At 48.7% G+C, this 55,338-nt stretch carries 50 protein-coding genes, 13 tRNA genes, 1 rRNA gene and 1 riboswitch; of the genes, 40 read left to right on the forward strand and 24 right to left on the reverse strand.

Going from position 1 to position 55,338, the window contains the following annotated elements:
- Nucleotides 1-8 precede the first annotated feature (8 nt).
- The 12 genes from rrf to ACKTSF_RS11225 all read left to right on the forward strand — a co-directional run bounded on the left by rrf (nt 9) and on the right by ACKTSF_RS11225 (nt 1,195).
- Nucleotides 9-125, forward strand: a 5S ribosomal RNA gene (gene rrf / locus ACKTSF_RS11170).
- A 6-nt stretch (nt 126-131) separates the two neighbouring features.
- Nucleotides 132-204: transfer RNA gene (locus ACKTSF_RS11175), tRNA-Asn, on the forward strand.
- 9 nt (nt 205-213) lie between these two features.
- A tRNA-Ser gene (locus tag ACKTSF_RS11180) sits at nt 214-304 on the forward strand.
- A gap of 12 nt (nt 305-316) precedes the next feature.
- Nucleotides 317-389: transfer RNA gene (locus tag ACKTSF_RS11185), tRNA-Glu, on the forward strand.
- Nucleotides 390-405: 16 nt separating this feature from the next.
- Nucleotides 406-478, forward strand: a tRNA-Val gene (locus ACKTSF_RS11190).
- An 18-nt stretch (nt 479-496) separates the two neighbouring features.
- Nucleotides 497-570: transfer RNA gene (locus ACKTSF_RS11195), tRNA-Asp, on the forward strand.
- A 52-nt stretch (nt 571-622) separates the two neighbouring features.
- Nucleotides 623-695: transfer RNA gene (locus tag ACKTSF_RS11200), tRNA-Phe, on the forward strand.
- A 5-nt stretch (nt 696-700) separates the two neighbouring features.
- Nucleotides 701-783, forward strand: a tRNA-Tyr gene (locus ACKTSF_RS11205).
- 7 nt (nt 784-790) lie between these two features.
- Nucleotides 791-861: transfer RNA gene (locus tag ACKTSF_RS11210), tRNA-Trp, on the forward strand.
- 14 nt (nt 862-875) lie between these two features.
- Nucleotides 876-948 (forward strand) — tRNA-His (locus tag ACKTSF_RS11215).
- A 60-nt stretch (nt 949-1,008) separates the two neighbouring features.
- Nucleotides 1,009-1,079: transfer RNA gene (locus ACKTSF_RS11220), tRNA-Cys, on the forward strand.
- Nucleotides 1,080-1,110: 31 nt separating this feature from the next.
- Nucleotides 1,111-1,195: transfer RNA gene (locus ACKTSF_RS11225), tRNA-Leu, on the forward strand.
- A gap of 815 nt (nt 1,196-2,010) precedes the next feature.
- Here the strand turns inward: ACKTSF_RS11225 and ACKTSF_RS11230 are convergent.
- From ACKTSF_RS11230 to ACKTSF_RS11240, 3 genes are all read right to left on the reverse strand, one after another.
- Entirely contained in the window at nt 2,011-2,232 is a 222-nt protein-coding gene (locus ACKTSF_RS11230) for a hypothetical protein (RefSeq protein WP_407889467.1), read from the reverse strand.
- Between the two features lie 314 nt (nt 2,233-2,546).
- On the reverse strand, nt 2,547-3,113 hold the full coding sequence (locus tag ACKTSF_RS11235) for a matrixin family metalloprotease (RefSeq protein ID WP_407889469.1): 567 nt from the start codon (nt 3,111-3,113) through the stop codon (nt 2,547-2,549).
- 388 nt (nt 3,114-3,501) lie between these two features.
- The gene (locus tag ACKTSF_RS11240; protein WP_407889471.1) at nt 3,502-3,822 is read right to left on the reverse strand and encodes a heavy metal-binding domain-containing protein; all 321 of its coding nucleotides are present in this window, start codon (nt 3,820-3,822) and stop codon (nt 3,502-3,504) included.
- Nucleotides 3,823-4,165: 343 nt separating this feature from the next.
- Between ACKTSF_RS11240 and ACKTSF_RS11245 the strand changes: the two genes are divergently transcribed.
- Nucleotides 4,166-4,762, forward strand: a complete 597-nt coding sequence (locus tag ACKTSF_RS11245) for a hypothetical protein (protein WP_407889473.1) — start codon at nt 4,166-4,168, stop codon at nt 4,760-4,762.
- Nucleotides 4,763-4,875: 113 nt separating this feature from the next.
- On the opposite strand, the gene ACKTSF_RS11250 is transcribed toward ACKTSF_RS11245, so the two are convergent.
- Both ACKTSF_RS11250 and ACKTSF_RS11255 read right to left on the reverse strand, forming a co-directional pair.
- Entirely contained in the window at nt 4,876-5,220 is a 345-nt protein-coding gene (locus tag ACKTSF_RS11250) for a hypothetical protein (protein WP_407889475.1), read from the reverse strand.
- Between the two features lie 122 nt (nt 5,221-5,342).
- Nucleotides 5,343-6,050, reverse strand: a complete 708-nt coding sequence (locus ACKTSF_RS11255; RefSeq protein ID WP_407889477.1) for a hypothetical protein — start codon at nt 6,048-6,050, stop codon at nt 5,343-5,345.
- A gap of 128 nt (nt 6,051-6,178) precedes the next feature.
- Nucleotides 6,179-6,297, forward strand: a riboswitch (SMK box riboswitch).
- Between ACKTSF_RS11255 and metK the strand changes: the two genes are divergently transcribed.
- Entirely contained in the window at nt 6,295-7,482 is a 1,188-nt protein-coding gene (metK, locus tag ACKTSF_RS11260; protein ID WP_407889479.1) for a methionine adenosyltransferase, read from the forward strand. (Overlaps the previous riboswitch by 3 nt.)
- 153 nt (nt 7,483-7,635) lie before the next feature.
- Here the strand turns inward: metK and ACKTSF_RS11265 are convergent, their stop codons facing one another.
- Entirely contained in the window at nt 7,636-8,217 is a 582-nt protein-coding gene (locus ACKTSF_RS11265) for a helix-turn-helix transcriptional regulator (protein WP_407889481.1), read from the reverse strand.
- Nucleotides 8,218-8,521: 304 nt separating this feature from the next.
- Between ACKTSF_RS11265 and ACKTSF_RS11270 the strand changes: the two genes are divergently transcribed.
- Both ACKTSF_RS11270 and ACKTSF_RS11275 read left to right on the forward strand, forming a co-directional pair.
- Complete coding sequence (locus ACKTSF_RS11270) at nt 8,522-9,997, forward strand: MDR family MFS transporter (protein WP_407889483.1); 1,476 nt, start codon at nt 8,522-8,524, stop codon at nt 9,995-9,997.
- Between the two features lie 66 nt (nt 9,998-10,063).
- Entirely contained in the window at nt 10,064-10,393 is a 330-nt protein-coding gene (locus ACKTSF_RS11275; RefSeq protein WP_407889484.1) for a DUF960 domain-containing protein, read from the forward strand.
- 52 nt (nt 10,394-10,445) lie between these two features.
- Here the strand turns inward: ACKTSF_RS11275 and ACKTSF_RS11280 are convergent, their stop codons facing one another.
- Nucleotides 10,446-11,093, reverse strand: coding sequence for a deoxynucleoside kinase (locus tag ACKTSF_RS11280; RefSeq protein ID WP_407889486.1), 648 nt, complete (start codon nt 11,091-11,093; stop codon nt 10,446-10,448).
- A 155-nt stretch (nt 11,094-11,248) separates the two neighbouring features.
- Here ACKTSF_RS11280 and ACKTSF_RS11285 point away from each other — a divergent pair, with 155 nt between their 5' ends.
- Nucleotides 11,249-12,019, forward strand: coding sequence for a Cof-type HAD-IIB family hydrolase (locus ACKTSF_RS11285; RefSeq protein WP_407889488.1), 771 nt, complete (start codon nt 11,249-11,251; stop codon nt 12,017-12,019).
- A gap of 326 nt (nt 12,020-12,345) precedes the next feature.
- Here ACKTSF_RS11285 and pgmB read toward each other — a convergent pair whose 3' ends face one another.
- Together pgmB and ACKTSF_RS11295 are read right to left on the reverse strand one after the other, a co-directional pair.
- Nucleotides 12,346-13,017, reverse strand: a complete 672-nt coding sequence (gene pgmB, locus ACKTSF_RS11290) for a beta-phosphoglucomutase (RefSeq protein ID WP_407889490.1) — start codon at nt 13,015-13,017, stop codon at nt 12,346-12,348.
- Between the two features lie 13 nt (nt 13,018-13,030).
- Nucleotides 13,031-15,748: a glycoside hydrolase family 65 protein gene (locus tag ACKTSF_RS11295; RefSeq protein WP_407889492.1), complete on the reverse strand. Its 2,718-nt coding sequence runs from the start codon at nt 15,746-15,748 to the stop codon at nt 13,031-13,033.
- 275 nt (nt 15,749-16,023) lie between these two features.
- Between ACKTSF_RS11295 and ACKTSF_RS11300 the strand changes: the two genes are divergently transcribed.
- Together ACKTSF_RS11300 and ACKTSF_RS11305 are read left to right on the forward strand one after the other, a co-directional pair.
- Nucleotides 16,024-16,227 (forward strand): hypothetical protein, encoded by a 204-nt coding sequence (locus tag ACKTSF_RS11300; protein ID WP_407889494.1) that lies wholly within the window; start codon nt 16,024-16,026, stop codon nt 16,225-16,227.
- Nucleotides 16,228-16,592: 365 nt separating this feature from the next.
- On the forward strand, nt 16,593-17,270 hold the full coding sequence (locus ACKTSF_RS11305) for a CPBP family intramembrane glutamic endopeptidase (protein ID WP_407889496.1): 678 nt from the start codon (nt 16,593-16,595) through the stop codon (nt 17,268-17,270).
- Between the two features lie 90 nt (nt 17,271-17,360).
- On the opposite strand, the gene ACKTSF_RS11310 is transcribed toward ACKTSF_RS11305, so the two are convergent.
- From ACKTSF_RS11310 to ACKTSF_RS11330, 5 genes are all read right to left on the reverse strand, one after another.
- A complete protein-coding gene (locus ACKTSF_RS11310) occupies nt 17,361-17,840 on the reverse strand; it encodes a MarR family winged helix-turn-helix transcriptional regulator (protein WP_407889498.1) in 480 nt (159 codons plus the stop codon).
- Between the two features lie 583 nt (nt 17,841-18,423).
- A tRNA-Leu gene (locus tag ACKTSF_RS11315) sits at nt 18,424-18,507 on the reverse strand.
- A gap of 66 nt (nt 18,508-18,573) precedes the next feature.
- On the reverse strand, nt 18,574-18,852 hold the full coding sequence (locus ACKTSF_RS11320) for a heavy metal-binding domain-containing protein (RefSeq protein ID WP_407889500.1): 279 nt from the start codon (nt 18,850-18,852) through the stop codon (nt 18,574-18,576).
- Nucleotides 18,853-18,865: 13 nt separating this feature from the next.
- On the reverse strand, nt 18,866-19,366 hold the full coding sequence (locus ACKTSF_RS11325) for a VanZ family protein (RefSeq protein WP_407889502.1): 501 nt from the start codon (nt 19,364-19,366) through the stop codon (nt 18,866-18,868).
- A gap of 141 nt (nt 19,367-19,507) precedes the next feature.
- Nucleotides 19,508-20,023 (reverse strand): phage minor head protein, encoded by a 516-nt coding sequence (locus tag ACKTSF_RS11330; protein WP_407889504.1) that lies wholly within the window; start codon nt 20,021-20,023, stop codon nt 19,508-19,510.
- Nucleotides 20,024-20,250: 227 nt separating this feature from the next.
- Between ACKTSF_RS11330 and ACKTSF_RS11335 the strand changes: the two genes are divergently transcribed.
- Nucleotides 20,251-22,752, forward strand: coding sequence for an excinuclease ABC subunit UvrA (locus tag ACKTSF_RS11335; RefSeq protein ID WP_407889506.1), 2,502 nt, complete (start codon nt 20,251-20,253; stop codon nt 22,750-22,752).
- 59 nt (nt 22,753-22,811) lie between these two features.
- On the opposite strand, the gene ACKTSF_RS11340 is transcribed toward ACKTSF_RS11335, so the two are convergent.
- Nucleotides 22,812-23,051 (reverse strand): hypothetical protein, encoded by a 240-nt coding sequence (locus tag ACKTSF_RS11340; protein ID WP_020089229.1) that lies wholly within the window; start codon nt 23,049-23,051, stop codon nt 22,812-22,814.
- Nucleotides 23,052-23,120: 69 nt separating this feature from the next.
- Nucleotides 23,121-24,530 (reverse strand): C69 family dipeptidase, encoded by a 1,410-nt coding sequence (locus tag ACKTSF_RS11345; protein ID WP_407889508.1) that lies wholly within the window; start codon nt 24,528-24,530, stop codon nt 23,121-23,123.
- Between the two features lie 213 nt (nt 24,531-24,743).
- Here ACKTSF_RS11345 and ACKTSF_RS11350 point away from each other — a divergent pair, with 213 nt between their 5' ends.
- The 4 genes from ACKTSF_RS11350 (at nt 24,744) to ACKTSF_RS11365 (ending at nt 29,572) form a co-directional block, all read left to right on the forward strand.
- Nucleotides 24,744-25,445, forward strand: a complete 702-nt coding sequence (locus tag ACKTSF_RS11350; RefSeq protein ID WP_407889510.1) for a Crp/Fnr family transcriptional regulator — start codon at nt 24,744-24,746, stop codon at nt 25,443-25,445.
- Between the two features lie 147 nt (nt 25,446-25,592).
- The gene (gene asnB, locus ACKTSF_RS11355; protein WP_407889512.1) at nt 25,593-27,476 is read left to right on the forward strand and encodes an asparagine synthase (glutamine-hydrolyzing); all 1,884 of its coding nucleotides are present in this window, start codon (nt 25,593-25,595) and stop codon (nt 27,474-27,476) included.
- Nucleotides 27,477-27,602: 126 nt separating this feature from the next.
- Nucleotides 27,603-28,856 carry a carboxylate--amine ligase gene (locus ACKTSF_RS11360; RefSeq protein ID WP_407889514.1) on the forward strand — a complete coding sequence of 418 codons (1,254 nt, stop codon included), beginning with the start codon at nt 27,603-27,605 and terminating at the stop codon, nt 28,854-28,856.
- 5 nt (nt 28,857-28,861) lie between these two features.
- Nucleotides 28,862-29,572, forward strand: coding sequence for an aspartate/glutamate racemase family protein (locus ACKTSF_RS11365; RefSeq protein ID WP_407889516.1), 711 nt, complete (start codon nt 28,862-28,864; stop codon nt 29,570-29,572).
- A gap of 206 nt (nt 29,573-29,778) precedes the next feature.
- Here the strand turns inward: ACKTSF_RS11365 and ACKTSF_RS11370 are convergent, their stop codons facing one another.
- The 3 genes from ACKTSF_RS11370 to ACKTSF_RS11380 form a co-directional block, all read right to left on the reverse strand.
- Nucleotides 29,779-30,120, reverse strand: coding sequence for a DUF1516 family protein (locus ACKTSF_RS11370; RefSeq protein ID WP_407889518.1), 342 nt, complete (start codon nt 30,118-30,120; stop codon nt 29,779-29,781).
- A 62-nt stretch (nt 30,121-30,182) separates the two neighbouring features.
- Entirely contained in the window at nt 30,183-30,713 is a 531-nt protein-coding gene (locus tag ACKTSF_RS11375; protein ID WP_407889520.1) for a dihydrofolate reductase family protein, read from the reverse strand.
- Between the two features lie 69 nt (nt 30,714-30,782).
- Nucleotides 30,783-32,033 (reverse strand): peptidoglycan recognition protein family protein, encoded by a 1,251-nt coding sequence (locus ACKTSF_RS11380; protein WP_407889522.1) that lies wholly within the window; start codon nt 32,031-32,033, stop codon nt 30,783-30,785.
- 340 nt (nt 32,034-32,373) lie between these two features.
- On the opposite strand from ACKTSF_RS11380, the gene ACKTSF_RS11385 reads away from it, so the two are divergent.
- From ACKTSF_RS11385 to argS, 3 genes are all read left to right on the forward strand, one after another.
- Complete coding sequence (locus tag ACKTSF_RS11385) at nt 32,374-32,613, forward strand: DUF2187 domain-containing protein (protein ID WP_125700128.1); 240 nt, start codon at nt 32,374-32,376, stop codon at nt 32,611-32,613.
- Between the two features lie 79 nt (nt 32,614-32,692).
- Nucleotides 32,693-32,763 (forward strand) — tRNA-Gly (locus ACKTSF_RS11390).
- 312 nt (nt 32,764-33,075) lie between these two features.
- Nucleotides 33,076-34,767: an arginine--tRNA ligase gene (argS, locus tag ACKTSF_RS11395; RefSeq protein ID WP_407889524.1), complete on the forward strand. Its 1,692-nt coding sequence runs from the start codon at nt 33,076-33,078 to the stop codon at nt 34,765-34,767.
- 172 nt (nt 34,768-34,939) lie between these two features.
- On the opposite strand, the gene ACKTSF_RS11400 is transcribed toward argS, so the two are convergent.
- Nucleotides 34,940-35,419: a MerR family transcriptional regulator gene (locus ACKTSF_RS11400; protein ID WP_407889526.1), complete on the reverse strand. Its 480-nt coding sequence runs from the start codon at nt 35,417-35,419 to the stop codon at nt 34,940-34,942.
- A gap of 105 nt (nt 35,420-35,524) precedes the next feature.
- Here ACKTSF_RS11400 and ACKTSF_RS11405 point away from each other — a divergent pair, with 105 nt between their 5' ends.
- The 7 genes from ACKTSF_RS11405 (at nt 35,525) to ACKTSF_RS11435 (ending at nt 44,876) form a co-directional block, all read left to right on the forward strand.
- Nucleotides 35,525-36,262, forward strand: a complete 738-nt coding sequence (locus ACKTSF_RS11405) for an SDR family oxidoreductase (protein ID WP_407889528.1) — start codon at nt 35,525-35,527, stop codon at nt 36,260-36,262.
- 312 nt (nt 36,263-36,574) lie between these two features.
- Nucleotides 36,575-37,042, forward strand: a complete 468-nt coding sequence (locus ACKTSF_RS11410; protein WP_407889530.1) for an arginine repressor — start codon at nt 36,575-36,577, stop codon at nt 37,040-37,042.
- Nucleotides 37,043-37,423: 381 nt separating this feature from the next.
- Entirely contained in the window at nt 37,424-39,523 is a 2,100-nt protein-coding gene (locus ACKTSF_RS11415) for a PBP1A family penicillin-binding protein (RefSeq protein WP_407889532.1), read from the forward strand.
- Nucleotides 39,524-39,611: 88 nt separating this feature from the next.
- A complete protein-coding gene (locus tag ACKTSF_RS11420; RefSeq protein WP_407889534.1) occupies nt 39,612-39,953 on the forward strand; it encodes a YlbF family regulator in 342 nt (113 codons plus the stop codon).
- 105 nt (nt 39,954-40,058) lie between these two features.
- Nucleotides 40,059-41,273 carry a metallophosphoesterase family protein gene (locus ACKTSF_RS11425; protein ID WP_407889536.1) on the forward strand — a complete coding sequence of 405 codons (1,215 nt, stop codon included), beginning with the start codon at nt 40,059-40,061 and terminating at the stop codon, nt 41,271-41,273.
- Nucleotides 41,263-43,890, forward strand: coding sequence for an ATP-binding protein (locus ACKTSF_RS11430; RefSeq protein WP_407889538.1), 2,628 nt, complete (start codon nt 41,263-41,265; stop codon nt 43,888-43,890). Before ACKTSF_RS11425 ends, ACKTSF_RS11430 begins: the two co-directional genes overlap by 11 nt.
- A gap of 11 nt (nt 43,891-43,901) precedes the next feature.
- Nucleotides 43,902-44,876, forward strand: a complete 975-nt coding sequence (locus ACKTSF_RS11435) for a 3'-5' exoribonuclease YhaM family protein (RefSeq protein WP_407889539.1) — start codon at nt 43,902-43,904, stop codon at nt 44,874-44,876.
- A gap of 836 nt (nt 44,877-45,712) precedes the next feature.
- On the opposite strand, the gene ACKTSF_RS11440 is transcribed toward ACKTSF_RS11435, so the two are convergent.
- The 3 genes from ACKTSF_RS11440 to ACKTSF_RS11450 form a co-directional block, all read right to left on the reverse strand.
- Nucleotides 45,713-46,636 carry a peptidylprolyl isomerase PrsA gene (locus ACKTSF_RS11440; protein WP_407889541.1) on the reverse strand — a complete coding sequence of 308 codons (924 nt, stop codon included), beginning with the start codon at nt 46,634-46,636 and terminating at the stop codon, nt 45,713-45,715.
- A 112-nt stretch (nt 46,637-46,748) separates the two neighbouring features.
- The gene (locus tag ACKTSF_RS11445; RefSeq protein ID WP_407889543.1) at nt 46,749-47,069 is read right to left on the reverse strand and encodes a hypothetical protein; all 321 of its coding nucleotides are present in this window, start codon (nt 47,067-47,069) and stop codon (nt 46,749-46,751) included.
- Nucleotides 47,070-47,071: 2 nt separating this feature from the next.
- Complete coding sequence (locus ACKTSF_RS11450; protein ID WP_407889545.1) at nt 47,072-47,530, reverse strand: HIT family protein; 459 nt, start codon at nt 47,528-47,530, stop codon at nt 47,072-47,074.
- A 338-nt stretch (nt 47,531-47,868) separates the two neighbouring features.
- Between ACKTSF_RS11450 and ACKTSF_RS11455 the strand changes: the two genes are divergently transcribed.
- The 6 genes from ACKTSF_RS11455 to pepF all read left to right on the forward strand — a co-directional run bounded on the left by ACKTSF_RS11455 (nt 47,869) and on the right by pepF (nt 54,507).
- Complete coding sequence (locus ACKTSF_RS11455; protein ID WP_407889546.1) at nt 47,869-48,603, forward strand: ABC transporter ATP-binding protein; 735 nt, start codon at nt 47,869-47,871, stop codon at nt 48,601-48,603.
- On the forward strand, nt 48,600-49,826 hold the full coding sequence (locus ACKTSF_RS11460) for an ABC transporter permease (RefSeq protein ID WP_407889548.1): 1,227 nt from the start codon (nt 48,600-48,602) through the stop codon (nt 49,824-49,826). Before ACKTSF_RS11455 ends, ACKTSF_RS11460 begins: the two co-directional genes overlap by 4 nt.
- Before the next feature lie 58 nt (nt 49,827-49,884).
- Entirely contained in the window at nt 49,885-50,676 is a 792-nt protein-coding gene (locus ACKTSF_RS11465) for a phosphotransferase (protein ID WP_407889550.1), read from the forward strand.
- A gap of 62 nt (nt 50,677-50,738) precedes the next feature.
- Nucleotides 50,739-51,392 carry a tRNA (guanosine(46)-N7)-methyltransferase TrmB gene (gene trmB / locus ACKTSF_RS11470; protein ID WP_407889552.1) on the forward strand — a complete coding sequence of 218 codons (654 nt, stop codon included), beginning with the start codon at nt 50,739-50,741 and terminating at the stop codon, nt 51,390-51,392.
- A gap of 126 nt (nt 51,393-51,518) precedes the next feature.
- Nucleotides 51,519-52,598 (forward strand): competence protein CoiA, encoded by a 1,080-nt coding sequence (locus ACKTSF_RS11475; protein WP_407889554.1) that lies wholly within the window; start codon nt 51,519-51,521, stop codon nt 52,596-52,598.
- A 100-nt stretch (nt 52,599-52,698) separates the two neighbouring features.
- Nucleotides 52,699-54,507 carry an oligoendopeptidase F gene (gene pepF, locus ACKTSF_RS11480; protein WP_407889556.1) on the forward strand — a complete coding sequence of 603 codons (1,809 nt, stop codon included), beginning with the start codon at nt 52,699-52,701 and terminating at the stop codon, nt 54,505-54,507.
- A gap of 291 nt (nt 54,508-54,798) precedes the next feature.
- On the opposite strand, the gene ACKTSF_RS11485 is transcribed toward pepF, so the two are convergent.
- The coding region (locus tag ACKTSF_RS11485; RefSeq protein ID WP_407889558.1) for an RNA-guided endonuclease InsQ/TnpB family protein at nt 54,799-55,338 on the reverse strand (540 nt) is incomplete at its 5' end.

Here is a 55,338-nt window from a genome sequence, read left to right on the forward strand (position 1 = left end):
TCTTATAGTGTGGTGGCGATAGCCTAAAGGATACACCCGTTCCCATGCCGAACACGGAAGTTAAGCTTTAGCACGCCGATAGTAGTTGGGGGATCGCCCCCTGCGAGGATAGGACGTTGCCACGCGATTATTCCGGCATAGCTCAGTTGGTAGAGCACCTGACTGTTAATCAGGTTGTCGACGGTTCGAGCCCGCCTGCCGGAGCTTAATAATGGAGAGTTGTCCGAGTGGCTGAAGGAGCAGCATTGGAAATGCTGTAAACGGGTACTAACCTGTTTCGAGGGTTCGAATCCCTCACTCTCCGTTTCTAAAGTATGACCCGTTGGTCAAGTGGTTTAAGACACCGCCCTTTCACGGCGGTAACATGGGTTCGAATCCCGTACGGGTCATTGCAACAATTAACATGGAGGATTAGCTCAGTTGGGAGAGCGTCTGCCTTACAAGCAGAGGGTCACAGGTTCGAGCCCTGTATCCTCCATATAACATAATACATTATGGTCCGTTGGTCTAGTTGGTTAGGACGCCTCCCTGTCACGGAGGAGATCACGAGTTCGAGTCTCGTACGGACCGTTGTTATGTTATTAATAATTTAATACACAACAAACATATTACATGATGGTATGGCTCGGTAGCTCAGTTGGTAGAGCAATGGATTGAAGCTCCATGTGTCGGCGGTTCGATTCCGTCCCGCGCCATTTATGGTGGGGTAGCGAAGTCTGGCTAAACGCGGCGGACTGTAAATCCGCTCCTTCGGGTTCGGTGGTTCGAATCCACTCCCCACCATCATTATAGGGATATAGTTCAATGGTAGAACAACGGTCTCCAAAACCGTCGATGTGGGTTCAACTCCTACTATCCCTGTTTGTAATGTGATGGCGGTATTGGTGAAGTGGTTAACACACCGGATTGTGGTTCCGGCACGCGTGGGTTCGATTCCCACATACCGCCCTTAGATTGGGCATCTTGAATTATCTTTAGCTGTTCCAATCAGATTGGATAGGCGATTATGGTGGTATAGCCAAGTGGTAAGGCAGAGGTCTGCAAAACCTTCATCGTCGGTTCAAATCCGATTACCACCTTTGACTGGGTGTATCCAATCAATATTTTTTTGCCGGAGTGGCGGAACTGGCAGACGCGCTGGACTCAAAATCCAGTGACCGTTGAGGTCGTGTGGGTTCGAACCCCACCTCCGGTATCACAATGAACACGTTCGGTTTTCATAAAAGTAACGACAAGTACTGTTAATTCAGGCTTGTCGTTTTTTTATATTTAAATTTGGTGAGAGATGTTTATACCGTATTCCGCAAGAAAGGTGATCATCGCGGCCGGTTTCGAACGGTTTTGGACTGGAGTCAGCAGACATAAGAAATGGGAAATCTTGAGTTAGTGAGTAAGAAGACTTAGAAGGCCCCAGAATAGTGAACCTGAATAAAGCTTCGTTGCGCGTCAATTGGATTGGCTGCCACTGATAAGTGGTGTTTTACTGGAGCTGGATGCCTCTCAGACGCGCTACAGCAGCTCGTTCGTCTGAGGAAGAGGACTTCTTATACGTACGAGAAGCTAGACGCGACAGGGTTAACAACTATAAAACGGCCTCCATCATGCTGGCAAAGCATGGGGCGTAATACTAGTCTCATGCTTTACAACAAGCCGCAGGCCAGCAAATTTAGCAGTTACGGTCAAGTACAGCAACGTCCAGCAGCTGAAATCAATGACGAGAACGTGTATGAGAATCGTTTAGTACGTTATCATCAGCTGAGCAGGGGTCCCTGTCATAACCTCAGTGTTGGGTCAATCCAGGTTAACGGACACGTCACTAGGTGGATAATGTCTTATTTAAAACTAAATAATCTATTGACGGTGACTCTGAAGACTGGTTAGATCACGTGCAACATTAAGGCTCCTCAGATGCAAAATAACTGGGTCTTCAAGCAAGGCCATCCCCAAACCCAATAGTCGGGTCAATCGGCTGGTAGCGGCCGTTAAACGCTATCTGGTCGTGTCGTATCGCTATGTTGGTGTTGGTCGTGATGCTTTGACAAGTTGGACTGCGCCCCATTCGTTGATCAGGTTTACTTGGACGTCTAACGCTATACTATCGGTGACCTGATCGGTGTCCAGTTGAAACTCGGCAAGTACGTGGTCGTCGGCAAAGTGAAGAAGGGCGACCGGCGTTTCTGGTAGATTGTCGTGTAGACCGACGCCTACCACGATGCTATAGCGATTGGACACAGCAAGCCAATCGAGGAGCTGGAAAAGCGGGGCATGTCTCCCAAATCAGAAAACGTCATCCATAATTTGCGAGTCAAATAAACGGGACACGAATAACCAGTTCACACAAACGCGGAAAGTGCCGTTGTATGGACTGGCTATTTTGCCCCCGAGCGCACAATTTTTTTGCATGGTTGAGGGGAGATAAAGTATCTGGGATGTAGCAGATATACCCGAAACCTTATAGGGGACTCAGAATGCGGGCAATAAAAAAATCCTAGCTGGACAGGCTAGGATTTCGTAGATTATTAAGAAAGTTGTTGAAGCTAGAATGATTAGCCTTCGTAGGCGTCTTGTAAGCCGACCTTGTCTTGATGGTCGATGGAAGCGTAACGGTCGGAAGCATACATCACACTGGACTTGTCACCCGAGTGGCTCAAGCCTAAAGCATGGCCAATTTCATGGGTAGCAACGTTGGTCCGTTGATTCTTGGTGTAACCGTACTTAGTTAAGAGGCTACGGTTCAACGTGGATTGAGCGGAAACAATTTGGTTGTTGTCGCTCTTCTTTAAGTAGGAGTAGTTCGTGTAACCGGCTAACTTACCGCTCTTGGTGCTTAATGATTCGGAAGAGGTTAAGGTGATGTCAGCCTTTTCACCGCTCTTAGCAGCCTTTAACTGAACCACACCAACCTTGTTCCAACGCTTAACGGCGTTTTGCCAAACACTCTTGTAGTAAGAAGAAGAATTGCTAGTTTTGTAAGTAATGGTGGTGGCGTTCCAGCTGCCCCATGAAGGTGTTGGTCTATTTGCGGATGCAAGGATCGTGATGCTTAAACTTGTGAGGGTCAAGACGATGGTGGCGATTACTAAAACTGTCCATTTAACAACTTTCTTTAACATTTGAATAACCTACTTTCTTAATTCCCGAACTTTTCGCAATTCGGTTGTGTCATACCTTATTGACTATCGTTAGTATAAAGCGGGTCATTGATTAGTTGTTGTGGCACAATGGTGAGTATGGATAGTTTCCACGGGACAATATTGTGGAAGTGGATATAAACGGTCAAAAAAACCCAGCAACACCGCGAAAAGCGTTACACATCAGGCGTTGTGGCCACTTGAAAGATTACGCCTAAATGGCTACTCGCCAACTTTAAAGGGCAACAAAAAAGACTGGATAAGGTAGAACACCTTCGGAAAGGGTCCTTTATCCAGTCTTTTTAAAAGTATATTTATAATGGAAGTTTAACGAACATTCAGTGGTAACACTTTCCCTATTATGGGGTAATTAGCGATATTTCACGGCTGTCCCATAAGCCGCTACGGATTGCATGTCCGTGCCAATGGAACCGGAATCAAAGCGCATCATAACGACGGCGTCTGCCCCCATATCGATGGCGTTTTGACGCAGTCGCTCAATCGCGATGTTTCGCGACTCATTCAACATGTTGGTATAATCTTTGATTTCCCCACCAACGACGTTTTTTAGGGAAGCGCCGATGTTCCGCATGATATTCTTGGACTGCGTGGTCAGGCCAAAGACTTCACCTAAAACCTCGTAATCTTGTCCGGGAATCTTTTCAGTTGTTGTGACTAGAATTTCTGCCATAATATACATCCTCCTCAGTTGGGTTACCCTTAATATACCGGTGTTAGCCGATGAATACAACTTTACGGCCGGGGAGAATGGCGGCAGTCAACTTTCAAAACTTTACCGACGGATTTTGACCTAATTTGCACTGGTAAAACTGCATGAATAGGCGATATTTGGCTGTATATTCAGCGCTAGAGTCTGTTTCTCACCTTTTGCAGTTTAAAATTTTGCATATAACTGAGATCAGTGTATTAATACTGGCTGACTTGACAATGCTATTAGCTGTTAATCAGAAAAACCACATGTTAAGCTGTGGTTTGTGGAGACCTAATAAGAGGTACCACCCTAAGGAGAAAGCATGACGACAGAAGGTAGAAAATCACGACGCCCCCTGGAAGCACTCACAAACGAGACACTGAATCAGCCATTATCACAGAGTCAACGTGACCAGATCGATACTTTCTTAGCTGCTGAAAGGGCCCATCATGAGGCCGTGATTGCGTTGGAGCGGTCGTTACACGCACCACTCGCGAATTACCATGATCAGCGGTTGTTTTATCAGGATGTAAGTGACTTAACGCACTTTCGCCGAAACTTCTTCACGCGGATCGGACGGTTCCTCAAAAAATCCGTTGCGGCAACGTATCAACTGGAGTTTTGGGATCGTGATTCTCATCAGAAATATTGTTTTCCTCAACACGAGCTGTCACGCGCCGATGCTTGCGATATCAAGACGGGAACTGCAGTCGAAACGCTTACGTACGTGCAATTGGGTTATAAAATGCGGCGCACATATGATATTCAGAATCATCACCTCTACCAGGCTAAGATACAGTTCTATGTTGAAGGCCAGCCCTGTGACATGGTTGACGGTCTAATGCTCCTTCAGCAGCGCTTAGAGAGCCGCTCAGTGTGGCTCAAGGCCGCCATTCTTCATATCAAGGACTTCACATAATCAAGTGACGAGACATCTGCTACGAACGGTGGCAGATACATACAACTTGGAAGCAAGGACATAAATAGGGGCAAAGAAAAATCCAACCGCAAGTACCTTGCAGGTTGGATTCATTAGTTAGCTGACGACTGGGCAGCTAGGATGGTCGCTAATTTACGTTTAGTCGCACCAACTTCGCCGCGTAGCAGTGCTGTGTGATTGACTGGGATAATGTTTGCCATGCTGCGTTGATGGCCGCTGGCGTTTAAAATATGCTCATCCACGACATAAATGGTTGCGGGATCGACAACGAGATCCCAGTGATGTTCAGCGTGAACGGATTGTGGCGATAGGGCAAGTGCGGTGATCAAGCTCTGACAAAAGCGATCGATCAAGGCAGCGTCCACAATGGTATTACCCGTTAACGTTGGCTGAAACTTACCACTTAGGATGTCACCGATCACTTTGATTTCAGGCATAAGGGTTCCTCCAATTTCAATGATGCCCCATTCTAACACGAGAATTGGTGGAGGTGGACCGATTGCTTACGAGCTTAGCGAAACTTTAAAATTACGCAACTAAATATTACTTTACCGATGATTTAATCGAAAATCAGTAGGCCCAAGATCAGCTGAACGACGCTGGTTGTGACCAGTCGGTAGTGTTCATTGATTTTGGGTTGAAGCCACCAGTAAGCTAGTGCTAGTATGGCAGCAAGGAAAACCTGCCACGAGAAGCCCAGCGTCAGCAGCGCCAGGATCAAGATGGTGGGGGTGATCAGTGTCCAGCGCCAATCACGCTCCCCGGTTAGATAGTAGGGTTCGAAGAAGACCAGATAGCTAGCAACTAATGGCACCATTGGCATTAAAAATTGCATCGCCAGGTAGTGATTGCGCAGGAAGAACAAGATCACGGGAACCCCACAGCCAGCCAAGAAGCTGAAGACGACGAGACCATAAGCGGATTGCAATCCTAATTGGGGAACGCACGCCAGAACAAGAAAGACACACAGCAGGATAGCAAATAATTGGAGCAGGTGGTCATGGGGCGCAGCCAATAAGCCTAGAGTGGCCGCTGCGACCACGAGAATTGGGCCAATGTGCGACTGGAAATGGCGCTTGAGGATCAAGAAATAGCCAGCAGCCACGAGTATCCCGTATCCGCCGAGATAGACCTTAACATTAGTGGCTAAGGGCGTTCCCGTTGCGGCGGTCGACCCTGCGACCCACCAAAGCAGATTTTGAAAAAAGGTAAAAACAAATAATTGTTGTACCGTCTTATTTTTTAAGAAGGCCATGATTGTGGTCATGGAATCGCTCCATTTCAACTGATTTAGTCTTATCCTTTATAATAGATATTGTTTTGACCCTGGTCAATCATTCTTTGCAAAAAAATGGCAAGGTTTCTTTTATCCCTCATTAATATATGTTAGAATGCTTAAGTTATGAGTCAATTCCCGATAGGATTCACGAACTCAGTGAAGCTGCCTTGTAACCGACTGGCGCGAGATTATCGGTCAACTCGCCGTCAACACTATCTAGGGGGAATATCCATTGCAAGAAAGACATTTATTTACGTCGGAATCCGTTTCAGAGGGACATCCAGATAAAATTGCTGACCAAATCAGTGACGCCATCTTAGACGCCTTACTGGCTCAGGATCCGGATTCACGGGTTGCCTGCGAGACCTCCGTTACGACTGGCTTGGTGCTGGTCTTCGGTGAAATCTCTACCAAGGCATACGTGGACATCCAAAAGGTCGTTCGCCAAACCATTAAGGAAATTGGGTACACGGACGGTCAGTACGGTTTTGACGGCGACAACTGTGCCGTCCTCGTCGCTATCGATGAACAATCGCCCGACATTGCGCAAGGGGTCGATGACTCCTACGAAACGCGTGAAGGTGATGAAGATCCACTGGACAAGATCGGTGCTGGTGACCAAGGCTTGATGTTTGGTTATGCTATCGATGAGACACCAGAATTGATGCCTCTTCCCATCACGCTGAGTCACGCTTTGATGCGTCGGATTGCCAGCTTGCGGAAGATGGGCACCATTGATTATTTACGGCCAGATGCGAAGGCGGAAGTCACCGTTGAATACGACGATGAGGGGAAGCCATTGCGGGTCGATACGGTCGTCTTGAGTACACAACACGATCCGGACGTGACATTAGACCAAATTCGTCAAGATGTCATCGATCAAGTGGTTAAGGAAGTCATTCCCGCCCACTTGTTAGACGACAAGACGAAGTACTTTATCAACCCAACTGGTCGTTTCGTCATTGGGGGCCCTCAAGGGGATGCCGGTTTGACGGGACGGAAAATCATCGTCGACACGTACGGTGGTGCTGCTCACCATGGTGGTGGGGCCTTCTCTGGGAAGGATGCCACGAAGGTGGACCGTTCAGCAAGCTATGCTGCGCGGTACATCGCCAAGAACATTGTGGCTGCCAAGTTGGCAACGGAATGTGAAGTCCAGATTGCTTACGCGATTGGTGTAGCGGAACCCGTTTCGGTTTCTATCAACACGTTTGGTACAGGGGTCGTTACGGAAAGCAAATTATCTGCGGCCGTTCGTCAACTCTTTGATTTACGTCCAGCCGGCATCATCAAGATGCTCGACTTAAAGCGGCCAATCTACAAGCAAACTGCCGCATACGGCCACTTTGGGCGGACCGACATCGATTTACCTTGGGAACATACCGACAAGGTCGATGCGTTGAAAGCTGCTTGCAAATAGGCACCATGTTTAAATTCTTAAAATAAAATCCCATCGGTTCGGTATTTCACCGGCTGATGGGATTTTTGCGTTCGGTTGATGGGACCATAAATTGTCGATTTTGGTTGCAGGGAGACCTAACTAAAGACATGTGGTGATATGTCTTTAGTTAGACTACAAGGACCAGTTTAAGATGGATGTTGCAATCCACCAAGTGAGACCGCCCCCGATAATTAGACCAACTAGGGCACTTAACGTCAGGACGATGACCTGATGTGTATGAGTTGGTGCGGCTTGTGGCGCGGGCTGATGATTGAGATAAGCATTGATTTGACGAAAGGTTTTTAGTTGGAGCCGCTGACTCAAGTAGATCAGATAAGCGGCCAGAATTAGGCCAACTGTGGTCAAAGCAGCAATGGCCATAACGGTCGGTACCATAGGCAGCCAATGCAACCCAATGAATAGACCATAAACCAAGATCAGACAAACGATAGCGCCGGTGATCACTAACTTTAAATGATGCTGGTGTGTCTGTGATTGTATTGTCTTCAAATCTTCCTTAACGAGTTCATCGACAGTCACGTGGTAAAGGTTTGCCAGTAAAATCAAGCTTTTAATATCTGGATAAGTCCGACCGTTTTCCCAGTTTGAAATTGTTTGTCGGGAAAGATATAAATGGTCGGCCAAATCGGTTTGGGTCCAATGCTGCTGTTTCCGGTGACTAATGAGTGCTGCTTGCAATTTTAGATGTTCCATGAAATCCTCTTCCAATTAGTATAAGCATGACATATCATTCGAGATTTGTCTGCCAAAAGTCTTTGACATTGCCGTAAATGCAAGGATTTAAAATAGTTATGACTAATTTCAGGCTGGAAACAGACGTCGTAATTGTAAATGAACCCTCTCGACGGGTGCACTAGATTTATTTTCGTCAGGGGTTGTATTTTCACAAGTGACCCGTGATAATATAAGATATTACTGTGTCAAACAGGATTTGGGAAGTAGCGCTGTTGGCTACTCAGTTTCGTTGCGTGGTGGGGCCCAACGGTAGGAGGAAATTATGAAACAAACAAATGTTAAGGTCGTCACCATCGCCGTCTTTGTGGCCACCTTCATGTCTGCCGTTGAGGGGACAATCGTGTCAACTGCCATGCCCACCATTGTTGGTGATTTACGGGGAGTTTCCCTGATGAACTGGGTCTTCTCGATCTTCTTACTGACGAGTGCCATTGCCACGCCCATCTATGGTAAATTGGCTGATACTGTTGGCCGGAAATTGGTCTTTCTTGTTGGGCTCTTCATCTTCGTTCTGGGATCTACGTTATCAGGGATGTCTCACAGCATGGAGACTCTGATTGCTTGGCGTGCCCTGCAAGGTATCGGGGCAGGCGCTATCATGCCCGTATCATTTACGATTCTTGCTGATATTTATCCCGTCGAGCAGCGCGCTAGAGTCATGGGCCTCAATGGGTCTGCCTGGGGGATTGCGGCGGTTGTCGCCCCCTTATTAGGGGGATTCATCGTCGATCAATTGAGCTGGCATTGGATCTTCTTCATCAATATTCCAATCGGCATCGTGACCATGGGGTTAATCTGGTTCTTTCTCAATGAAAAGACCGAGCGTAAGGCGTTTACCATGGATTGGGCCGGCTGTATCTGGCTGTCTGTGGGGCTCCTGGCCGTCATGCTGACGTTTCAGCTACTTGGTGAAGGGGACCTCAACGTCATGTGGGTTATTGGCGGCCTAATCGTTGCTGTGGTTGCCTTCTGGGCATTTGTTCACCGAGAAAAGCGGACGGATGATCCCTTGATTCCCATGGAATTATTTAGCAATCGAACTTTTGTGGTCCAAAATTTAATTGCCGCGATGTTAAGTGGTTTTATCATGGGATTTGAAGTGTATCTCCCAACTTGGACGCAGGGCCTGTTGGGATTGAAGGCCTCCGAGGCGGGGTTCGCGATTACGCCCAGCTCTCTAATGTGGATCGTGGGGTCCTTTATTGCCGGTAAATTATTGATGAAACGTTCCCCGTATCAAATTGTTAATATTAGTCTGACATTGGTGTTGATCGGGGCAGTCATCATGGCCGTTGTTCCCGCAACCACGCCATTCTGGAGTTTCTTTGTCATCGCCGCCATCTGTGGGACCGGTTTTGGGATTACGATTACTACCACGACCGTGACAGTACAGAGTAAGGTTCCAGTGGCTGAGATTGGAGTGGCAACATCTTTCAATACTTTAGCACGTACGCTGGGACAGACCGTTATGGTTTCCGTCTTGGGGATCGTGATGAATGTGGTCATGGCCCGTGGTGTTGCCAGTCATTCTGGTACCAGCATGGCGATGATGAATAAGTTAATTAACCCACAAACGGCCAAGAACCTCCCAGCCCACTTGTTGCCTACGTTACATGGTATTCTATATCAAGGGCTACACCTGATTTTTATCGTGGGCGCCTGCCTGATTGTGGTTTCATTCTTGGTCAACTTACTCGACCGCCGAGGCACGCAGAGCTTGAGTGACCATCAAGCGTAAATATTCCCGTTTTAAGCTTAGGTACGGTATAATAGTTCTAAATGACCGAGAGTGGAGGCGAAGAAAATGTTTGAAAATAATCATTCACGTTACGCCAGTTACGGTACCGTTGCGGCCTTGCCCGGCGACATGATCGACGCCGTTTGGGATATCATCGACCAAGACCTCCAAGGGGTATTCCCACTGGAGAATCTACTGACGTTTAAGCTGCATAATAACAATGGGACGACTACGTTTGAATACGTTCAATTGGATGAAGATGATCACCCAGGAGCCCTCAGTGCGGGGTTCGATACGGATTTCGCTTATGCTCCCGAACTCCCAGATACTGTCTTGGCCTACGATGATGGTGACAGCCAGATTATCCTGCTGCCATCCGAGACGGCGGACCATTAAATTAAAAAAACTCCTACAAACCATCTCTGGCTTGGGGGAGTTTTTTGTCAATTTAGACCGTTGCGTCGGTCCGAATGTCTTTTAAGGCGTCATCAATTTGACGCAAGACAAGCTCAGTATTACCTGGTTGATCCAAGTCGTACTTCTGTAAGTCAATCTTGATCTTAGGACTGATGTCGTAGTCGGCAAACCAACCTTGGTAAGCCGTCCACATCTTCTTGTAGTAAGATTCCAATTCAGGATTATTGTCGAATTGTTCGTAGTCCCGACCACGCTTCTTGATACGGTGAAGAATGGTGTCGAAGTCGGCGTCAGCGTAAACTAATAAATCTGGTGCCTTCTTTGGGAGTTCATTCAGTTCGGTCATCATGTTGTCAAGGAGTTGTAAGTAAACCTCGAGTTCGGTGTCCGTAATGTTCCCTTCAGCGTTGTTTTCTCGCGTGAACAGGGCGTCTTCATAGATTGAACGGTCGAGGACGTTGTTGTCGTCCGCGAGGGCACGTTTGATCATACTAAACCGCTTGTTCAGGAAGTAGATCTGTAGCAAGAAACCATATTGCTTTGGGTCCCGGTAGTAGAGTGGTAACACCGGGTTATCACCGACCGGTTCGAAGAATGCTTGCGTATTTAAGTGTGATGCGATTTTTCCAGTTAGGGTCGTTTTGCCGACCCCGATCATTCCAGCTGTAATTATCACCATGATAGCCCCTCTTTTATTAGAAATACAAGATATAGTGTACCATAAAATGACTGACTACTACATCTGCCGGGAAGAAAATTTTTCGCCATTTCCAGTACTTTGGTCATTGTTGTATAATGAAACCGTTGGTATTAGTGGATTAGGAGGTTGATTAAATGTATCAAGCAATCGTCTTTTTTGACTTGGATGGGACGTTATTTGACGACAACAAGAATGTTTTACCGACAAGTGTCGCAGCCATTCAAGAAATGCAACAACATCATATTTTACCAGTTATTGCGACTGGAAGAAACATTTTTGAAATTCAATATGTCTTGGATGCCACGGGAATCGATGCTGTGGTCAGTGCGAACGGTAGTTACGTGCAGTATCAGGGCAAGAAATTAACCGCGGCCGTGATCGACCAGAAGACGTTGGCGGCCATCACGGCTTTCGCCAAGGCGCAAGGTGATCCGCTGGGGTATTTCAACAATCAGGGATTTCGCCTGAGTCAAGCCAATCAAGATACGACCGATAACTTTAAATTATTGCGGTTAGACGCGCAGGTCGCCCCCACATGGTATCAGTCTCAGGACATTAACTTCCTGAATGTCTTCAATCGCGACAAAGAGAAAATTTACCAAGAAAAATTTGCGGGCACGTTATCTTTCGTGCGGAACAATCCGCGGGCACTGGATACCATGCAGACGGGTGTCACCAAACAGACGGGAATTCGGACATTCCTGAGAGAAGCCGGTCTCGACAAGATCAAAACCTATGCCTTCGGGGATGGCCTAAACGACTTGCAGATGTTTGACGAGGTCGATATTCCGATTGCCATGGGCAACGGCGTCTTCCAGGCTAAGAATAAGGCGGCGTACGTCACGGATGGCAATATGGATGACGGTATCGTGAAGGGTCTGCGCCATTACGGCTTGATCCAATAAGGCAGATGACCAGTCTTGTTAGTATAGCGTATTTCGTTTGGGGAAAACAGTTCAAAAATACAGGCGATAGTCAGTTAGTTCACTCACCGTTGCGGTGGGGAATGGCGGGTGTCGTCTTTTTATTATCTTATTTATGAGAGCCTAAATTTTTCTAAAGTTACTAGAAAGGATGTAACAAACTCGCCATTTCCTTCATTAGTGATCAGTAGGGGTAATCAAAAACGCCACTATTCCGTGATTGGGAACAGTAGCGTTATGCGTTAATTTGTCGTTTTTCAGGTTCTAAAACCGGTGCTATGGTGCGCGCCGTTACCAGTATAATTGGGTTAGTCTAATTTCTTAGCAATGTTAGCCAACGTCACGTCTGCCGTGTCCGCGAAGACCATGTCGGCTGCACCTAATTCAGTGGCATCACCGATACCGAGGGAGACCTCATTAGCTGCATTGATGGCTTGGACACCGGCAGCAGCATCCTCGACCCCAATACATTGTTCGGGCGGTAAGTTTAACAGTTGCGCACCCTTGGTGTAGATCTCAGGGTCTGGCTTGCCGTGGGTCAGGCTAGCTGGGTTAACGACTTTTGGGAAGTAGTCGGCTAATTGGAGCTTGTCCAGCACGCGAGGGGCGTTCTTGGAAGCAGATGCCAAGGATAACTGGTAGCCCTTAGCCCGCAGATCGTCTAGGAAAGCTTTCATCCCCGGGAGAATGTTGGCAGGTGTCATCTTGTCGACCTCGGCCACGTAGTTCGTGTTCTTCTTGGTGGCCAATTCTTCCTTTTGAGCCTGGGTGTAATCGTGTTCCTTACCCCCAGCTTTTAAGATCATTTCCAGCGAGTCCATCCGGCTAATGCCCTTGAGGCCGTTAGCAAGCTCTTCACTCCAGGCCACATCGAGGTAGTCGGCCAGTTGGTGCCAGGCAGTACCGTGCAAGACGGAAGTATCGGTGATGACCCCGTCCAAGTCGAAAACGAATCCTTTAATATCAGCAAATTTTGTCATTGCGAAACACTCCTTAATATGAAATGGTTGCGGGTTGTTGCGGTTTTAGTGAAACTTCGTGTTGACCAATGGTTAGTGTGGCAGTATGGTCGGCGGTTACCGTAACTTGACGGTGGTCGATCTCAAAGGTGTAGCGGATGTCCCGAACCAGCTGATGAAAACGAATGGCCTGCCAGTTTTCTGGCAAGCGGGGGTTCACTGTGAGCTGGGGTGCGAGGACATCGACACCAGCATAGTGCCGCGTGGACATCAGGGTAACGGCGCCCATGACACCGAGGTGGATGCCTTCGGCAGTGGTGCCGCCTTGAATGTCGTAATAGTCGGACAGCAGGGCCTGTGAGAAGAGTTTCCACGACTGGTCCATGTTCCCAGCCATCGCGGTCAAAACGGCGTAGACGATGCGTGAGAGGGTGGAACCGTGGGTCGTCCGGTCGAGGTAGAACTGTAGATTCGTCATCAGTGCCTGCTGCGGTAAGTCATAACCCAGTTGTTTGAGCAGGCCCATGACAGCCGCAGCATCCAAGCTGTAGAAGGCCATCAAGGCATCGGCCTGTTTAGCGACCTGGTAGGCATCGGGCGTCTTGCCCTCGGCCTTTAAGATCCGGTCCATTCGGGAGATGTCGCCGTACTTCTTCTGGTACTTGCTAAAGTCTAGGCGAGGGAGCTTAAAGTAACCCTCAAATTGCCCGATGATGCCGTCCGGACTGATATCTAGCTTAAGGTGGTGACTCACATCAGCGACCTTCTTTGTTACATCCTGGTCAAAGCCAGTCTTCTGATCGACGGCTGTCACCTGTGCCTGTGGTAAGGATTGCCGCAGATCGGTCAACTGGTTGAAAAGCCAGGTGACCATCAGATTGGTGTAGGCGTTATTAGCCAGACCAGTTGACTCAGAGTTGGGATAATTCTCGTGAAATTCGTCGGGGCCCATGACCTGATCGATCGTGTAACGGTTGGTCTTCGTATCCAACTTGGCCTTGCTGAGCCAGAACCGTGAGATCTCCTCCAACATTTCTAAACCATAGTTGGCCATAAAGTCCGTGTCACCGGTAATGTGGGTGTACATGATCACGTTGTAGGCGACGGCCAATGAGACGTGGCGTTGCAACGAGGAGTAGTCCGGGTCCCAGGTGTTGGTCAGGGGGTTCAAGTGAACCACTTGTGACTGTTCGTCGCCGACCTCACCGGATTGCCACGGGTACATGGCGCCAGCAAATTCCGCGTCTTTAGCGTTCTGCTTGGCTGCTGGCAGTCGTCGGTAACGATACATCAGGAGTTGCTTGGCGAGTTGCGGATCGTGAAGCGCGTAAACGGGAAGATCAAACATTTCATCCCAGAAGACGTGCCCCCGGTAAGCTTCGCCATCGAGGCCTCTGGCGTTGACGGATGCATCAATCTTGCCGGAAGCGATGGCTTGCGCCGAGGAGAACAGGTGATAGAGATTGACCCGCGTTAATTTTTGCGCGGTAATGTCACCGGTGATCTGAATATCGGCGCCGGCCCACCGTTGTTGCCAGTAAGCGGTCGAGCTGGCCAGGGTGTTAGCAAAGTTAGCTTGTTGGAGGTCGGCTGTGGCGGTCGTCATGAGGTCCGTTTTGGTTTCGCGGCTGGTGAACAGCACCACATTTTTTTCAAAGGTATAGGTTTGGTTAGGTTGGACGGCAACCGAGCGCATTTGCTGGATGTGTTGTTCGGCATTCGGCCGGGTGTCGACTGGGGCATCGAGCGCTTTACCGGGACCAACGAGTTGGGAACCAAAGATAAAGTTGACCTTGGAGGCTTTGGTTTGACCTTCCAAGTAGATTGTGTCGGGTTGTTGACCGGTGCCAGTCACCTTGATGTGATGTTGATCGAAGGCGGCGTAACGGTCAACGTTGCTGTTGATAACGCTACCATCAATTTCTGAATAGATTTGCAGGGTGCCCGCAAAGTTGAGGGGGGTCACACTGTAGCGGATGCCGAGGCGATGCCAGTCTTTCATATTGGCGAGCTTCGTTGTTTTGATTTGTAAACTGTGGCCGGTGGGCAGTTGAACCAACATAGTCGTTGACAGGGCACCGGTGTGTAGGTCGAGACTACGATAGATGTCCTGAATGTCGCTGGCCTTGATCTGAAATGGATTCTGATGGTCAACACCAAAGGTTAGCGCCTGCGCATTAGGCAGGTTGACTAGATCTTCATTCGTAACTTGGCGACCGTTAATATTGGTCGACAGTTGATCATAGAGACCCGCGGTGTACATGCCGGGATAGTTGTCGTGATCGGCATGGGCTTCGGTGTAGGCACCTCGTAGGCCAAAGAACCCGTTGCCCACGGTGAGCATAGCCTCTTGCCCGTAGTTCCGTTTTCCTTGATATTGGCCGTAATAGTCGAGGTGCCAACTCAGGTAGTTGCGTTTAGCGGTAAGCGCCGCATTTAAACCCTGGTCAGCAATGGCCTGACTGCTGACAACGGGGATGTTGAGCATGTTAGTGATGGCGAGTCCGATGTCGATCCGTTGGTGATTGATGCCGACGACAGTATCGGAGAAGGGGTAGCTCAGTGCATTGTCGATGACGGCAGCGTCCACATCGAGACCCGCTAACTTCAGTCGTAAATTTTCCAAATTTTCGCCGATAGCTTGATCCGAATTGTAGGCAATCGTAAATTGCCGCTGGGCAGCGGGTTGGCCGGCCGGCGAGTAACTCACCTGCAAGGAATCATCTAAAACGTGTAATGTAATTATTTTCAAGCTTGATCGTCGTCCTTTCTGCTAAAACTTAGCGTATTCTTCACTATTTATCTTAGATTACCGGCTGACAATAAGCAATTAATTCCCCTTGAATTCGCTAAAATTGGGGTGAGGTAAAACGCTAAAACGGCGCTATTGCAAGCGATTGCACGATTTGAATTCTTCACCATTGGTTCGACCAATTACACTTATAAATGGCATCAAAATTATTTTCGATAAGTTGGCAGAAACGTGGTAAGCTTTTGGTATTGAACTTGTGAAGGGAGCTAACGCTGGTGAAAGTGTTAACGATGATCCTAATTATCCTAGCGACCGGTCTCATTATTGGAGGTACCCTCTGGGGGGTGCTGGCGTGGGCCTTGGTTGGTTGGCTAAAAGTTGTGGTCGGATTTGGTGGCATGCTGCTGGCAACGGTCGTCAATTTCTTCTTGTACTGGACGTTGTGGCCGCACCGACCATTTGAAGATGACGATGACTAGGGAATCCCCTAGAAGATGTGACGCTTAAAAATAGGCACAAAAAAAAGCCATTACGATAAGTCGCAATGGCCAAAGAGTAAGGTTACAACATAATTGGGGGATTATGTTGTAAAAATTTCATCTACTTTGGGGGAGTAAAATGAAATCTGTCTGTTGAATGAGGACAGAAGCCTCACGCGTAAGTTGAACCTTAGTTCAAACTTACCCGCAAACCTATAGTACCGCAGAATACGAAAAAATGCCATTAAAAAATAAATATTCGGAAAAATTTTTGCGGTTTTTAATAGGATGCGATAAACGGTGGTAGCCTAGACGGGTTACGGGTTTGTTCGGCAAAAAAACAAAGAGATAGAGGGAATGATAACGTGCAAATTAAACAGCAACCAGTTAGCTATTGGAATTTTGGATGGGTCCTGATTATGATTGTCGTGACGTCAGTGGTTCAGATTCCGCTAAACTTTATGGCGCACGGTACCACACTGCAACGGGGACTGTGGGCAGCCGGCTACCTAGTCGGCTTTGCCGTGGCGATTGCGTTGGGTGCTTGGATCTTTCAGCGGGTGCATCCCGTTCACTGGCAACGGTTGACACGTGAGGACTGGCAGTTAATGGTCAAGGGATACGTGTTCATTATTGTCACGGAAATTATCCTGAACGTGGTCAATAACGTTTTCTTTGGCGAAACTAGTACGAAGAATAACACCTTGATTGCTGATATCATGGGGCATAGCACGTTGACACTGGTGATGCTTAGCCTGACAGCCGTGTTGGCTTCACCTTTTCTGGAGGAACTGACTTTTCGGGGAATCCTCGTCGGCGGGTGTTTCCCGGCCAAGATGTTCTGGGTGCCGGTCATTGCCAGTGGGGTCATTTTTTCGTTGGTCCACCAGAGTGATAATATCATTAGCTGGCTGGTCTATGCACTGATGGGCGGCACGTTCGCCTACATTTACCGGAAGACGGACAAGCTCCAGACGACAATTATTCTGCATGGGTTTAACAATCTCATTGCAGTGGCCGCGATGATTGCAACGCTGCGCTAGGGAAAGGAATTCATTGTAAAGTCACGTAAATTAGCTAATGAATACGACAAAAAAGGCCAACGCACTCGTAAATGGGGGCGTTGGTCTTCTTTAATTAACTTTATCGACTTCTTTTGTAATGAGTCGTTCGTTGCTGACCGTATCGAGCTGTTGTTTGACGGTCACCAGCTCAGTCATCATCGAATCAATTTCTTTTGACGACATCCCAAGCAACGTTTGACATTGACCAATTCGTGAGTAGACTTCATCACGCTTGGTTGTGGCCATTTCAGTCAAATGAATCAGGACTTGCCTTTCGTCGGTTTGACTCCGAACCCGAGTGACCCAGCCTTGCTTTTCGAGTCGCTTCAGTAACGGCGTCAACGTGCCACTGTCTAATTCCAAGCGTTCGCCAAGTTGGTGAACAGTCAGAGGGGCTCTTTCCCACAGAACAAGCATTGCGATGTACTGGGGATAGGTTAAGCCAAAGGGCGCTAAAGCACTCTGGTAAAAATGATTGAATTTCTTGCTGGCCGAATAGATTGAAAAACATAACTGTTCATCCAACAATACGGGGTTAACGTCTGCCATCGTATTGGCCTCCTTTCGTTTACTTTCCAGTGTATTGTATACAATTAAATTGCCGCTGGCAAGTAAAATACCTCAGCCTGCTCGTCACGAGCCCATTTTGGTCACGTGAACAATCAAAATGAGAGGCAATCTGGTTAAAATGTAACATCATGATAATTATATAGCATATCCATAGATAAATACAGCGATTGTTGATAAATTTAGCCTTAGTCCACTTTCAAAATTCAGGGGAGTGGTCAGTTCGTAAAGGGTATACGTGATTGTGGCGAGCATCTGACGTCAACTTAAAAGGGAAACGACTGCGGGGACTCAGGTGAGACTAATCCGGCAGAATGCTTTTTCGAAATATGATTAAAGAAGTCAATTGATTACCTGGTTGACAAGGCCGTTTAAGTATAACAGAAGATTTAAAAATAAAAAATTAAATTTTATTGAGATGATAATAAAAGACGCGTGAGGAAATAAGCAGTGACTTGATGTGGAAAGAGAGGGTGTCTACATCAAGCTGGTGAATACGAGATATAAAAAATAGGAACCTCGTTAGACGTTAATCTAACAAGGTTCCTATATCAGTTATTCATGATGCCCCGAGCAGGATTCGAACCTGTACTTGATCTCTCAAACAGCGACCTGAACGCTGCGCGTCTGCCAGTTCCGCCATCGGGGCAACTCAACAACAAATAATATATTACACTATCTGTGTATAAATGTGAACCCTTAATTAAAACTTTTTTTATTTAGGAAATTTAACAGCTGTCCCGTAGCCGTGAACCACTAGAAATTTCGGGGCAACATTCATTTGCGCAATCTCAGTATTGAAGCGAACTTCAATCAGGCCGTCTGCCCCCATTTCTTGTGCTTTCTTCATTAACTCTTGTTTGGCATCGTCGAATAAGCCGTCGAAGAGTTCGAATTGATCCGGCTTTTCCGACCGTAACATGGTGTGGGCCGTTGCCGTCAAGATGCCTTGAATTTGATGGGACCGGTTTAAGCCTCCAGTCGTCATGAACATATGACATTCCTCCTCATTTTAAAACCCGATAATGGCGTTGCAGGGCTAGCATACAAGCCGCGCCAATGATGACGCCCGTACAATTTGTCAGGACGTCATTAATGTCGACCCAACGACCCAGACTGACCAGTCCATTAAAGATAGCTTGTCCACCCTCTAGGGTCAATCCGGTTGCAAGACCGGCGAGTAGCCATTGTCGCCACCGGTGTTGACTGTGATTGTATTGCCAGATGATACCCTGTGGGATAGTCATGACAATGTTCAACCAGAATGACAAGTCAACACTGGCAGGTTGTAGGGGCCAAATAACCCAGGTACCACCGGCGATCCAAAAAGTTTGAATCTGGCCCACACTACCCCCCAGCGTAATGGTGACCGGCGTCCAAGTCAGGGCGCTTAGTCCCCAACAGCCTAGCCACCACCAAATTCGGCGGTAACGGTGCTGTTGAAAATCTCTGAGGAGCAGTACGATCCACAGTAGACTGACGCCAATGAATGGGATCCAACGGCCCATGATTACCGCCTCCTAACTTTTCCAGTATACCGATTTGCCGGTAAGGGGACAATTGGTTTTGACGATTTATTTATTGAAAAATTAGCACGCAATTTCCTCAGTGTGAATCGGCGTGGACAGGTTCGATGCCTGCTCGGGACACTATTTTTGAAAAACGTCCTTACCGTATTCTTTGAGCATGGCCTTTCGCCAGTTACTATACGTCAGATAGGGGCCCATCCCCAATTCGCCCGTCTTTGGATCGAGATACTGCCGATTTGTGGTCGTGGGGAGATCACCCGTACATGGGGCGGCGATACACCGACAGCCGTCGTGGAAGGGGGGATAGTTGATCCCCGGTCGTGCTTCATCCGTCCGGTAGACGCGACCATCCTGTGCGCCGCAGTCTGGACAGGTCTCCCGGCCGAGAACGCAGGTGATCTGATAGTAATCGGTGTAGGGTGTTTCAACCGGTTGAATGGGGTGCTCGGCTTGTGGCCGGTTAAGCCCGAGCAGGCGCCCAATCTGCGGAAATAGCCAGTAGATGATGGCCAAGACCACCGCGATGCCAGTTGACCAGGTGATGGCGTATCCCAGCGTGTAAAAGATGCTACCGAGGATCACATCTAGGATTAAAAAGACGATAATGCTAATTGAAATGTCGCTTCTCTTTTTCACAAGAATTGCCTCCATAAATGAATTTTGAAAGCCCTATCATCGTATTATACACGAGACGCTTGCCAATGTGCGAAACTGTTCGCCGATCCGACGATTGTCGCGGCCAGTTACCCGGGGGAACGACTACTTCGTGCTTAAAACGATAGTTAAGCCGTAACCCTGAATTTTTAGGATAAGTAGGGTAGAATAAAATTACTGACTAATTTCGAAAGGGGTCCCTAATTTTTATGGCAAATCAGTTACCGACTAAGATTAAAGTTCGTGGAGCAAAGGTCAACAATCTCAAGAATTTAGATGTTGATATTCCGTTGAATAAATTCGTGGCGATCACTGGGCGCAGTGGTTCCGGTAAGTCATCACTGGCTATGGGGGTGCTCTACGCCGAGGGTGCCCGGCGCTATCTGAATGCGCTGTCCACGTTTACCCGCCGGCGCATCAATCAGATGGGTAAGGCGGCCGTTGAATCCGTCGAATACCTGCCCTCCGCACTGGCTCTCCGTCAGCGTCCCCAAGTTCCTGGGGTACGTTCGACCGTGGGAACGATGTCGGAAAGTCTCAATATTTTACGGCTCGTCTTTTCGCGACTGGGATCGCCCGTCTGTCCCAATGGTCATCAGGTACCACCAACACTGGCAGTAGCCGAAAATGACGGCTACGTGACCTGTCCGACCTGTGGCGTGACTTTCCGTGCGCCCGGGGCCGAAGACTTCGCATTTAACTCTGACGGTGCTTGTCCGACCTGTGGCGGTCTGGGGCAGGTCCGGCAGCTGGATGCGTCACTATTGATTGCAAATGAGGACCAGACGATTGAAGAGGGGGCCGTGGCGTCCTGGCATTTGCCTGGCCGTAACTTTATGCCCTTAGTGGCCAATGGTATTGGGATTCCCATTGATATTCCCTACAAGGATCTGAGCGAAGCCGACAAACAGCGGGTCTTGCATGGGCCCAAACAGAATGTGGCCATCACGATTCCTAGTAGCAAGGGAAAGATCTTCCACATGGATAATGCCGTCTACGAGAACGCCTTTGCAGCGGTTGAAGATAGCTTAGCTACGACAACGAATGAACGGACAATTGCGAAGCTCAATAAATTTTATACGTTTGACACTTGTCCGACCTGTCAGGGTACGCGGTTGAACCCGAAGCTGTTGAAGCAATTGCTAAACGGTAAGAATCTGGCTGAGGTCAGTGATTTGCCTGTGAAGCAATTGCGCGAATTCGCTGGAACAATTGTTGACTGGCTTCCTACCAGGATGTATAAGCTGGGAACGGATCTCGTTGATGAGCTAGTACGTAGCCTCCAACCAATGGTCGACCTGGGTTTAGATTATCTGACATTGAGTCGGCCCGGGGCAACGTTATCGACGGGGGAACTCCAACGAATTCAGTTGGGACGAACCTTACGAAGCGCAACGACTGGTGTCTTGTACGTCTTGGATGAACCGTCTGTCGGCTTACATCCGGCTAACGTGACCGGTCTGATCAAAGCTTTTCGGGGATTGGTAGCGCAAGGAAATTCTGTGGTAGTCGTTGACCATGACACCCGAATTATTGGTGCAGCCGATTATGTGATTGAGATTGGTCCCGGCGCTGGGAAAAATGGCGGTACGGTGGTGGATCAGGGCACGGTCGCTGAAGTGGCCCATAGTTCACATTCACTGATTGCCCCATTCCTGAACGGGACGACCCAGTTGCGTGAGCGGCCACAGCTGAGCAACCAGGCACTTTGGCAAAAAGGTCAGCTTAGTCTGGAGGTTCAGCATCGATTTAACATCGATGATGTGGCCGTGAAATTTCCCAAGAATCGGTTAACGACGGTCACGGGGATGAGTGGTGCTGGCAAGACGACCATGATTCTCGACAGTCTGATTCCGGCGATTGAAGCCGAAGTGGCGCATCGGCCGTTACCTAAACACGTTACACAACTCGACCGGGCGGGCATTCGGCACGTTATCAAGGTCGACTCAGTTCCAGTGGGTAAGAATGTCCGGTCGTCGGTGGCCACGTATACTGATATCTTAAATCGCTTGCGGAAGCTGTTTGCGGCCACACCGGCAGCTCAGAAACAGGGTTATACCAATAGCCGCTTTTCGTACAACGTTAAGGCGGGGGCTTGTCCGACGTGTAATGGAACTGGCCAGATTTCCTTGGATGTTCAGTATTTGCCGGACATTACGGAGGTCTGTCCGCAATGTCACGGTCAGCGTTATAATCAAGAAACGTTAGCCGTGAAATGGCAGGATTACAGCATTGCCGATGTTCTGGCACTATCTGTCGATGAGGCTTTACCCGTCTTTGTCGAAGAAGCCGGCATCGAGCAGACCTTACAGACGCTTCATGACATGGGGCTGGGGTACCTGTTACTCGGTGAAAGCACGCCAGCACTTTCTGGTGGGGAGGCCCAACGTTTGAAGTTGGTTTCCCGTATTGGCAAGCGTCAGAATGGGACGCTGTTTATTTTTGATGAACCCACGGTTGGCTTGCACCCTTTGGATATTCAGCAGTTGATCAAGGTTTTCGATCAGCTTCTGCAGCAAGGGGCCACGGTCATTGCTATTGAGCACGACTTAGATCTGATTGCCAACGCGGACTACGTGATTGATATGGGGCCCGGCGGTGGGATTGCCGGGGGCCAATTGGTGGCAACCGGGACACCGGCTGCGGTCAGTGAGACCCCGGCTAGTGTCACCGGCCAGTACTTGAAGGCACAGTTAGACCTATTTGAATAAACATTTAGACAAAAAGGGCGCCGACGAACCAATCTTCGTCGACGCTCGCTTTATCTAAATTAAAGTTTCTTGGAAATCTGGTAACGCTCGCTGGCCGCGTGGCCGGTCTGGCCATTTCCCAGTTGTGATTCTGCTAGGAAGATATCAAAGGAAGGCTCACCTTTTTCGCTCTTCACTACCAAAACGTGACCGGCATCGGTATGCCGTTCTTGATAGATCTGCGCCGATTGGACGGCTTCGTGATAATCGTGAAAGTTACCAATTGAATCGCCAGGATTAAAGAGTACAACTTCATCCATTATAATCATTCCTTTCAGGGCTAGCTGCTAATTTCATTATACCGCACTTGCTCTGAAAACGGTATCAATTCACAAATTCTGGTCCATAGTAAAAGACAGTTGCGACTGTTCAGCGTTGGCACAGAGCAATTTGCCGGCCTGATTTTCAATTTCGATCGCAAAGCGTTGTGCGGTGGCCGCATTGAAGCGGCCTAAGTTCGTGTCGTCGGTCGTTGTCAGGGCATCGCCCACGGTCACTCGCTGAATCCCCAATGACTGCGTACGCTTTAGAAAGTCGGCGATGAGCTGGCGATTCTGGTGATAGTGCGTCTCACTGAGATCCTCAAGCAATTTACCAGCCCAATAGGGATTCTGTGGAGAGAATTGCTGGTTGTCCGCCGCATAGGCAGTACCCAGTTGATCGCCGTTGGCGTAGAAAGGAACATATGGGTTGAAGGCAGGATTACCCAGACATTGCCAAATGAGCCCGGCGAGTTGGGGGACGACGTGGCGTCTGATCTGCAGAATGTGAGAATTCTCCGTGCGTGAAAGGCCAATGGACCGGTAGAGGTGGCGTTCGGTTTCAGTACCATCGCCCAAGGGATCGTAGGGGGTTTCCTGGTAGTGAGAACCTAGTAATTCTGCGACATCTGGCACGCTGATTTTTCTCTCCGCGTGACGAATGAAAGGGAGCTCCTGATCGGTCGGATTTTCAAAGGCACTAGGCGTGAATAACTTGTGTCCATACCAGACCCGGGGCGTATTGTAGTGGGCGTCAGATACAGTCTGTGTGCCGAAAATATGCCGAGAGTTAAACCGATTGCCATCTGGATTGAGGTGGTTGACCTGAACGAAGTGTCGGATGTCAGTGGAGGTCAGAAAGTCAGCAGGACGGTCAAAGTCAATGTCCTGAATGGCCAGCTGATTGGCGACTACGGCATACATATCGTCTGGGATACGTTGAGCGACCCAGTGATGTCCGCTGACAATTTCCATATACCAGACTTCGTCACTGTCGCTGAAGAGGACACCGTTGGCTTCGGCTGCACCGTTGGTCTCGACGAGGTGACCCAGCCGCTTGATGCCGGCTTGGGCCGAGTTCACGTAGGGTAAAACGACAGTGACCATCGCATCTTCGGCGATGCCATCATCAACGAGTGGATCCACGCCTAGAACACGACTATTAGCATAGGCGGATTCCGTGGCGCTCATGGCCACGTTATGACCATTGATGCCACTTTCGGCGTAATCGCCTTCACTGGGATCCGTATCCGGCACGGCAGTGTAGTGGGCCGCGTGGATCGGAAGTGTGGTCGTGAAGTGATTATTCTTTGAGATAAAGGTTGTGTTTGTGTTATCGGTCGCTGGGTGTACGACGGCTTGCTTTGGCCAGATGGCGACGCCGTTATCTTCATTGCGGGCAATTAAGGGACTACTGTCGATGGTAGCCAGCTTGCCGGCGAGAAATGAGGTGCAGGCCTGATGGGTTTGACGAGACATGGGGGTTCCTCCTTCGAAAATGCTCAAATATAAGATTTACTATAGCATATTTTTACCGAATAAGCCGTTGCACACCGTTTATAGTCAATTATTTGCTAGAATAGACCGTAGATGATTGCAGAACTTAAACAGCAATGACCGATTCGTCGTCGATATGCCGGAGACGGTCGGTCAAGGATAACCGGTAGTCAATATTTTAAAGGAGATGTCGTGATGGCAAGTGTCCATACGCATGAGCATTCGATTGAACGAGAATTAGAGTGTGTCTCACAGGTGCCAATTTTTCAGCGGTTGTCGAGCGAGCAGATGACTTCGGTGGCGCAAGTGACCCGACCGATTCACGCCGAAAAAGGGGGCGCTGTTTTTAGTACGGGCGAGGTTTCGCAAACGCTGTATATCGTTAATCAGGGGCAGGTCCGCCTGTACCATTTGGCCGAGGATGGCAGAGAACAAGTTTTACGGGTCCTAAACCCGGGAGACTTTGTTGGTGAAATTGCGCTGTTTACGGATGAAATCCACGCCTCATACGCCGAAGCCACCAAGACAACGGAGCTGTGTACCATCTCGCGGGCCGCGCTGACGGCGCTGATCAAAAAGCTGCCACCATTGTCAATGGCCTTACTGGGTGCCCTGGTCGACCGGTTGAAGGCCGCTGAGCACCAAGCAACTCTGTTGGCGATTCCCGATGCACTGCCCCGTTTGGCAGGGTATTTACAGGAACTCACCGGTCATACAACTGGGACGATTGACCTACCCATGAGTAAGCAGGACTTAGCCGCTTATTTGGGGATGACACCGGAATCGTTAAGCCGCAAGCTACGTCAATTAGCGACGTCTGGAATTATTGAGACAATTGGCCGGCGTCAGGTCAAAGTAACCGATTCCATCAAGCTTAGTGAATTGGCCCCATCATAGGGTATTTTCAGCGAACCGTTTAAGAATCCTTAATAATATGGTATTCCCGAAATAAATTTGCTAAAATGATGGGTGTTGTGTTTCATTTAAATTTTAATGAACGACCAAATTAGACTTAATAATAAACAGGAAAAAGGGGATACGCACATGTGTGGATTCGTTGGCTACGTGAACCAAAAGGATGTTCCGGCTACCACGATTAATGATATGGCAGACCGCATCAAGCACCGGGGGCCAGATGACGAGGCTTACTTCAGTGATGACCAAGCTGTCATGGGCTTCCGTCGGCTGTCGATCATTGACTTGGCTCACGGTAAGCAACCGATGTACAACCGGGACCAAACGAAGGTCTTAACCTTTAATGGTGAAATTTATAACTACAAAGAAATTCGGGCTGACTTACAAAAGCTCGGCTATGAATTCCAAACTGATGTGGATTCTGAAGTTTTGATCCACGGTTATGATGCTTGGGGTCCTAAATTGTTGGATCGGCTTCGGGGAATGTACGCCTTTGCCATTTACGACAAGACGAACAACGAAGTCTTTGGTGCCCGGGATCATTTTGGTATCAAGCCAATGTACTACTACGACGATGGCAAGACGTTCTTGTGGGCCTCTGAAATCAAGGCTTTCCTTGAACACCCAAACTTTAAGAAGGAATTCAATGAAGCCTTGTTGCCAATCCACTTGAGCTTTGAGTTCATCCCATCACGGGACACCATGTTCAAGAATGTCTACAAGGTGTTGCCTGGGCAATACTTCATTCACCACGCGAACGGAGAAACGGAAACACACCGTTACTTCAAGTTCAACTACGATCACATCGATAACAGTCAAACGGTCGAAGAGGATGCCAAAAAGATCCGTGGCATCGTTGACGAATCCGTTAAGGCTCACATGATCGCAGATGTTGAGGTTGGGAGCTTCTTATCTAGCGGGATTGATTCTTCCTACGTGCTGAATGAAGCCTCCAAACTCAAGCCAATTCAATCGTTCTCCCTAGGGTTCAAGAACTCTAAGTACAGTGAATTGAGCTGGTCTACCGAGTTTGCCAAGGAAATCAAGCAAAAGAACACGCCACTCTACATGACGGGTGAGGATTATTTCGATATCCTGCCAACCATCATGTACTACATGGATGAACCATTATCAAATCCTTCAGCCATGCAGTTATACTACTTGTCTAAGGGGACGCGGGAATCCGTAAAGGTTGCCCTGTCTGGTGAAGGGGCCGATGAATTCTTCGGAGGTTACAACACATACCTCGAAGCCATTCCATTCGAACGCTACCAGAAGTGGGTGCCAAAGGGTATTCGGAAGATGCTGGGTGGTATTGCCGAAAAATTCCCTCGATTCCACGGTCGGCGGTTCCTGGTGCGTGGGGCCCAACCATTGAGCGAACGCTACTACCGGGTCAACTATGTGTTTGACTATCATGATCGGAACAAGATTCTGAAGAACCCTAAGCTCAACCAAGATGCTGGGGCCTACACCAAGCACTTGTTTGATGACGTCAAGGGTCTGGACGAAATGACCCAAATGCAATACTTCGACATTAACACTTGGTTACCTTACGATATCTTACACAAGGCCGACCGGATGAGTATGGCGAATTCTCTGGAAGTTCGGACGCCGTTGGTTGATAAGGAAGTTGCTAAATTTGCTGCAACCATGCCAGTGAAGACACGGATCCACACAGATGAAACTAAGGTTTCCTTGCGGACCGCTGCCGAGGCCGAATTGCCAGAACGGGTAGCGAAGAAGGAAAAGATGGGCTTCCCATCCCCAATCGCGACTTGGATCAAGACGGAACCTTATAAGTCACGGATCATTGAGGCATTCAATTCCGATGTGGCTCACAAGTTCTTTGATACCGAAGCCTTGATGGATATTCTACGTGAACACATCAATGGTAAGTCCAGCATGCAAAAGATCTTCACCATCTACACGTTCATTCTCTGGTACGAAGTTTACTTCCCAGAAAATACGACGGCCAAGACGGTTGATCTGGTCCACCGGACGCAAGTTTAATAATTTACGATGTGCCGTGCACGGTGCATCCATAACGCTCAAGGTTGCTATTGGACTCGTCCGCTAACAACCTTGCTTGCGTTTAAACAGACATAAAAGTAGTTGTGAAGGGACTTTAAAATAGTTATGGAAAACAATGGCGTAAAATTCACCCCAATCTTGTTGGGGAGTGACTTCAACGTTTACGGGATGGCACGGTCATTTTATGATCTGTACCATGAACCTGTTCAGGCCTTCGCCAGCATTCAGTTGGCCCCGACCCGCTATACCAAGGTGGTTAACCTGGAATTGATTCCTGGGTTCGATGAGGACCCTGTGTGGATCGAAACCATGCGTAAACTCAAGGAACGGTATGCCAATCATCCCGAACCCGTTATTTTAATTGGGTGTGGGGATGGTTATGCCGAACTGATCAGTAAACACAAGGCCGAATTGGAAGATGTCTTTATCTGCCCGTACATTGATTACGATAAGCTGCGGCACTTAAACAATAAGGAAAACTTCTACAAGGTATGTGATCAGTACGACTTGCCTTACCCGGCAACCCGGATCATCACCAAGGATGAAGCGGCCGACGGAGATGTCGAACAACCCTTTGACTATCCAGTCGCTTTGAAGCCAGCCAACAGTGTAGAGTGGCTCGACGTGCACTTCGAAGGTCGGAAGAAAGCTTTCCGGATTCAGAGTGAAACAGAGTTCAAGGATATTGTGGCAAAGGCCTATGCAAATGGGTATACGTCCGACCTGATCTTACAGGACTTCGTGCCCGGTGATGACAGTAACATGCGGGTCCTGAATGCTTATGTGGACCAACACCATCACGTGAAGATGATGTGTTTGGGCCATCCATTGCTAGAAGATCCCGCACCATCGGCTATTGGTAATTACGTGGCAATTATTCCGGAATACAACGAAACAATTTACAAGAATATTCAAACATTCCTGGAAGCCATCGACTTTACCGGTTACGCCAACTTCGACATGAAGTACGACGTCCGCGACCACAGCTTTAAGCTGTTTGAAATCAACTTGCGGCAAGGTCGGAGCAGCTTTTTTGTGACGTTGAACGGATACAACCTTGCAGACTGGGTCGTTAAGGACTATGTTAAGGGTGAACTGGCTGACGCACCGACTGTTTATGGAAACAAGGATGAGACCCAACACGCTCTGTGGCTCGGGGTTCCTGTCAAGGTTTTCAAGCAGTACACGCGTGAAAATGCTGACAAGGAACGGGCCTTAAAGTTGATTGCGGCGGGTAAGTACGGCACCACATATCGTTACGATCAGGATATGAACCTGAAGCGTTGGGCGTTGATCCAGTGGATGCAACACAAATACACGGTTAACTTTAAGAAGTACTTCGCAGAAAATAAGGGGTAATTGCCATGCAAAAATTCTTTACGATTATTGGCGGCATGGGCACTATGGCCACCGAAAGCTATTTACATCAATTGAACTTACGGACGCCAGCTCACGCCGATCAAGAGTATTTGAATTATATTTTGGTCAACCACGCCACGGTACCAGATCGGACGGCCTACATTTTGGATCACAGTCAGGCCAATCCACTACCAGGCTTGTTAGAGGACATCAAGCAGCAGAGTCAGCTGCACCCGGAGTTCTTCACGTTGCCATGCAACACGGCTCACTATTTCTATGACGATTTGCAAGCGGCTACCGACATTCCTATTCTGCATATGCCGCGAGAGACGGTTAAGGAAATTAAGCGTCGTTATCCAGATGCCAAGCGTATCGGGATTACCGGAACGCAAGGAACCATCACCGATAAGGTCTATGAGGATGAAGTGAAGGCAGCTGGGTTAATCCCGGTACTGCCAACCGATGCCATCGAGGACGAGACGATGACGCTGATTTATCACCATATTAAAGAAAATAACGAAGTCAACGCCGACCTGTTCCACCGCATCATTCGTGAAATGATGACGACGCAACACGCCGATGTCGTTATCTTGGGGTGTACCGAGCTCTCATTAGCTCAGGAACGGGAACCCGAAACGACATTCCCAACGGCTGATAGTCAATCTATTTTGGTTGACCGGACGTTGGAACTGGCTTTGAAGATGCGCAATAAGTAGTTTAGGTAAGCAAAAGAGCCTGGGATAAAACCCCAGGCTCTTTTGTTGCTCTCCAAAGCTATATTGCTGAAACGTGGGACAGAAGGCAGCTGACTCCGCTTAAAACTGATAGCCGAACAATCCAAACCCAGGATTAGCCGGCTATCAGCCTTAATGTTCGCCAGCTAACCGCCTTTTGCCCCACGCTTCTAATTTACATCTGGATATTACCGAAAAGCTAAAGTCAGGCCCAAGCCAACCGTGATTAGGCCCACAACGCCCAATACCCAGTAAATCAGGTGGGGCGTATCACGTTCCATTTTGCGGCCGAAACTGATTTCAATCAGCGCGATGGTCGCAATCCCTAAGATAAACTTGAGACTGATCAGTAGGGGGGCGTGGCCAAATGTCCGAATGCTCAGGACGACCCCACTAATGATCATGACCAGGTAGGCCAGTCTTGCCAGTAATAAGAATTGGGTCACTCGTTTTTCCGAGCGCCGTGTCAGACCAACAATCACCAGAATCGTCAGGATGATCCAGGTCCAAAAATGTAAGGCTAACCACATCGTAACCGCTCCCTTAAGCACTATTTATGTCCAGCCTACCATATTGCAGGGGCGAAAGTGAACTAATTTACCCGGTGATAAACGACTTCGGACAATGGGCCATACTGGTTGGTCGTGACTAATTGAAAGTTGTGAGGCTGTGCCAGATCACCGAATAAGCGTTTGCCGCTGCCCAGAAGAACTGGGGCGATTTGGATAAACAGGTCGTCGACAAGGTTGGCGGCCAGTAAGGGGGTTAAGACGCCACTGCCACCGACGAGCCAAACGTTGCCCGGCTGTCGGGCCAACTGTGTAGCCAGTGTAACCACGTCTATTGACGTGAAAGTGTATCCGGGTTGGGTTGGTCTTGGATGGCTGGTTAGCACGTAACTCACCATCGTGGGGTTGTGAGGATTCAATGGACTCCCTGGGGCCATGGCCTGGACTGCCTCGTACGTGACGCGGCCCATGATGGCGGTCGACATAGTGGCTAGAGTATCAGCGCCTACGTTGGCGGGGATGTTCGGCAGGCCAGTCAGCCAGTCAATATTATCAGTTGTCGTAGCCAAATAACCATCGAGAGAAATGGCGCCATAGAATTGAATTTTACCCATCTTAAGTCGCTCCTTTAGACAAAAGGAGACGAAACACGCGCGGTGTGCCGTCTCCTAATTCATGATTGCTTAGTTCAAGTTCAGACTTGTAGACTTGGTCCAGTAGGTAATACCCGCAATGGTAACGCGATACCAAGTGGAATTGTCACTAGCCTTGTAGCCCTTTTTATTGATCTTGGCCGTTGTGCCAGCCTTGAAGTCTTGCGTATGGGCCGTCGTCTGGGACAGATAGTTCGAGTTCAGAACGTGGTTGTATAACGCAGAGTTCTTGGTGGTCTTCAGAGTAGGGGAGCCACTGGCATCACTGTAGGTAACTTTTTGGAAATTTAGCACCTTGCTGTAGACCCAGTACTTGGCACCGGAATTCTTGCTGAAACGAATCCGATACCATGTGCCACTCCAGCCGCCTTGCTTAACACCACGGCTATCAACGTAGACTTTGGCGCCACGATAATCAGAACTCAACTTGGACCACCCAATCTTACGGGCGCCACTCGTCCCCTTAACGTGATTGTAAACGGTCCAGTTGGTGTAGTTGTTGGCCAACGTGGCCGTTTCGTTGTTACTACCATGATAGTATTTCATCGTCTTCGGCTTAGCGACCGTGTGTTGTGTAGACTCATCGGTTGTGTTCGAAGAATTATCGGTGGTCGTACTACTCCCATTGAGACCGGCATACTGCGTCTTAACGAGGCTAACGAAGTCGGTCATGGTATAGGTTGTGCCAAAGTAGGTCTTGGCATTTGCAGACCAGTACCCGTCCGGATCGGTATGGGTCGTCCCACCCAGTTGATTGGAGACATCGTGGTGGGAAAGAATGGTCGTGTACCGCTTTGGTGTTAAGCCATACTGTTTAAGGATGTAAGCCGTGTAGTAGGCCGCGTTGTTTAATTCGGAAGCGAAGGCCGACTTGGAGTGGACTTCAACTTGCTCGAATTGCACGTAACGTTGGTTGGCTACGGGGCCGGCACCCCAACACAAATAGTTTGTGTTCGCGATGTTGATAATGTTACTAGCGTCCACGAAGGTGTGAACGAAGGCGTTATTATAATTATTGGTCATATAGGTGATTTCGCCATAAATATTGGAATTGGGATTGGCCGTCTCGTGAACCACGACACCCTCTGGCTTGTTGTACCGATAACTAGACTTAGGCAAGACTGATTTATATGACTTGGTGATCTTAGGGGTGCTGTAATCCTGACGACCAATGTAGGTATTGATTGCATTGGCGCTAGCGGTCGTCGATGACCAAAACAATCCCAGACATCCCGCTGTGAGGGCGATTCCCCGAATCGTCCAGCGTTGCCATTTCTTCATAATAACTTCTCCTCCTACTGAGTATCTTTGTATCTAAAAAATGATGTAACGCAACGACTCGATTATAACGTATTTTTCAAAGGTTGAATATTGAATAGCTTATGGGGTGATCTATCGTCGTAGTTCGGAGTTTCATCATGTATGACGGGAAAAGGGCGGATGAGTTCGGTAACTGTTGAATTCTTGTGGATTTTCCATGACATTTACAACGAAGGTTCGGAATTGACTGTTTGTTTCAAAGTTCTTACAATTCTGTGGCAGAAATGGCGGAAGCATTTGCTTGCGGTCACGAGGGAATTTGGCTATAATTATTATTTGCATACGAAAGGAGCGACGAACAATGGCTGATGAAACCACTGATACTGAGATTAAGATTGGCGATTACGTTGCGGCAAAGAAGTTTGGTCCCCTGGAACACGATTTCACGGGTGAAGTGACCAAAGTGTATGATAATTCAGTTTTAGTTGAGATCCGTGACTACGATCCAGCTGATAAAACGGCGGTCGGGGACATGAATAACCGTGCCGTTGTACGTAAGTCGGCTGCTAAGATTACGGGCAACAAAGCAGATGAAAACTAGTTTTTAACAACTTTTTTGAATTTATTTGCAAAAAGATAATGACAACTCACAGATGGTATGCTATACTTTTCTGTGTTGTGCGGGTGTAGTTTAGTGGTAAAATTCAAGCTTCCCAAGCTTGTGTCGCGGGTCCGATTCCCGTCACCCGCTTTCGAATGGGGCGGCCTTTAGGGTCGTCTTTCTTATTATTCGAAAGCACCTCAGACGAATTAGTACGGTGGTTATAATTTTCAGCGAATCCGGGAGGCTGTGAGCCGGGTAATTTCACCATCGGAACGGAGCGGCTGAGTCAATTAAATTGATCATTTAAGTGGACTTTTAAGTCAATCAGAGTGGTACCGCGGGAAATCTCGTCTCTTACAAATGTTTTTGTAGGGGGCGTTTTTTTATCCCACCGGTGAAATGATGTAAACTAAGAGCACAACGTCATTGATGAAGTGAACTATAGGGAGGAAAATTAGCATGGATTACAAACAAACAGTTACTGCAGCCTTAGCCCAAGCCCTCGACGGCCAATTGACCGCTGATGAGATCAGTGGCAAGTTAGAACGGCCAAAGACGTCCGACAAGGGGGACATGGCGTTCCCGACGTTTACACTAGCGAAGGTGTTACACCGCGCACCGCAACAGATTGCGCAGGACTTAGCTGACAAGCTGGATACGACCAGCTTTGAAAAGGTTGAAGTCGTCGGTCCTTATCTGAACTTCTTCTTTGACAAGGGCGTTTACAGTGAAGCTACTCTGGATATGGTTTTGACCGCTGGCGACAGCTATGGAAAAAACGAAGACGGTAATGGTGGCAACGTGCCAATCGATATGTCTTCTCCTAACATTGCTAAGCCAATGTCCATGGGTCACCTGCGTTCAACAGTTATCGGGAACGCGATTGCTGAAATTCTGACCAAGAACGGGTATCACCCAATCAAGGACAATCACCTGGGTGACTGGGGCACCCAATTTGGGAAGCTGATCACCGCCTACAAGCTGTGGGGGAATGAAGCTGATGTGAAGGCTGACCCGATCAACAAGCTGGTTGAATATTACGTGCGCTTCCATAAGGAAGATGTCGAGAAACCTGAGTTGGACGACGTTGCGCGTGAATGGTTCAAGAAGCTTGAAGATGGCGATGAAGAGGCTCACCGTCTGTGGAAATGGTTCCGTGAAGCTTCTCTCCAAGAATTCAACGATGTTTACGAAGAACTGGGTGTGAAGTTCGATACCTACAATGGTGAGGCCTTCTATAATGACAAACTAGACGAAGTTGTCCAGATCTTAAAGGACAAGCACCTATTAGTTGAATCACAAGGGGCCCAAGTGGTTGATTTGAGTAAATACGACCTGAACCCAGCCTTGATCTTGAAGAGTGACGGAGCCTCCCTGTACATTACCCGTGACATCGCCACGGCGCTGTACCGTGACCGGACTTACAATCCTGCTAAGAACCTTTACGTGGTTGGTTCCGAACAGACTTACTACTTCAAGCAATTGAAGGCTGTTCTGAAAGAAATGGGCGTTAAATCTGCCGACAACCTGCAACACGTGCCATTTGGGTTGATCACTGTTGACGGGAAGAAGTTATCGACCCGTTCCGGTCGGATCATCTTGTTGGCCAAGGTTCTGGAAGAATCCGTTAAGTTGGCTGGTGAACAGATCAACGAAAAGAATCCAGAATTGGCAAACAAGCAAGAAGTTGCCAAGCAGGTTGGGGTCGGCGCCATCGTCTTCGGTGATTTGAAGAACGAACGGACGAATAACATCGACTTCGTTTTGGCCGACCAATTGAAGTTCGAAGGGGAAACTGGCCCGTACGTGCAGTATTCCCATGCGCGTGCCGAAAGCATCCTGCGCAAGGCGTCTAACGTTGACGTGAAGGCAGCCGGCAACACCATTACGGATCCAGAAGCTTGGGACACCATTAAGACATTGGCCGACTTTCCGGCAATCGTCAAGATGGCTTGCAAGGAACTGGAACCATCCGTCATTGCCAAGTATGCGATTCGCTTAGCTAAGACCTTCAACAAGTACTATGCACACTCCAAGATTCTGACGGAGGACGCCGAATTACCAGCTCGTTTAGCACTGGTCAAGGCTGTCTCCACAGTTTTGAAGGAATCCTTACGTCTGTTGGGTGTTCAAGCACCGGACGAAATGTAAGCTCATCATAAATTTAAAGTTTAAAAAGGCTGTTACTGATTAAGTTTACACTTAGTCGGTGACGGCCTTTTTGTGGACTCTGGATGGGGTGACAATTCTTCGCTAATTCAGTTGCTTCAACTCTTGTTAGCTGGGTCTCTTCAAGTTTTCGGGTGCTTTCAACTTTTAGGCTTTAAGCCAAGGCGCCCAAATCCTTAGGACTGGCACCGTTGGCCACGAGTTGGATAAACTCGGCATGAGCGGCCGGATCCACCTGGTTGGTACCCGGCAGGTAGTGGATGCTTTCCGTGCCGGCTTGGAGTGCCGTTTTGTAGTACCATTTCTTCCAGCGTAGAAAGTCCAAAGTGTGTTGCAATCGCGCCATTTTAGCTTCGAGTTTAGCCTCATGATCGTCTAAGAAGTCATAGCGGGCCTGCAGTGTGGTATCACCAGTCATACAGAGGTCGATGAACGCACCGATTTGTTTGACAGGCACCCCGGCCTCTTTGAGACAGATGATGACTTCCAGATAATTAAAGTCATTATCCTTGAAGCGTCGGCGTCCGGCAGCGTTGCGGTCGACAAAGGGCAGCAGGCCCTCCTTGTCGTAATAGCGCAGGGTGTAAGGGCTGATGGCGAGTTTTTCGGCGACTTCGCCAATTGCGTAGCTCATTAGAAAATCTCCTTTATTTTTAAATTGGTGTTGACTTAGAGTTAACTCTAGATTATATACTGTGATTATTCAAGTTATTTCGGAAAAAATAGGAGGAATTATCTTATGTCAGAAGTGAAACCATTAGTTGTGATTACCGGTGCCAGTTCAGGATTTGGCGCGGAAGATGCAAAATTATTCAATGCCGCAGGTTACCCGATGTTACTGTTGGGTCGACGCGTTGAAAAGATCAAGGCGTTACCGTTGAATTTTGACAATGTTCTGGTGGACGCAGTCGATGTGACCGATCAGGAGGCCCTGGCTGCCGCGATTCGTAAGGCCGAAGCACAATATGGTCCAACGGATCTGTTGATCAGCAACGCGGGTGTCATGTTATTAGGAAACGTCACACGCCAGGACCCTAAGGAATGGCAAACAATGCTGGACACTAACGTGATGGGTGTCCTGAATGGGACGCAGATCGTGTTACCAGGAATGATCGAACGGCAACACGGAACCATTATTAACATGTCATCGATTGCTGGGTTTAAGGCGTTTGCCAACCATGCCGCATACGTCGCTAGCAAGTTTGGTGTTCACGGCTTGTCGGAAACAATTCGTCAGGAAGTGGCTAACGATAACGTTCGAATTTCCCTAGTTGCGCCGGGCGCCGGTGAGACGGAATTGCTGACTCACGTGACGGATGCCGGTGCACTGAAAGACTACGAAGCCTGGAAGGATACCATGGGTGGCTTAACATTAGACCCTAAGTATGTGGCACAGACGGTGAAGTTTATCTACGATATGCCACAGGAAGTTAACGTCCGTGAGATTGACTTAGCCGCAACACGTCAGGATAGCTAGTCACTTTACTACCTGCTAGCTAAGCTTGAAAGTTGATAGCCGTATGCTAACCTTGTGATTGAAAGCCAGTTTAGCCGGAAGACCACTCTTGGGTCGCAGACGGTTACCAGAATGGTAGAACGCTTGATAACCACTAGCGACACGGCCTAACCAAAATAGTTCGTTAAGAAGTTTCCCGTTCCTGAGGAAGCTTCTTTTTGCGTTGAAAACGAATATTTGGTACACTTGCTTTATAAATATGCAGAGACGTGTGGCTAAATTCCGCATCCTTTGTTATACTTAATGCAATTTTATGCGGGAAGGGTGGTCGCAATGAAGAAAAGTATGCGTCAATCACGTATCGAGCAGCTGATCAATCAATATCCGATCGGTACGCAGGAAGAGTTAATGGAACACCTCGAGGAGGTTGGCATTCAAGCTACGCAGGCCACCATCTCGCGGGATATTCGGGAAATGCAGATTGTTAAGGCCCAGGATGGTCACGGCCACCTGCGCTACACGATTTTTAAGGCCGGTAATCGCAGTGAGGAAGAACGGCTGCGGGAGACCATTAACGAGGTCGTTACGGGTCTGACCCGAGTTGAGTTCGTCAATATTTTGAAAACGCTCCCGAGTAACGGGAACTTACTTGCGGCCATCTTTGACGATTTGAATTTGCCAGAGGTTGCCGGCACATTGGCGGGGCACGATACTATTTTCATTATCAGCCCCAGCGCGGAGGTTGCGGTCAAGCTTCATGACATGATCGCAGGCGAAATGAATCCGGACATCGTCCATTAAACTTACCAGATAACTTGAGAGGGCGTAAAGCGAATAGCCGTTCGCTTTACGCCTTTTTGCCGATTCGATAGACTTAAGGGATAAGGCTGGTGAGGGTGTCCAGGACAACGAGGGAAACAGCACGTCAACCCCGGGTTAAGCTATTTTAAAGGTTCGTAAAGTTTTCGGGAAACGTCGGGCGGATCGCCGGACTATGCTAAAATAGTGATATTACACGTGGTGTGTTTAGAATCATGTGAGAGCCGTGCGTGCACATCAGTTGAGAGATGCCACGACTAACTAACGGATGCGCAAGTCAGCACTGACTGTCGAGACCAGCAGTCCGGATAGTTTTGCCTAACCTGAGTGTTTAATTCTAATGGAGATAAGAAGAGGCTATTTATGAATAACCAACAACCTAATCAGAACTTTTGGTCAGGCTTCAAGGCTCGCTTCAAGTACATCTGGCACCGATTTCAGTTAACGCGGTGGCTGATTGTTATTGTGATGAGTGGGTTCTTGGTGTTAAGTGGCTACTTGACGTTCATGGCCAAGACGGCCAACGTCGGTGACCTGAAGGCTGCGCTGGAAAATCCAACGCAGATCTATGACCGCAGTAATCAAAAAGCCGGAACGTTGTATTCCCAAAAGGGAACCTACGTCCCGTTAAAGAGCATCTCACCGAACGTTCAAAACGCCGTGATCTCCACGGAAGATCGGAACTTTTACCACGAGTATGGTTTTTCCTTTAAGGGATATGCGCGGGCCTTCTTTCTGTACGCTAAAAATAAGGTCCTTCGGCACAACTACATCAGTGGTGGGGGAAGTACCTTGACCCAGCAGTTAGCCAAGAACGCATATCTGACGCAGGAACAGACCTTTACGCGAAAGTTCAAGGAGCTCTTCCTGTCGATTGAAATTGAAAATGTCTATACCAAAAAGGATATTCTGTCGATGTATCTGAACAATGCTTACTTTGGTAACGGTGTTTGGGGCGTTCAGGATGCAGCCGAACGGTACTTTGGGACCTCGGCCGAGCAACTGACCGTGCCCGAATCTGCCGTCCTGGCAGGGATGTTGACCTCACCGAGCGCCTACAATCCAATCGATCATCCCCAGGCGTCACGTTCACGACGAAATGTCGTGTTGGGATTGATGGCAGAGACTGGGGCAATTACGTCGGCACAGGCCAAACAATATCAGGCGACAGCACTGACTACCAATGATAGTTATTCGTATAAGAATTCCTATAAGTACCCGTACTTCTTCGATGCCGTGATCAACGAAGCCGTCAGTAAGTATGGTCTGACCGAATCAGAGATTATGAACAAGGGATACAAGATCTATACGACCCTAGACCAATCGAATCAGAAACAGATGCAGACGCTGTTTAAGAATTCTAGCTATTTCCCAGCTAACGCGAGTGATGGCACCAAGGTCCAAGCGGCCAGCATTGCCATCGATCCGGATACCGGTGGGGTTGAAGCGGTCGTCGGTGGTCGCGGCAAACACGTCTTCCGGGGCTACAACCGTGCGACGCAGATGCAACGGCAACCGGGGTCGACCATCAAGCCACTGGCTGTTTACACGCCAGCCTTGGAGAATGGCTACTATTATGATTCCGAACTGACCAACAAGAAGAAATCATATGGGTCTAACAAGTACACACCAGAGAATTACGGTAATCAATACACTGGTAAGATGCCGATGTACCAGGCTCTCGCGCAGAGTGCCAATGCACCAGCTGTGTGGTTGTTGAACAAGATCGGCGTGGACAAGGGTTACGAGTCGGTGAAGAAATTCGGGTTACCCGTGACGAAGTCCGATAAGAATTTGGCGTTAGCGTTGGGTGGCTTGAAGACCGGGGTATCACCGCAACAGTTGGCACAGGCATACACGTCATTTGCCAACAATGGGACCATGACCTCGGCGCATTACATCCGTAAGATTGTAGATGCTTCGGGGAACGTGGTCGTCAGCACGGATGACAGTAAGGCTAAGAGTACCAAAGTGATGTCGCAGAAGACTGCTAAGCAGATGACCAGTATGATGATGGGCGTCTTCAACTACGGGACTGGGACTAGCGCTAAGCCGTACGGGTACACGATTGCTGGGAAGACTGGGAGTACTGAAGCCGATGGGGATGCCGATGCGACCCGTGATAAATGGATCGTCGGTTACACCCCTGATGTGGTCGTCACAACCTGGGAAGGTTTTGACAGCACGAGTAGTAAGCATCACTTGGAGAACGTCAGCGGTACCGGTGAAGGTCCACTGTTCCAAGCAGAAATGCAAGGGATTCTGCCCAATACCAAGGGGACGTCATTTACCACCAAGGATGCATCGACATTGGCCAAGGCCGAGAGCTCTGGTACAACCTCCTCATCCAGTGATATCTGGGATCAGGTCCAGAGTGGTATCGACAATGCTGGCAAGTCGTTTAACAACGCTGCCGACACGGTTAAATCTTGGTGGGAAAAGGCGAAATCCTATGTGCAATAGGAGATTCGCGCTGGGGTTGCGTGAGAAAGCATGGTACAATGGTTGGTGATTAACTTATCCGGGTGAATGCCCACAAGGAGGAACACTAATGGCAGACATGCACGCATTGGGCGAACAAGTAGCCCAAACCTTGCAAGAAACACAAGAATTCAAGGATCTTCAAGCAGCTTTTGACACGATGAAGGCTGACGACGAAACGTACAAGTTGTTTAAGGAATTTGAACAAATTCAAATGGACTTACAACAAAAGCAAATGACGGGCCAACAACCTACGGACGATGACATGAAGCACGTCCAAGAAGTTGCCGGTCGCGTTTCCGAAAAGGATGCCATCAAGGCCTTGATGGATAAGGAACGGGGCGTTAACGACCTGTTGACTGATTTAAACAAGATGATTACCGAACCCATCCAAGCGATTTATAAGGGCTAGGCGAAAAGAATCGTCGGCGCAACCATTCCGTTGGGAAGGTCGGTGCCGACGATTTTTTAGCTAATGATGATTAGAAGAAAAGTTAAGGAAAGGCAGGCCCGAACCATGAAATTTATTCATGCGGCTGATTTACATTTAGATAGTCCGTTTTTGGGGCTGCAACATTTACCCAATGTTCTGTTGGCACAAGTGCGCAAGTCGACATTTTCCGCTGCAACTAAGGTGTTTGACCAAGCGATTACCGACCAAGTGGACTTTGTGTTACTCGCCGGCGACCTCTTTGATCGGGCGGAACAGAGCGTGTCGGCACAAGCCTATTTATTTGAACAATTTGAACGACTCAACGACGCTCAAATTCCGGTACTGATTAGCTTTGGTAATCACGATTACCTTGCCGATCAACATCAGACTGTGGCATATCCGGCCAATGTAACTGTGTTTGGTCCTGAAGCTGAAACGAAGACGTTGACGTTAGATTCAGGCGAGACCGTTGCTATCAGTGGCTTCAGCTATCCGCAACGCTGGGTACCGGATGACCAAGTCGGTCAGTTTCCCTCGCATGCGGCGACTGACTGGCACATCGGCATGTTACACGGTGCTGTCAGTACCGGGCGTGATGACCATTACGCGCCATTCACGGTGGCTGAATTGTTGACGAAACACTACGACTACTGGGCATTGGGGCATATCCATCACCGGCAATTCTTACATGAACAACCGCCGATTCTATATGCTGGCAACACCCAGGGGCGTGCCATCACTGAGAACGGGACGAAGGGCGCTTACTTGGTGACCAGTCAACAGGGGCGGTTGGTACCCGAATTCTTTGAAACGGCGACAATCAACTGGGAAGCAATCACGTTGTCCGGTGGCGACTCCCTTCAAACGCTAAGTCAACAGCTAGTGGAGTGGTTAACGGCGCATCCCGCGGATCGCACAACACTGACGGCTTTCATCGTTCAGGTGGAACAACCGCTGGCCAGTGAGGATACTGCACAGCTGAAAAGTGGCGATTGGTTGGCCCTCTGGCAGAGGACCCAGCAGCGTGCTATGCGGGCGGCCCAACGCTATGTGATGGCCGTTAAGGTGGCCGCTCTGACGGCCGATGTGGTGCCCCCACAACTGGACCAGCATTACTGGGAACAGGGGGCCGCTGCGGTCTTTACGCCGGAGAATTTACAGCAACTCTTTGGCAAGCTCAATCAGGACCAGACACTGGCGGAGTGGTTCGTGCGACCGCAGACAGCGACAGAAGTGGAGGCCGCAGCGCGTCAGCAGTTGGCGGAATTGATGGGCGAGGAGGGGAATCATGGCGCTTAAACGGTTGACAATCTACGGTTTTGGTAAATTTCATGATCGGACCTTTCCACTAAATACCGGCTTAAATATTCTGCTGGGGCCAAATGAGGCAGGAAAGTCCACGCTGACGCAATTTATCGGTGCTATCTTTTTTGGCTTCCCAACGAAGAAGCACCCAGAACTCCGCTACGAACCCCTCGATGGCAGTCGCTTCGGTGGCGAGATTGCCTTTACTCAGGATGGAACGAATTATCTCGTCAGTCGCGTGGACGGTCCACATGGGGGGAAGGTCACGTTGCGTAACGTGACCCTCGACTTGGCGTTACCGGCGACCGCGTTGGCCCGCATACTGGCACCAGTTGATGCCCAGCTTTTCAGCAATGTTTATGCCATCAATGAGCCCCGGTTGGGAACCGTTTTTGCGGCATCCAAACAGGAGCTGATTGATCGGCTGCGACACGTGGGAGCGGTCGGCAGTGACTTTTGGTTGGCTCAAGCACATCAGCTAGATGGCGCTGCGGATGACCTGTATAAGCCACAGGGCCGCAAGCCGCGGCTGAACCAACAACTTCAGGAATATCAAGACTTAACTGAGAAATTAAATCGCGCAAATACCAGCTACACAACCTACTGGGAGCTCTTACAAACGCAGCAGCAACAGCGTTCACAGCAAACAGAATTGCAGCAACAACTCGCGGTGCAACGACAGGTGGCCAGTCAATATGACCAGCAATTATCACTGTGGTCAACGTACCAGCAATGGCTAGCCTTAGATGATACCACAACGTCTTTAACTAGTGGTTTTCAACAGAGCGATGCCACGGCCTTAGAACGGTTAACGAACCAGGTAAATGCCACAGCAGCAACCCTTCAGGGGGATCAGGAGCAACTAGCCGGGTTGCAAAAGCAAGCACAATTGCCACCACGCTTTCAACAATATTTATTAGTTGCGGCACAGGTTGATCCGCTGATTGCACAGTTACCTGACGTGACGATTGCGGCGCGGGAACGGGAACGATTACAGACTGAACAGGCTGAGCTTCAGCGTCAGGCTAGCGATATTGAACACCAATACGCCAAGCACGGGCAGATGCCGCGGGCGTTTTCTCTGGCGACCACGCAACAGGTTCAAGAGTTAATGGCGAGTCTGTCGATGGCAAATCAGAAACGGCGACGGCTTCAGCAAGAACTCAATCAACTCAACGAACAGTATCGCAAACAGCAACCGACGCGGCAGCAACGCAAGAATCCACTGGCTGATAAGCAGGTTGGTTGGTTGGCCACGGGTCTGATCGTGCTGATTGGGGCGATGTTTCTCCCCGGAACACTGTTTAAGTTAGTGGGTGCGCTGCTTGGTGTGGCCGTGGGTTACTATGGCGTCTTTATCGTGGATAGCAGTACACCAGCTAGTCGGCAAATGCAGACATTGGCGGAAGATATTCGCGATGTTCAGGCGCAGTTGCGGGAGGGCGGTAGAGATAGTGATCATCTGACCCAGCAACTCGATGATATTGGAGATGCCCACGGACTGAGTGACTTGGCGCCAGAGCAGTGGAATGCGGCCCAGGATGCTATCGTGACGTGGGATCGCCTTACACAACGTCTCGAGAATGCGGCTGAACAGTTGGCAACGGTGACAACGACGGTCACAGGCTTTCAAGCGGCCGTTCAGCAGGCATTGCCAGCGGTGGCAACGGCTGACTTTACACAGTTGGCCCGTGAGCTACAGGACTTACAAAGCACGCAGCAGCGCTTAAGAACGCAGGAGAGCGATGTTACGGCGGTAGCCAGTCGGTTGAAACGCGATCAAGTGGCAGTAGATCAAGCACAACAGGCGGTCACGACCTTCTTGCAGACGCGAAATTTGCGAAGCACGGATGCTTTTTATCAGCAGTATCAGCAGGTTCGTGAGCAGGGAAATCGGACACAACAACGAGCAGCCTTGGCCGAACAGCTGGGAGCGCAAAATTTAACGGCGCTCCAGCAGGTTACCAGTCACGAGGACCTCGGCCAACGGGCCCGGTCGGCTACGGCACAGGTCACAGATCTACAACAGCAGTTAGACACTGTGACGGAGCACCTCGCGACCATTGCCGGACAGTTAGATCATTTGACCGCCAGTGGCACACAAGCCAGCTTGCGGCAAAAATTAGCGAATCTGGCTGCGCAAATGCAGACGACTACCCAACAGTGGCTGATCGATCGCTTGGTCAGTCAATGGATAGCGGCGACTTTGGCGGCGGCATCTGGTGACCGTTTGCCCCAAATCGTCAAAACGGCTAGCCAATTCTATGGTAAATTAACGGAAAACCGGTATACTGAAATTGAACTCACTCCAACCACGCTCCGGGTCAAACGCGCGGATGGTAATTGGCGTGCAGTGGGGCAACTGTCACGGGGAACGGCCGAGCAACTCGACTTTGCTGTGAAATTAGCCTTCGCTGTAGTCATGGCGCAACAGGTGGCCATGCCGGTGATTATCGACGATGGTTTCGTTAATTTTGATGCCGATCGACGGCAAGCGGCTTACCAGTTGCTGGCAACCATTAGCGGCGATATTCAGGTGATTTTATTGACCGCGGATGATGAGGTTGCAGATAAATTGCCCACAGAAAATTTAATTCGATTAACTGATTAGGAGGGGCTAACATGGCGGCAACAAAACAATTAATGGACTATGCAGTGGACGAAGCGGTCGACCTATTTGTTTTATTAAAGTCGGCAGACGTTCGGATGGCGAAGAATGGTAAACAGTACATTGCGCTAGTCTTTGAAGACCGGTCCGGAGAGATTTCTGGTAAATACTGGGACGCTTCCGAAGAGGATGTTAAAAACTACGTGTCTGGTCAGATTGTGCATCTGCAAGGTAAGCGAGAGAACTATCAGACTCACCCACAAATTAAGATTTTTCACCTGCGCTTAGCGAAGCCAGGAGAGCCAACTGATCCAGAGATGTTCATTGAGCAGGCACCGATGGATCGAGCAGCTATGGAGGATTACATCAACCAGACCATTTTTGAAATTACCCAGCCAACTTGGAATCGGTTGGTGCGGAAGTTACTGGGTGAATATCAAGATCAGTTCTTTACCTTCCCGGCAGCTAAGAGCAATCACCATGCGTTCAAGGGGGGACTGGCCTTCCACACGATTTCAATTTTGAAGTTAGCGCATTCAGTAGTCAAACAGTATCCAGACTTAAATGCGCCGCTGCTTTTTGCTGGTGCAATTCTGCATGACTTGGGCAAAACAATTGAATTGTCCGGGCCCCAGTCGACGACTTATACACTAGCTGGTAATCTGATTGGACACATTGTCCTGATTGATGGCGAACTGGTTCGGGCCTGCGATCCGCTGAAGTTGGATCCGCAAGCCGAGGATGTCTTACTCCTGCGGCACATGATTTTGAGTCACCACGGCTTGTTGGAATACGGTTCGCCTGTGCGTCCTGCGCTGCGTGAAGCCGATGTACTTCACCAACTGGACGAATTGGATGCGTCGATCATGATGTTGGATACGGTCGTGGATCACACGGAACCGGGAGAATTCTCGGAACGGGTATTTGCTTTAGATGGCCGTCGCTTCTACCGTCCAACGACGGATGTACCAGAAGAGAAAAAAGATTAGGATACAGGATTTTTTTGATAAAATCTAAAGGTTGAAAGCCAAAATATTTGTGTTACTTTTGCGGCAGTAGGAATTATCACAGCTAAATTAGTGACGATGGTCGCACTCCGGTGGTCAGGGATTCCGCTTGCGGGGAACGCCTCCAGCCAAAGGACGGGCTTCCAGCTCGCCTGAAAGCCGCCAAGTGCAGGCGTCTCTCAGGTCGTCCCACGATGTAAGGCCGGGGGAAAACGCCCGGTCTAACATCGTCGACACGGCTAGCTCCATCCCTGGCCGCCTCCGGCTCTGATTGTGCACATCAATTCCAATCACTGAATTTCAGGTGGCTGTTAGTGTTTAAACATAAAACAATAACGTTTCTATCGGCATAATCCACGTTGCCTCAGACCAACCACGTAAGCCGAGAGGTGGGCAGATATGGGCTCAGGCGCGTCGTTCTACTTAGTCAGGGGGTGCTTTTCCCACTGGCTTAGTAGAAAACCAAGCTTGGAGACTCGGTACTTTCGAGACTTCAAGTTGTGTTCGCACCGATCCAGCCCATATTTGCCGGCCGGTAAGGTGATGACTGGACGACGTTAATTTTAGTTTCGTTGTGGCAACAGTCATAATGGATATTTTAGATCTTTCAACCTTGAGATAAAATTTAAATATTATGGAAAACCACGTCGTTTATTGCGAGCGTGGTTTTTATTTTGAACTAAGGGTTAACCCCTAATTGTTCACACGACTTTTACGACAGTAAGCATTGTCACTGCCCAGCAAGACACCGCAGAGGCAAAAAAATCCCCAGTTCACCGACAAATATCGGTGGACCGGGGATTCATTTTATTCGGAAATTACTTGGATGAAGATGATGAAGTGGTGGAAGAAGACTTGCTTGATGATAAGTAATCAGACAAGATGTTCTTCAAATCGTTATCCTTGATGGAAACGTCACCCTTCTTCAAGACCTTGGCAACCACGTTGTGCAGAACAGTAGAATCGTTCATGTCGTTGTCAATAATTTGCTTCTTAAGTTCAGCCTTGTGTTGGTTGATAGTGCCCTTACCAGGGTTCTTCAACATCAAGATGACGTGGTAACCGTATTGCGTCTTAACAGGCGTAGCGGTGTATTCGCCAGTCTTCAGCTTGAAGGCAGCCTTCTTGAAGGTTGAGTCAAGGGAAGTATCAGTGCTATCGAAGGCACTCAACTTACCACCCTTGTTCTTGGTAGCCGTATCAGTAGAATACTTCTTAGCTAACTTCGTGAATTCAGTCGTCATGTTGCTCTTCTTGGTACCCTTTAAGTCGCTGATAATCGTGTTAGCAGTGGACTTCTTGGAAACTAAGATGTGCGCAACAGTAACTTCTGGTTCGTAGCTCTTGAATTGCTTCTTGTATTGCGCATCAGTAACCGTCACGTTATCCTTAACGGCTTCCTTCAACAGTAAGTTAGAACGAATTTCAGTCTTTAAGCTGGATTCCGTCATCCCACTTTGGGAAAGAACACTCTTGAATGATGAACCATACTGTGCCTTATAGGTATTGAATTGCTTAGTAACAGCGGACTTCTTGACCTTACTACCGTACTGCTTTTCCAAGACCTTGTTCAGGATCATTTGTTGCAGAACTTGCTTACCAGATGAAGTTCCCTTCAAACTGCTGTAGTAAGCACTTTCGGTGACTTTACCACCGCTAGTGGTTGCAACGGTTTGGTTCCCACAACCAGCAAGTGTTACAGTCAGTAACAAGCCAGCAAGAGCGATAAACCATTTCTTCATATTACTCAACACATCCATTCATCAAAATTGGTGTAAACACCATACTTGGATATCATAACACAAATATGGCGAAACCTAAAAAGGTACGCGAAGCTTTACAAAAAGTTCAAATTTAGAACTCATCCCAGCGTGAGACCGTATCCTGAATCTCTTCCACGCGAGGGGCAATTTTAAACGCAAACTTTTCAACGTCGCTCTGAATATCTTCGATAGCTGGGGTGGCAGCGGTGACTGCCGTATTAAGGGCCTGAATCTTTGCCGTCACGTCATCCTTGGCTGTTTTGACATCGTCGACCTTGTTGGCGGTATCCTTGATCTGGTCCCCAAGCTGTTTGGCCCAAACGCGCGGATCTTGCTTGGTCAACGTAAAGTAGGCTGCCAAACCAACACCAGTTGCCAACGTGATACCGGTTAGAAATTTACCAAATCCCATGATTAACCCTCCACGTGTGCTTTGATCTTCGACTGGATAGCGGCATAATCGTCTGGCGTGTAGTTGCCGGAATTATCTTTGAAGATCATTTGGAAATCATCGTCGTCAGTATAGCGTGGAACCAAGTGGAAATGGGAATGAAACACGGATTGATAGGCCACTTTACCATTATTATTGACGATGTTCATTCCTGTAATGGCAGGATTTGACGCCTGAACGGCACGGGCGATTCGGGGAATCCGGGAGAAGACGGCCGCTGCGAGATCGCTGTCGTAGGCGAAGATATCCTTGACGTGGGTCTTGGGAATGACCAGCGTGTGGCCGGGGGTTCCTTGTGAAATGTCTAGGAAGGCCTTCACGATATTATCTTCGTAAACGGTGTAGCTCGGGATATCTCCCTTTAAGATTTTGCAAAAAATACAATCGTCATCATAGTGCGGTTCGAGTGTCATTTTATCCATGAAATCTCCTTCTTTCGGGTTGATTTCGTCTATTATACACCATCGTTAGGGGCGGATTCACCTGGACCGTTCGTTCACAGCCTGCGCTATGGTATAATAGCTGAGTTATCACCGACCGTTAGAGCTTTGTGACGTGACTGAAATTGCGTCGGGCATTGCCTTACCGGATGACGTCATATCTAGGAAGCTAGCTTGACGCTAATGAACGCTGTGCACCTATAGTTTTCCGCGCGGTAGCTGAATACTAAGGGTTGTGATTGTTTAGTGGTCATTAAAATTTATCAAAAATACAGTATCACTCAACGAACAGTGGGTGGTCAGGAAATGAGGGAATGTTTATGGCTTTAGAAGTTAGCCACGTTGTGGGGGGGTACTCCCAGATTCCCGTCTTAAAGGATATTAGTTTTGACGTTAAGGACGGCGAATTGGTTGGTTTGATTGGGTTGAATGGTGCCGGTAAATCAACGACGATCAATCACGTTATTGGATTATTAACGCCCCACAAAGGGACGATTACGATCAACGGCGTGACAATCGATCAGGATAGTCAGGCGTACAAGCAACAGATCGCTTACATTCCTGAAACGCCGGTTTTGTATCAAGAACTGACGCTGCGGGAACATCTGGAAGTGACCATGATGGCGTATGATTTGGACCACGATCAGGCGTGGGCGACGGCTCACGAGCTGTTGAAGACGTTTAGATTGGATAATAAGTTGGATTGGTTCCCCGCGAACTTCTCCAAAGGGATGAAGCAAAAGGTCATGATCGTCTGTGCCTTTTTGACGCAGGCCAAACTGTTTATTATTGATGAACCCTTCCTGGGTCTGGATCCACTGGCCGTTAACGACCTACTGAATTTGATTGAAGACCGGAAGAAAAAAGGGGCCAGCATTCTGATGTCGACCCACGTGCTGGACACGGCGCAACGGTACTGTGACCGCTTTGTCCTGTTACACGATGGTCAGGTTAAGACTGAAGGGACTCTCAGTGAGTTACAAGCCGCTCTTCCCGAAGCGGGGGAATCGCTGAATGACATTTACCTGTCTATGACGAAGGTCGATCGCGCATGACCGGTCTATTTAAGACGCGGCTGCAGCGCCATCTCCGGGAAATGGCGAAGTATTTGCGGCTCGTGTTCAATGATTTCTTTGTCTTTGCCTTGCTCTTCTTGCTAGGTGGCTTGGGGTACGGCTATTCAAATATGTTAAAAACGTTAAAGACCGGTTACTGGTGGGCACCTGTGATCGTACTGCTGGTGTTGGTCATTGTGGCTCAGATTGGGCGGTTTGCGACATTGATTGAGGATGCTGATCGGGTCTTTTTGTTGCCAAAGGAACGGGCGATGAACGCCTACCTAGTGGCAGCTCGGCGGTATAGTCAGGGTCTGGCACAGGCCACTCAGGTGATTGCCGTCTTCCTGTTGGCGCCATTTATGAGCGTGACCATGGCGTGGCCGGTACTGAGCTTGGTTGAACTAGGGCTGGCCCAGATCATCTTAAAGGATGCACTGCTCCGTTTGGATTTGGCGAGTGCCTATCAGGTGACGGGTCAGACGCGAGTGAACCGCTGGGAATTCAAGTGGTTGCTGAGTATTATCGTGCTGGCAGCGGGGCTCTGGACACTGCCAATCGTTGCTGTCGGTCTCGCCTTAGTACTCGACATTGCTGTGGCCGTCTGGTTTGCACAGCACTGGCAAAAACAACAGATTCGGTGGCGTGAACAGATTAAGATTGAAGATAATCGAATGCTGGGTATTTACCGTTTCTTCAACATGTTTACCGAAGTACCCATGTTAGCGGGTACCATCAAACGCCGTCGTTATCTCGATGGGGTGTTCAAGCTAATTAAGCCACGCCACGATAAGTTCTATCTCTATCTTTACAGTCGTGGTATGGTGCGAGGCAGTGAATTCAGTGGGTTAGTCGTTCGGCTAACTGTGATTGGCATGCTCTTGCTGTACTTTGTACGGGGCGAGTGGTTGCCTGTGATTCTTGCGGCACTGTTCATCTACCTAATTGGGTTTCAATTGCTACCGTTCTTCCAGCAGTATGATGATGTGGTGTTTACCCACGTCTATCCGATCCTGCCGGCACAACGTTTAAAGAGCTTCATCACGCTAGTTACCCTAATTCTAAGTGTGGCGGCCTTACTCATGTGGCTGGTGGTTGTTGTGGCTAATCCACACCTGATAACGGCTGGCGTGACGTTGCTGGTCGAGGTCATTGAAGTTTGGTACCTCGCCAGAATCTATACGCCGCAACGGCTAGCCCGTTCGATTGAAAATAGGGCTTGACGTAGCCCCGGTTTCCCCATAGAATTAATGATAGCTGACAAATCGAGGAGGGGTGACCATGGCACTGGATATCAGTGACGGTTGGAGTCTGTATCCGCTGGGCGGGAACACTGGCACGGCGTATATGGGGACGAAGGCTTCACAAAAAGTGTTTTTAAAACAAAATGCGTCACCGTTTCTTGCCGCGCTCTCGATGGAGGGCATCACACCCCGGTTGGTGTGGACGAAGCGGCTTGCCAGTGGGGATGTTATGACGGCCCAGGAATGGTTGAACGGTCGAACGCTGCATCGCGAAGAAATGCGCGAGCAGCGGGTCGCTCGGCTCCTACATCGGGTTCATCATTCTCACCTGCTTCATGATATGTTATTAAAAGTCGGCGGACGATTTACCACGCCCGCCCAGTTGTTAACTCGCTTGCAGCCAGCCTTAGCTGCTGACTTACGGCGCCATCCGTTGATTCAGTCAGCGTTTACAGCGTTACAAGCTGAGCAACCGCAACTGCCCAAGACGCATTACGAAGTATGTCATGGTGATCTAAATCACAAAAATTGGTTGTTGTCTGACCGACGGCGCTTGTACTTAGTCGATTGGGATGCGGCAACGTTTGCCGATCCGGCTTATGATCTGGGTGCCTTGCTCTGTGAGTACGTACCACTGGAAGAGTGGCAACGGTGGCTACAGGACTACGGCGAGAGGATTACGACCGATTTAACGGCGCGGGTCAACTGGTATGCGCGGATTCACTGTTTAACAGTGATTGCCGACAGTTACCATCAACAGCGTTTTCAAATTATGAATCAACATTTAATCTTATTAGAAAAACTGACAAGAGAGTCAGTGACGGACTAAGCGTCGGCGGGAGCGGGGAAGGACCTTGCGCCCGCCGTTGTGATTGAAGGAGGAATTGGACATTGCGCGTGCGTAATAAACCGTGGGCCAAGGATTATGTGGCCGAACACACTGAACGACTAGTTGAAGAACCAGAACCATTGAAAGGCAATTGGCAGAGCCGTTTTCCTAAGGAGCAACCATTGTACGTTGAAATTGGGACCGGGAAGGGTCAGTTCATCGTTGAAATGGCGAAGGCGCATCCCGACCGGAACTTTATTGGCATTGAAATCCAGTTTTCCGTCATCGCGGCTGCCTTGAAGAAGGTTGTGGCGAGTGAACTGACCAACATTCAATTGGTTCACACGGATGGTGAAGCGGTCAACACGTTCTTTGCGGCGGGTGAAATTGCCGGTTTGTACCTGAACTTTTCCGATCCGTGGCCTAAGTCACGTCATGCCAAACGTCGGCTGACGTCACCGGTATTTCTGGCACACTATGCCGATGTCTTACAACCAAGCGGGTCCATTCAGTTTAAGAGTGATAACCGTGGTTTGTTTGAATATTCTCTGGGAAGTTTAAACAATTTTGGCTTAGTTTTCGATGGTGTTTGGCTAGATCTGCACGCCGCCACGGATGATGTGGAAGACATTCAGACTGAATATGAACAAAAGTTCTCGGCGAAGGGGCCCATCTACCAGGTGATTGCCCACTTTCCGATAGATTCTAAAAATTAATCATGAGGGCCCGTGGGGCAAACAGTGGTGGTGACACCGGTGTTTGTTCACACGGACTTTTTTTAGAAAAAGTTTTAAAAATAAAATATATTTCGGCCCTTTTTACGGAGTTAAAGAGTAAAGGGGATGACGACTATGTTGATGGCGTTACTGAAAGGGAAGTTGATTGATGCAGTGGGTGCAAAACGGCTTCAGGGTTACATTTGCCCGGCCTGTCAGCAACGCGTGATCTTACATCATGGGACCCGTGTCCAGCCGTACTTTGCCCATTGTTCCAAGGAAGTCTGTACAATTATCGGAGAGGGTGAAACGCAGCAACACTTAATAGGAAAGCGACAACTGCTGATATTCTTTGACGCCTGGGGAACGGTATCTTTAGAGCGAATTCTCCCAGATATTCAGCAACGCGCGGACTGTTGGGTAGAACGAGACGGAAAAAATCCAATTGCTGTCGAGTTTCAGTGCAGTCCGATTATGACAGGACAGGTTTTGGGGCGAACTAGAGGCTATCAAAAGCTGGGTGTTTATCCCTTTTGGATTTTGGGAGAGCGCTACAGCAAACAAAAGTTAGGGTGGTCGCTGATCGAACGGTTTGCCACTCGGTTGCGTGGGTGGGGACTGTGTCTCCTATTTTGGGACATCCAGCGACAGCGCATGCGAATCGACCACCATCTCTATCAGGATGCACTGGGTAACTATCATGGCCGAACAGCCTGGCTGTTAAATATCGAGGAATTGGTTGCCGGAAATCAGTTACCGCTGCCTAAACTAGTCTTGGATTATCCCAAGTGGCGCTCTCGCTTGGCACGTGATCTACAGACGAAGCGGCCCGCAGTATTAGCGATTCAGGAGGTTCTTTATCCTACGGGACATCACGTATTAGACGTTCCAAATTTTTTGATGACGACGACGGTGACACTACCAGTTTTCGGCCAAGGACTTTTGTTATGGCGTGCGTTAGTGATGGCACAACTATTTGCGCTACCGGTATTGCGCATTACGGGAGCAACGATGAACGTGCTTGTGGTGAAAAGCTTTAAGACGGTTGGCGGTCATCAACAAGCCGTCTGGTTTTCAGCTGATGAGGCACTGCTCAAAGCGCGATATAGGTTATTAGCCGATTTAGTAGCTCTTGGTTATTTACGGCCAATTGGAGAGAATTGGCAGATTTGTCGGCAACCGAAGTGGGTGGGTGAGACTAAGTGAATGTTAAAAAATGATGAGATGAAATAAAGCCCCAACCCCCAACTCTCCCAACAAAAGTGGTAAACTGTTGATATGCAAAAATTAAAGGAGGATTAGGAAAATGAAACAAATTCCCGAACGTACGGCAGTTCCTGAGGCTTTGACTTGGGATCTGACCCCGATTTATGCCAATGACGCAGCCTTTAAACAGGCTGTTGCCGCAATCAAAGCGCAAGCCAAACAGGTGGCGACCAAGCAAGGTCAGTTAGCTGAAAGTGCCGGTGATCTTTACGAAGTGACTGCCGCAATCTTTGACCTTAACCGTCAGTTAGAAAAGGTGTACGTATACGCCTCCCTTAAAAACGATCAAGATACCAGTGATGCCAATGCACAATCACTATCCGGCCAAGCTGAAAGCTTAGTTGCCTCAGCGGCTGCGGCAACTTCCTGGTATGAACCAGAAGTCCTTGCCTTGCCACAGGTTGTCTTACAGGCGCTGATTGATGCCGAACCCCGGTTGACTGAATACCAACACTTCTTTGATGTCTTGGGGGAACAACGCGACCACACTTTAACGGCAGCTGAGGAGAAATTACTGGCAGGTGCCAGCGATATTTTTGGCGCTTCCGCTAAGACCTACAGTGTGCTGAGCGATGCCGACCTGAAATTCCCCGTGGTTCAAGATGAAGCGGGCAATGATGTTCAGCTTTCCGAGGGTTTATACGGTGTTTTGCTACAATCAACCCAACCTAAAGTCCGTGAGCAAGCATTTAAAGCCCTGTACAGCGTTTATCAACAATTCCGGCATACATTTGCCAGCACGTTGTCTAGTGAGGTTAAAACGCATAATTTCAGTGCTGAGGTTCGGCACTACGGCAGTGCCCGTGAAGCTGCGATGAGTGGTAATAATGTGCCTGCTGTCGTTTACGACACGCTGGTCCAGACGGTCAATGACCACTTGGACTCGTTGCACCAGTACGTTAACCTTCGCAAGGAAATTCTCGGGTTACCCGAACTCCACATGTATGATTTATATACGCCAATTACTGGGGAACCCAGTTTGTCGTATACTTATCCTGAAGCTCAGCAGGAAGCGCTCAAGGCACTGAGTGTGCTGGGGCCGGATTACGTGGCCAATGTGCAGAAGATGTTTGACGGTCGAGCAATCGACGTGGTAGAAAACAAAGGGAAGCGGACGGGAGCCTATTCCGGTGGGATGTACGACACCAAGCCTTATATTCTTCTGAACTGGCAGGACAGTCTGGAAAGCCTGTTTACGCTGGTCCACGAAATGGGTCACAGCATGCACAGCCACTACACCCGAACTAATCAACCCTATCAATACGGGGACTACTCGATCTTCGTGGCAGAGATTGCGTCGACGACGAACGAAAATCTCTTAACGGATTACCTTTTAAAGACGCAAACGGATCCACAAGTCAGAGCTTACGTCCTGAACCATTACCTGGATGGTTTTAAGGGGACGGTCTATCGTCAAACTCAGTTCGCTGAATTTGAGGATTACATTCACCAACAGGCGGCGGCCGGTGAAACGTTAACCGCGGACTTCATGAGTAAGTTCTACGGCAGCTTAAACCAGCGTTATTATGGGGACGGGGTCATCTCCGATCCACAGATTGCGGACGAATGGACGCGGATCCCGCATTTTTACTACGATTACTATGTTTACCAGTATGCCACTGGCTTTGCAGCCGCAACGACATTGGCACAACGTATCCTGAGTGGGGATGTTGCTAAGCGTGATGCTTACCTGAACTACTTGAAATCTGGGAGCTCTGCCTTGCCAATTGAAGTGATGCAGAAGGCCGGGGTCGACATGACCAAGCCGAATTATTTAGAAACAGCATTTAAGACTTTCGACAGCCGGCTGGCCGAATTTAGCAAGCTAGCGCATGACTTGAAAAAATAAAGTTAAAGAAGCATTACCTGACTGTCATAGGTAGATGGTTGGCAATGATAAAAGCTGGCGTCATCGCTGCATATTTTGCAGGGATGACGCCAGCTTTTTAAGTGATGTCGAATTATCTAATAGTCAACCACGCCCGTTTAAAAACGGACGCTTGTGGTCGCCACACCCTATGGCATGGCGACCACAATTTGCTTAGATACAGCGTTTGCCTACGAATAGGACTTATCCGCTAATTACCAAAGCCTTTTAGGTCCGTAGGTTGCCAGACGGACGTATTTCTGTATTTCTTTCTTACAAGGTGGCTAGTCCCTTAGCCAGAATGTTTTTTGCTGCATTATGATCCCGTACATGAAAAATCCCACAGCTGGGGCACGTCCATTTTCGATCAGCTAACGTCAGCTTGTTCTTACCCGTCATGATGTGTCCACAATGGCTACAAGTTTGCGTCGTATTCCGGGGATTGATCGTCACAAACTCTCGGCCGTACAAGTCAGCCTTATAGGTCAACATACCCAACAACGTTCGCCAACCCACGTCCGAGATACTCATTGCTAAGGCATGATTACGTAACATATTTTTACTCCGCAGTTCTTCAGCTACGACTAAATCGTGGTTTTTGATCAAGGCCGTAGAGACGTGGTGCAGAAAGTTTTGACGTTGGTTGGCAACTTTAAGCTGTAATTTAGCCACTAGTAGGCGTTGCTTTTGGTAGTTTCGTGAATCTGACAAGCGTCGATGCATCTTTTTAGCCCGTCTGGCCCGCCGAGACAGTACTCGTTGTTCCTTGGCCAATTTACCCTTAATCATTCGGTAGTAACGCGGATTATCAAT

Source organism: Levilactobacillus muriae (assembly GCF_045862015.1).
GTDB lineage: Bacteria > Bacillota > Bacilli > Lactobacillales > Lactobacillaceae > Levilactobacillus > Levilactobacillus muriae.

Coding starts and splice junctions, on each gene's coding strand:
- ACKTSF_RS11235 (WP_407889469.1), bottom strand. CDS start 3,113: ATGTTAAAGAAAGTTGTTAAATGGACAGTTTTAGTAATCGCCACCATC.
- ACKTSF_RS11240 (WP_407889471.1), bottom strand. CDS start 3,822: ATGGCAGAAATTCTAGTCACAACAACTGAAAAGATTCCCGGACAAGAT.
- ACKTSF_RS11245 (WP_407889473.1), top strand. CDS start 4,166: ATGACGACAGAAGGTAGAAAATCACGACGCCCCCTGGAAGCACTCACA.
- ACKTSF_RS11250 (WP_407889475.1), bottom strand. CDS start 5,220: ATGCCTGAAATCAAAGTGATCGGTGACATCCTAAGTGGTAAGTTTCAG.
- ACKTSF_RS11255 (WP_407889477.1), bottom strand. CDS start 6,050: ATGACCACAATCATGGCCTTCTTAAAAAATAAGACGGTACAACAATTA.
- ACKTSF_RS11265 (WP_407889481.1), bottom strand. CDS start 8,217: ATGGAACATCTAAAATTGCAAGCAGCACTCATTAGTCACCGGAAACAG.
- ACKTSF_RS11270 (WP_407889483.1), top strand. CDS start 8,522: ATGAAACAAACAAATGTTAAGGTCGTCACCATCGCCGTCTTTGTGGCC.
- ACKTSF_RS11275 (WP_407889484.1), top strand. CDS start 10,064: ATGTTTGAAAATAATCATTCACGTTACGCCAGTTACGGTACCGTTGCG.
- ACKTSF_RS11280 (WP_407889486.1), bottom strand. CDS start 11,093: ATGGTGATAATTACAGCTGGAATGATCGGGGTCGGCAAAACGACCCTA.
- ACKTSF_RS11285 (WP_407889488.1), top strand. CDS start 11,249: ATGTATCAAGCAATCGTCTTTTTTGACTTGGATGGGACGTTATTTGAC.
- pgmB (WP_407889490.1), bottom strand. CDS start 13,017: ATGACAAAATTTGCTGATATTAAAGGATTCGTTTTCGACTTGGACGGG.
- ACKTSF_RS11310 (WP_407889498.1), bottom strand. CDS start 17,840: ATGGCAGACGTTAACCCCGTATTGTTGGATGAACAGTTATGTTTTTCA.
- ACKTSF_RS11320 (WP_407889500.1), bottom strand. CDS start 18,852: ATGTTCATGACGACTGGAGGCTTAAACCGGTCCCATCAAATTCAAGGC.
- ACKTSF_RS11325 (WP_407889502.1), bottom strand. CDS start 19,366: ATGGGCCGTTGGATCCCATTCATTGGCGTCAGTCTACTGTGGATCGTA.
- ACKTSF_RS11335 (WP_407889506.1), top strand. CDS start 20,251: ATGGCAAATCAGTTACCGACTAAGATTAAAGTTCGTGGAGCAAAGGTC.
- ACKTSF_RS11340 (WP_020089229.1), bottom strand. CDS start 23,051: ATGGATGAAGTTGTACTCTTTAATCCTGGCGATTCAATTGGTAACTTT.
- ACKTSF_RS11345 (WP_407889508.1), bottom strand. CDS start 24,530: ATGTCTCGTCAAACCCATCAGGCCTGCACCTCATTTCTCGCCGGCAAG.
- ACKTSF_RS11350 (WP_407889510.1), top strand. CDS start 24,744: ATGGCAAGTGTCCATACGCATGAGCATTCGATTGAACGAGAATTAGAG.
- asnB (WP_407889512.1), top strand. CDS start 25,593: ATGTGTGGATTCGTTGGCTACGTGAACCAAAAGGATGTTCCGGCTACC.
- ACKTSF_RS11360 (WP_407889514.1), top strand. CDS start 27,603: ATGGAAAACAATGGCGTAAAATTCACCCCAATCTTGTTGGGGAGTGAC.
- ACKTSF_RS11365 (WP_407889516.1), top strand. CDS start 28,862: ATGCAAAAATTCTTTACGATTATTGGCGGCATGGGCACTATGGCCACC.
- ACKTSF_RS11370 (WP_407889518.1), bottom strand. CDS start 30,120: ATGTGGTTAGCCTTACATTTTTGGACCTGGATCATCCTGACGATTCTG.
- ACKTSF_RS11375 (WP_407889520.1), bottom strand. CDS start 30,713: ATGGGTAAAATTCAATTCTATGGCGCCATTTCTCTCGATGGTTATTTG.
- ACKTSF_RS11380 (WP_407889522.1), bottom strand. CDS start 32,033: ATGAAGAAATGGCAACGCTGGACGATTCGGGGAATCGCCCTCACAGCG.
- ACKTSF_RS11385 (WP_125700128.1), top strand. CDS start 32,374: ATGGCTGATGAAACCACTGATACTGAGATTAAGATTGGCGATTACGTT.
- argS (WP_407889524.1), top strand. CDS start 33,076: ATGGATTACAAACAAACAGTTACTGCAGCCTTAGCCCAAGCCCTCGAC.
- ACKTSF_RS11400 (WP_407889526.1), bottom strand. CDS start 35,419: ATGAGCTACGCAATTGGCGAAGTCGCCGAAAAACTCGCCATCAGCCCT.
- ACKTSF_RS11405 (WP_407889528.1), top strand. CDS start 35,525: ATGTCAGAAGTGAAACCATTAGTTGTGATTACCGGTGCCAGTTCAGGA.
- ACKTSF_RS11410 (WP_407889530.1), top strand. CDS start 36,575: ATGAAGAAAAGTATGCGTCAATCACGTATCGAGCAGCTGATCAATCAA.
- ACKTSF_RS11415 (WP_407889532.1), top strand. CDS start 37,424: ATGAATAACCAACAACCTAATCAGAACTTTTGGTCAGGCTTCAAGGCT.
- ACKTSF_RS11420 (WP_407889534.1), top strand. CDS start 39,612: ATGGCAGACATGCACGCATTGGGCGAACAAGTAGCCCAAACCTTGCAA.
- ACKTSF_RS11425 (WP_407889536.1), top strand. CDS start 40,059: ATGAAATTTATTCATGCGGCTGATTTACATTTAGATAGTCCGTTTTTG.
- ACKTSF_RS11430 (WP_407889538.1), top strand. CDS start 41,263: ATGGCGCTTAAACGGTTGACAATCTACGGTTTTGGTAAATTTCATGAT.
- ACKTSF_RS11435 (WP_407889539.1), top strand. CDS start 43,902: ATGGCGGCAACAAAACAATTAATGGACTATGCAGTGGACGAAGCGGTC.
- ACKTSF_RS11440 (WP_407889541.1), bottom strand. CDS start 46,636: ATGAAGAAATGGTTTATCGCTCTTGCTGGCTTGTTACTGACTGTAACA.
- ACKTSF_RS11445 (WP_407889543.1), bottom strand. CDS start 47,069: ATGGGATTTGGTAAATTTCTAACCGGTATCACGTTGGCAACTGGTGTT.
- ACKTSF_RS11450 (WP_407889545.1), bottom strand. CDS start 47,530: ATGGATAAAATGACACTCGAACCGCACTATGATGACGATTGTATTTTT.
- ACKTSF_RS11455 (WP_407889546.1), top strand. CDS start 47,869: ATGGCTTTAGAAGTTAGCCACGTTGTGGGGGGGTACTCCCAGATTCCC.
- ACKTSF_RS11460 (WP_407889548.1), top strand. CDS start 48,600: ATGACCGGTCTATTTAAGACGCGGCTGCAGCGCCATCTCCGGGAAATG.
- ACKTSF_RS11465 (WP_407889550.1), top strand. CDS start 49,885: ATGGCACTGGATATCAGTGACGGTTGGAGTCTGTATCCGCTGGGCGGG.
- ACKTSF_RS11475 (WP_407889554.1), top strand. CDS start 51,519: ATGACGACTATGTTGATGGCGTTACTGAAAGGGAAGTTGATTGATGCA.
- pepF (WP_407889556.1), top strand. CDS start 52,699: ATGAAACAAATTCCCGAACGTACGGCAGTTCCTGAGGCTTTGACTTGG.